This window comes from Solibacillus sp. FSL R7-0682 (genome assembly GCF_038005985.1).
GTDB lineage: Bacteria > Bacillota > Bacilli > Bacillales_A > Planococcaceae > Solibacillus.
Genome location: NZ_JBBOUI010000001.1, coordinates 2,736,888 through 2,794,558, shown reverse-complemented (window position 1 = coordinate 2,794,558; position 57,671 = coordinate 2,736,888). Strand labels below are relative to the sequence as shown.

At 35.9% G+C, this 57,671-nt stretch carries 63 protein-coding genes and 1 riboswitch (2 of these 64 cut by a window edge); of the genes, 47 read left to right on the top strand and 16 right to left on the bottom strand.

Annotation, left to right across the window (positions count from 1 at the left end; all coding sequences use genetic code 11):
• The 9 genes from MKZ17_RS14210 to cydS form a co-directional block, all read left to right on the top strand.
• Positions 1 to 1,189: the 3' portion of an NAD(P)/FAD-dependent oxidoreductase gene (locus MKZ17_RS14210; RefSeq protein ID WP_340724387.1), read on the top strand. The gene continues 5 nt to the left of window position 1, outside the view; 1,189 of the gene's 1,194 nt are visible here — the last part of the coding sequence; its start codon lies off the left edge, out of view; it ends in the stop codon at positions 1,187 to 1,189.
• A 16-nt stretch (positions 1,190 to 1,205) separates the two neighbouring features.
• Entirely contained in the window at positions 1,206 to 1,742 is a 537-nt protein-coding gene (locus MKZ17_RS14205) for a hypothetical protein (protein ID WP_340724386.1), read from the top strand.
• Positions 1,743 to 1,755: 13 nt separating this feature from the next.
• A complete protein-coding gene (locus MKZ17_RS14200; protein ID WP_340724385.1) occupies positions 1,756 to 3,153 on the top strand; it encodes an MBL fold metallo-hydrolase in 1,398 nt (465 codons plus the stop codon).
• A gap of 136 nt (positions 3,154 to 3,289) precedes the next feature.
• Positions 3,290 to 4,324: a sensor histidine kinase gene (locus tag MKZ17_RS14195; protein WP_340724384.1), complete on the top strand. Its 1,035-nt coding sequence runs from the start codon at positions 3,290 to 3,292 to the stop codon at positions 4,322 to 4,324.
• Positions 4,317 to 4,952, top strand: a complete 636-nt coding sequence (locus MKZ17_RS14190; protein ID WP_340724383.1) for a response regulator transcription factor — start codon at positions 4,317 to 4,319, stop codon at positions 4,950 to 4,952. The genes MKZ17_RS14195 and MKZ17_RS14190 overlap by 8 nt, the downstream gene beginning before the upstream one ends.
• Before the next feature lie 173 nt (positions 4,953 to 5,125).
• Positions 5,126 to 5,902 (top strand): sulfite exporter TauE/SafE family protein, encoded by a 777-nt coding sequence (locus tag MKZ17_RS14185; protein ID WP_340724382.1) that lies wholly within the window; start codon positions 5,126 to 5,128, stop codon positions 5,900 to 5,902.
• Between the two features lie 109 nt (positions 5,903 to 6,011).
• Positions 6,012 to 7,343: a cytochrome ubiquinol oxidase subunit I gene (locus MKZ17_RS14180; protein WP_340724381.1), complete on the top strand. Its 1,332-nt coding sequence runs from the start codon at positions 6,012 to 6,014 to the stop codon at positions 7,341 to 7,343.
• A complete protein-coding gene (locus MKZ17_RS14175) occupies positions 7,343 to 8,371 on the top strand; it encodes a cytochrome d ubiquinol oxidase subunit II (RefSeq protein WP_340724380.1) in 1,029 nt (342 codons plus the stop codon). The genes MKZ17_RS14180 and MKZ17_RS14175 overlap by 1 nt, the downstream gene beginning before the upstream one ends.
• Positions 8,372 to 8,383: 12 nt before the next feature.
• Positions 8,384 to 8,479 (top strand): cytochrome bd oxidase small subunit CydS, encoded by a 96-nt coding sequence (gene cydS, locus MKZ17_RS20615; protein WP_445326919.1) that lies wholly within the window; start codon positions 8,384 to 8,386, stop codon positions 8,477 to 8,479.
• A gap of 169 nt (positions 8,480 to 8,648) precedes the next feature.
• On the opposite strand, the gene MKZ17_RS14170 is transcribed toward cydS, so the two are convergent.
• The 6 genes from MKZ17_RS14170 to MKZ17_RS14145 form a co-directional block, all read right to left on the bottom strand.
• Complete coding sequence (locus MKZ17_RS14170) at positions 8,649 to 8,969, bottom strand: acyl-CoA dehydrogenase (protein ID WP_340724379.1); 321 nt, start codon at positions 8,967 to 8,969, stop codon at positions 8,649 to 8,651.
• An 11-nt stretch (positions 8,970 to 8,980) separates the two neighbouring features.
• Entirely contained in the window at positions 8,981 to 9,610 is a 630-nt protein-coding gene (locus MKZ17_RS14165; RefSeq protein WP_340724378.1) for a response regulator transcription factor, read from the bottom strand.
• On the bottom strand, positions 9,603 to 10,628 hold the full coding sequence (locus tag MKZ17_RS14160; RefSeq protein WP_340724377.1) for a sensor histidine kinase: 1,026 nt from the start codon (positions 10,626 to 10,628) through the stop codon (positions 9,603 to 9,605). The genes MKZ17_RS14165 and MKZ17_RS14160 overlap by 8 nt, the downstream gene beginning before the upstream one ends.
• A complete protein-coding gene (gene liaF, locus MKZ17_RS14155) occupies positions 10,625 to 11,302 on the bottom strand; it encodes a cell wall-active antibiotics response protein LiaF (RefSeq protein ID WP_340724376.1) in 678 nt (225 codons plus the stop codon). Before liaF ends, MKZ17_RS14160 begins: the two co-directional genes overlap by 4 nt.
• A gap of 68 nt (positions 11,303 to 11,370) precedes the next feature.
• Positions 11,371 to 11,997 (bottom strand): PspA/IM30 family protein, encoded by a 627-nt coding sequence (locus MKZ17_RS14150; RefSeq protein ID WP_340724375.1) that lies wholly within the window; start codon positions 11,995 to 11,997, stop codon positions 11,371 to 11,373.
• Between the two features lie 14 nt (positions 11,998 to 12,011).
• Positions 12,012 to 12,359 carry a lmo0954 family membrane protein gene (locus MKZ17_RS14145; RefSeq protein WP_340724374.1) on the bottom strand — a complete coding sequence of 116 codons (348 nt, stop codon included), beginning with the start codon at positions 12,357 to 12,359 and terminating at the stop codon, positions 12,012 to 12,014.
• 214 nt (positions 12,360 to 12,573) lie between these two features.
• Here MKZ17_RS14145 and MKZ17_RS14140 point away from each other — a divergent pair, with 214 nt between their 5' ends.
• Together MKZ17_RS14140 and MKZ17_RS14135 are read left to right on the top strand one after the other, a co-directional pair.
• Positions 12,574 to 12,792, top strand: coding sequence for a YneF family protein (locus MKZ17_RS14140; RefSeq protein ID WP_340724373.1), 219 nt, complete (start codon positions 12,574 to 12,576; stop codon positions 12,790 to 12,792).
• 168 nt (positions 12,793 to 12,960) lie between these two features.
• The gene (locus MKZ17_RS14135; protein WP_340724372.1) at positions 12,961 to 13,434 is read left to right on the top strand and encodes an S-ribosylhomocysteine lyase; all 474 of its coding nucleotides are present in this window, start codon (positions 12,961 to 12,963) and stop codon (positions 13,432 to 13,434) included.
• 44 nt (positions 13,435 to 13,478) lie between these two features.
• Here MKZ17_RS14135 and MKZ17_RS14130 read toward each other — a convergent pair whose 3' ends face one another.
• Complete coding sequence (locus MKZ17_RS14130; protein ID WP_340724371.1) at positions 13,479 to 14,432, bottom strand: alpha/beta hydrolase; 954 nt, start codon at positions 14,430 to 14,432, stop codon at positions 13,479 to 13,481.
• Between the two features lie 196 nt (positions 14,433 to 14,628).
• On the opposite strand from MKZ17_RS14130, the gene MKZ17_RS14125 reads away from it, so the two are divergent.
• Together MKZ17_RS14125 and MKZ17_RS14120 are read left to right on the top strand one after the other, a co-directional pair.
• Entirely contained in the window at positions 14,629 to 15,810 is a 1,182-nt protein-coding gene (locus MKZ17_RS14125; protein WP_340724370.1) for an acetyl-CoA C-acetyltransferase, read from the top strand.
• A 22-nt stretch (positions 15,811 to 15,832) separates the two neighbouring features.
• On the top strand, positions 15,833 to 16,087 hold the full coding sequence (locus MKZ17_RS14120) for a YqkE family protein (protein ID WP_340724369.1): 255 nt from the start codon (positions 15,833 to 15,835) through the stop codon (positions 16,085 to 16,087).
• Between the two features lie 24 nt (positions 16,088 to 16,111).
• Here MKZ17_RS14120 and MKZ17_RS14115 read toward each other — a convergent pair whose 3' ends face one another.
• Positions 16,112 to 16,606 carry a VanZ family protein gene (locus MKZ17_RS14115; protein ID WP_340724368.1) on the bottom strand — a complete coding sequence of 165 codons (495 nt, stop codon included), beginning with the start codon at positions 16,604 to 16,606 and terminating at the stop codon, positions 16,112 to 16,114.
• The gene (locus MKZ17_RS14110; protein WP_340724367.1) at positions 16,603 to 17,493 is read right to left on the bottom strand and encodes an aldo/keto reductase; all 891 of its coding nucleotides are present in this window, start codon (positions 17,491 to 17,493) and stop codon (positions 16,603 to 16,605) included. The genes MKZ17_RS14115 and MKZ17_RS14110 overlap by 4 nt, the downstream gene beginning before the upstream one ends.
• Positions 17,494 to 17,580: 87 nt before the next feature.
• Between MKZ17_RS14110 and MKZ17_RS14105 the strand changes: the two genes are divergently transcribed.
• The 3 genes from MKZ17_RS14105 (at position 17,581) to fur (ending at position 19,227) form a co-directional block, all read left to right on the top strand.
• Positions 17,581 to 18,120 (top strand): NUDIX hydrolase, encoded by a 540-nt coding sequence (locus MKZ17_RS14105; protein ID WP_340724366.1) that lies wholly within the window; start codon positions 17,581 to 17,583, stop codon positions 18,118 to 18,120.
• Positions 18,121 to 18,178: 58 nt separating this feature from the next.
• Positions 18,179 to 18,694 (top strand): hypothetical protein, encoded by a 516-nt coding sequence (locus MKZ17_RS14100; protein ID WP_340724365.1) that lies wholly within the window; start codon positions 18,179 to 18,181, stop codon positions 18,692 to 18,694.
• 65 nt (positions 18,695 to 18,759) lie between these two features.
• A complete protein-coding gene (fur, locus tag MKZ17_RS14095; RefSeq protein WP_340724364.1) occupies positions 18,760 to 19,227 on the top strand; it encodes a ferric iron uptake transcriptional regulator in 468 nt (155 codons plus the stop codon).
• A 55-nt stretch (positions 19,228 to 19,282) separates the two neighbouring features.
• On the opposite strand, the gene MKZ17_RS14090 is transcribed toward fur, so the two are convergent.
• The 3 genes from MKZ17_RS14090 to MKZ17_RS14080 all read right to left on the bottom strand — a co-directional run bounded on the left by MKZ17_RS14090 (position 19,283) and on the right by MKZ17_RS14080 (position 21,702).
• Entirely contained in the window at positions 19,283 to 19,630 is a 348-nt protein-coding gene (locus MKZ17_RS14090) for a general stress protein (protein ID WP_340724363.1), read from the bottom strand.
• 371 nt (positions 19,631 to 20,001) lie between these two features.
• Positions 20,002 to 21,324: a hemolysin family protein gene (locus tag MKZ17_RS14085; RefSeq protein ID WP_340724362.1), complete on the bottom strand. Its 1,323-nt coding sequence runs from the start codon at positions 21,322 to 21,324 to the stop codon at positions 20,002 to 20,004.
• A 36-nt stretch (positions 21,325 to 21,360) separates the two neighbouring features.
• The gene (locus tag MKZ17_RS14080) at positions 21,361 to 21,702 is read right to left on the bottom strand and encodes a MerR family transcriptional regulator (RefSeq protein WP_445326952.1); all 342 of its coding nucleotides are present in this window, start codon (positions 21,700 to 21,702) and stop codon (positions 21,361 to 21,363) included.
• 261 nt (positions 21,703 to 21,963) lie between these two features.
• Here MKZ17_RS14080 and xerD point away from each other — a divergent pair, with 261 nt between their 5' ends.
• The 9 genes from xerD (at position 21,964) to MKZ17_RS14035 (ending at position 30,871) form a co-directional block, all read left to right on the top strand.
• Complete coding sequence (gene xerD, locus MKZ17_RS14075; protein ID WP_340724361.1) at positions 21,964 to 22,866, top strand: site-specific tyrosine recombinase XerD; 903 nt, start codon at positions 21,964 to 21,966, stop codon at positions 22,864 to 22,866.
• Positions 22,867 to 22,975: 109 nt separating this feature from the next.
• Entirely contained in the window at positions 22,976 to 24,154 is a 1,179-nt protein-coding gene (deoB, locus tag MKZ17_RS14070) for a phosphopentomutase (RefSeq protein WP_340724360.1), read from the top strand.
• Positions 24,155 to 24,204: 50 nt separating this feature from the next.
• Positions 24,205 to 25,455, top strand: a complete 1,251-nt coding sequence (locus tag MKZ17_RS14065; protein ID WP_340724359.1) for a thymidine phosphorylase — start codon at positions 24,205 to 24,207, stop codon at positions 25,453 to 25,455.
• A gap of 397 nt (positions 25,456 to 25,852) precedes the next feature.
• The gene (locus MKZ17_RS14060; RefSeq protein WP_340724358.1) at positions 25,853 to 26,206 is read left to right on the top strand and encodes an STAS domain-containing protein; all 354 of its coding nucleotides are present in this window, start codon (positions 25,853 to 25,855) and stop codon (positions 26,204 to 26,206) included.
• Positions 26,199 to 26,639, top strand: a complete 441-nt coding sequence (spoIIAB, locus tag MKZ17_RS14055; RefSeq protein ID WP_340724357.1) for an anti-sigma F factor — start codon at positions 26,199 to 26,201, stop codon at positions 26,637 to 26,639. The genes MKZ17_RS14060 and spoIIAB overlap by 8 nt, the downstream gene beginning before the upstream one ends.
• A gap of 12 nt (positions 26,640 to 26,651) precedes the next feature.
• The gene (locus MKZ17_RS14050; RefSeq protein WP_340724356.1) at positions 26,652 to 27,431 is read left to right on the top strand and encodes a SigF/SigG family RNA polymerase sporulation sigma factor; all 780 of its coding nucleotides are present in this window, start codon (positions 26,652 to 26,654) and stop codon (positions 27,429 to 27,431) included.
• The gene (locus MKZ17_RS14045) at positions 27,428 to 28,870 is read left to right on the top strand and encodes a spore germination protein (protein WP_340724355.1); all 1,443 of its coding nucleotides are present in this window, start codon (positions 27,428 to 27,430) and stop codon (positions 28,868 to 28,870) included. Before MKZ17_RS14050 ends, MKZ17_RS14045 begins: the two co-directional genes overlap by 4 nt.
• A 102-nt stretch (positions 28,871 to 28,972) precedes the next feature.
• On the top strand, positions 28,973 to 30,292 hold the full coding sequence (gene lysA / locus MKZ17_RS14040; protein WP_340724354.1) for a diaminopimelate decarboxylase: 1,320 nt from the start codon (positions 28,973 to 28,975) through the stop codon (positions 30,290 to 30,292).
• A gap of 219 nt (positions 30,293 to 30,511) precedes the next feature.
• The gene (locus tag MKZ17_RS14035; protein WP_340724353.1) at positions 30,512 to 30,871 is read left to right on the top strand and encodes a GNAT family N-acetyltransferase; all 360 of its coding nucleotides are present in this window, start codon (positions 30,512 to 30,514) and stop codon (positions 30,869 to 30,871) included.
• On the opposite strand, the gene MKZ17_RS14030 is transcribed toward MKZ17_RS14035, so the two are convergent.
• On the bottom strand, positions 30,868 to 31,368 hold the full coding sequence (locus tag MKZ17_RS14030; RefSeq protein WP_340724352.1) for a DUF309 domain-containing protein: 501 nt from the start codon (positions 31,366 to 31,368) through the stop codon (positions 30,868 to 30,870). The two genes, MKZ17_RS14035 and MKZ17_RS14030, sit on opposite strands and share 4 nt — an antisense overlap.
• 175 nt (positions 31,369 to 31,543) lie before the next feature.
• Between MKZ17_RS14030 and MKZ17_RS14025 the strand changes: the two genes are divergently transcribed.
• The 13 genes from MKZ17_RS14025 to brnQ all read left to right on the top strand — a co-directional run bounded on the left by MKZ17_RS14025 (position 31,544) and on the right by brnQ (position 45,737).
• Complete coding sequence (locus MKZ17_RS14025; RefSeq protein ID WP_340724351.1) at positions 31,544 to 32,326, top strand: segregation/condensation protein A; 783 nt, start codon at positions 31,544 to 31,546, stop codon at positions 32,324 to 32,326.
• Positions 32,295 to 32,882 (top strand): SMC-Scp complex subunit ScpB, encoded by a 588-nt coding sequence (scpB, locus tag MKZ17_RS14020; RefSeq protein WP_340724350.1) that lies wholly within the window; start codon positions 32,295 to 32,297, stop codon positions 32,880 to 32,882. Before MKZ17_RS14025 ends, scpB begins: the two co-directional genes overlap by 32 nt.
• Positions 32,883 to 32,894: 12 nt before the next feature.
• Positions 32,895 to 33,869, top strand: coding sequence for a D-alanyl-D-alanine carboxypeptidase family protein (locus MKZ17_RS14015; RefSeq protein WP_340724349.1), 975 nt, complete (start codon positions 32,895 to 32,897; stop codon positions 33,867 to 33,869).
• Positions 33,870 to 34,020: 151 nt separating this feature from the next.
• Entirely contained in the window at positions 34,021 to 34,755 is a 735-nt protein-coding gene (locus tag MKZ17_RS14010) for a pseudouridine synthase (protein ID WP_340724348.1), read from the top strand.
• Between the two features lie 114 nt (positions 34,756 to 34,869).
• Positions 34,870 to 35,403, top strand: coding sequence for a thiol-disulfide oxidoreductase ResA (gene resA / locus MKZ17_RS14005; protein ID WP_340724347.1), 534 nt, complete (start codon positions 34,870 to 34,872; stop codon positions 35,401 to 35,403).
• A gap of 11 nt (positions 35,404 to 35,414) precedes the next feature.
• A complete protein-coding gene (locus MKZ17_RS14000; protein ID WP_340724346.1) occupies positions 35,415 to 37,073 on the top strand; it encodes a cytochrome c biogenesis protein ResB in 1,659 nt (552 codons plus the stop codon).
• A complete protein-coding gene (ccsB, locus tag MKZ17_RS13995) occupies positions 37,070 to 38,254 on the top strand; it encodes a c-type cytochrome biogenesis protein CcsB (protein ID WP_340724345.1) in 1,185 nt (394 codons plus the stop codon). The genes MKZ17_RS14000 and ccsB overlap by 4 nt, the downstream gene beginning before the upstream one ends.
• Positions 38,255 to 38,375: 121 nt before the next feature.
• Positions 38,376 to 39,092, top strand: a complete 717-nt coding sequence (locus tag MKZ17_RS13990; RefSeq protein WP_340724344.1) for a response regulator transcription factor — start codon at positions 38,376 to 38,378, stop codon at positions 39,090 to 39,092.
• Complete coding sequence (locus MKZ17_RS13985; protein ID WP_340724343.1) at positions 39,085 to 40,860, top strand: ATP-binding protein; 1,776 nt, start codon at positions 39,085 to 39,087, stop codon at positions 40,858 to 40,860. The genes MKZ17_RS13990 and MKZ17_RS13985 overlap by 8 nt, the downstream gene beginning before the upstream one ends.
• Positions 40,861 to 41,074: 214 nt before the next feature.
• Positions 41,075 to 41,608 (top strand): RNA polymerase sigma factor SigX, encoded by a 534-nt coding sequence (locus MKZ17_RS13980; RefSeq protein WP_340724342.1) that lies wholly within the window; start codon positions 41,075 to 41,077, stop codon positions 41,606 to 41,608.
• Positions 41,605 to 42,819: a hypothetical protein gene (locus tag MKZ17_RS13975; protein WP_340724341.1), complete on the top strand. Its 1,215-nt coding sequence runs from the start codon at positions 41,605 to 41,607 to the stop codon at positions 42,817 to 42,819. The genes MKZ17_RS13980 and MKZ17_RS13975 overlap by 4 nt, the downstream gene beginning before the upstream one ends.
• A gap of 152 nt (positions 42,820 to 42,971) precedes the next feature.
• Positions 42,972 to 43,147, top strand: a riboswitch (FMN riboswitch).
• A 242-nt stretch (positions 43,148 to 43,389) separates the two neighbouring features.
• Complete coding sequence (locus MKZ17_RS13970) at positions 43,390 to 43,968, top strand: ECF transporter S component (RefSeq protein ID WP_340724340.1); 579 nt, start codon at positions 43,390 to 43,392, stop codon at positions 43,966 to 43,968.
• A 434-nt stretch (positions 43,969 to 44,402) separates the two neighbouring features.
• Positions 44,403 to 45,737 (top strand): branched-chain amino acid transport system II carrier protein, encoded by a 1,335-nt coding sequence (gene brnQ / locus MKZ17_RS13965; protein ID WP_340724339.1) that lies wholly within the window; start codon positions 44,403 to 44,405, stop codon positions 45,735 to 45,737.
• 53 nt (positions 45,738 to 45,790) lie between these two features.
• Here brnQ and MKZ17_RS13960 read toward each other — a convergent pair whose 3' ends face one another.
• Entirely contained in the window at positions 45,791 to 46,648 is an 858-nt protein-coding gene (locus MKZ17_RS13960; RefSeq protein WP_340724338.1) for a YitT family protein, read from the bottom strand.
• Positions 46,649 to 46,866: 218 nt separating this feature from the next.
• On the opposite strand from MKZ17_RS13960, the gene MKZ17_RS13955 reads away from it, so the two are divergent.
• The 9 genes from MKZ17_RS13955 to MKZ17_RS13915 all read left to right on the top strand — a co-directional run bounded on the left by MKZ17_RS13955 (position 46,867) and on the right by MKZ17_RS13915 (position 56,677).
• Positions 46,867 to 48,111 (top strand): MFS transporter, encoded by a 1,245-nt coding sequence (locus tag MKZ17_RS13955; protein WP_340724337.1) that lies wholly within the window; start codon positions 46,867 to 46,869, stop codon positions 48,109 to 48,111.
• A gap of 209 nt (positions 48,112 to 48,320) precedes the next feature.
• Complete coding sequence (locus MKZ17_RS13950) at positions 48,321 to 48,716, top strand: MerR family transcriptional regulator (RefSeq protein WP_340724336.1); 396 nt, start codon at positions 48,321 to 48,323, stop codon at positions 48,714 to 48,716.
• Positions 48,717 to 48,742: 26 nt separating this feature from the next.
• Entirely contained in the window at positions 48,743 to 50,101 is a 1,359-nt protein-coding gene (gene glnA, locus MKZ17_RS13945; RefSeq protein ID WP_340724335.1) for a type I glutamate--ammonia ligase, read from the top strand.
• A gap of 153 nt (positions 50,102 to 50,254) precedes the next feature.
• Positions 50,255 to 51,370: an ABC transporter gene (locus MKZ17_RS13940; RefSeq protein ID WP_340724334.1), complete on the top strand. Its 1,116-nt coding sequence runs from the start codon at positions 50,255 to 50,257 to the stop codon at positions 51,368 to 51,370.
• Between the two features lie 12 nt (positions 51,371 to 51,382).
• Positions 51,383 to 52,594 carry an ABC transporter permease gene (locus MKZ17_RS13935; protein ID WP_340724333.1) on the top strand — a complete coding sequence of 404 codons (1,212 nt, stop codon included), beginning with the start codon at positions 51,383 to 51,385 and terminating at the stop codon, positions 52,592 to 52,594.
• Between the two features lie 135 nt (positions 52,595 to 52,729).
• The gene (locus MKZ17_RS13930; RefSeq protein WP_340724332.1) at positions 52,730 to 53,845 is read left to right on the top strand and encodes an ABC transporter; all 1,116 of its coding nucleotides are present in this window, start codon (positions 52,730 to 52,732) and stop codon (positions 53,843 to 53,845) included.
• 12 nt (positions 53,846 to 53,857) lie between these two features.
• Positions 53,858 to 55,075 carry an ABC transporter permease gene (locus MKZ17_RS13925; protein WP_340724331.1) on the top strand — a complete coding sequence of 406 codons (1,218 nt, stop codon included), beginning with the start codon at positions 53,858 to 53,860 and terminating at the stop codon, positions 55,073 to 55,075.
• Positions 55,076 to 55,087: 12 nt separating this feature from the next.
• A complete protein-coding gene (locus tag MKZ17_RS13920) occupies positions 55,088 to 55,999 on the top strand; it encodes an ABC transporter ATP-binding protein (protein ID WP_340724330.1) in 912 nt (303 codons plus the stop codon).
• A gap of 132 nt (positions 56,000 to 56,131) precedes the next feature.
• Complete coding sequence (locus tag MKZ17_RS13915; RefSeq protein ID WP_340724329.1) at positions 56,132 to 56,677, top strand: DUF402 domain-containing protein; 546 nt, start codon at positions 56,132 to 56,134, stop codon at positions 56,675 to 56,677.
• 62 nt (positions 56,678 to 56,739) lie between these two features.
• Here the strand turns inward: MKZ17_RS13915 and MKZ17_RS13910 are convergent, their stop codons facing one another.
• Together MKZ17_RS13910 and MKZ17_RS13905 are read right to left on the bottom strand one after the other, a co-directional pair.
• Positions 56,740 to 57,477, bottom strand: a complete 738-nt coding sequence (locus tag MKZ17_RS13910; RefSeq protein WP_340724328.1) for a glycerophosphodiester phosphodiesterase — start codon at positions 57,475 to 57,477, stop codon at positions 56,740 to 56,742.
• 89 nt (positions 57,478 to 57,566) lie between these two features.
• Positions 57,567 to 57,671: the 3' portion of a DUF2339 domain-containing protein gene (locus tag MKZ17_RS13905; RefSeq protein ID WP_340724327.1), read on the bottom strand. Its footprint extends 1,995 nt past the window's final position; the window shows 105 of its 2,100 coding nt (coding positions 1,996–2,100); its start codon lies beyond the right edge, outside the window — the gene reads right to left on this strand; it ends in the stop codon at positions 57,567 to 57,569.

The following is a 57,671-nucleotide window of genomic DNA, read 5'->3' as shown; positions in this document are numbered from 1 at the left end:
AAGCTCTTTTAAAGTCATCATTGTAGGTGGTGGAACTGCTGGGATTTCAGTCGCTGCCCGACTTCTCAATAAATCAAAAAGTTTAGCCAATGAGGTTGCGATTATTGATCCAGCCCAAAATCATTACTATCAACCGCTATGGACATTAGTTGGTGGTGGAGCAGCCAAAAAAGAAGATTCAGAGCGTTCTATGGAATCTGTAATACCAGATGGCGCCGTTTGGATTAATGAATATGTGGAAGCATTTGTTCCTCACAAAAATCAAGTGTTATTAAAGGACGAAACAGTACTTAATTATGATTATTTAGTTGTAGCAGCAGGCATCGAAATTAACTGGGGTGCTATTAAAGGATTGAAAGAGGCGTTAGGTACGAAGTCTGTATGTAGTAACTATTCATTTGAACATGTTGATTATACGTGGGAAACGATACGCAACTTTAAAACTGGTACAGCCCTTTTCACACATCCGAATTCACCTGTGAAGTGTGGGGGAGCGCCACAGAAAATTATGCATTTAGCAGAAGACTATTTCCAACATAAGGGTGTACGTAAAAATATCAATGTCGTATTTGGCTCTGCTAACCCAGCCATTTTTGATGTCATAAAGTATCGAAACGCTTTAGAAAAAGTAATTGATCGTAAAAAGATTGATGCTCGTTTTAGAAGAAATTTAATTGAAATTAAAGCGAATGAAAAATTAGCTATTTTTGAGAATTTAGAAACAGGTGAAAAAGAGGAAATAAAATACGACATGATTCATGTTACGCCGTATATGAGAGCACCACGCTTTATTGCAGAAAGCACTTTAGCAAATGAGGATGGCTGGGTAGATGTGGACATGCACACGCTACAGCATAAGCAGTTTGCTAACATATTTGGATTAGGTGATTGTGCTGGCTTACCGACATCTAAAACAGGGGCAGCGATTCGCAAACAAGCACCTGTCGTAGCGGAAAATATTGTCGCTTCTATTCGAAACCAGCCTACTACACATCACTATGACGGTTATTCATCCTGTCCGATTGTTACAGGGTATAACAAATTAATTTTAGCAGAATTTGATTATTCAAAAGAGCCTGCAGAGTCAATGCCATTTAACCAAGCTGTAGAGAGAACAAGTATGTATGTAATGAAAAAAGACCTCCTTCCTTTAATGTACTGGAACGGCATGTTAAAAGGAACGATGTAGAAAGGATGTGTGCATAGTGGAACATAACCCTCTACTAGAACAATTAAATAACCCTGCTACGCAAACAGCGCTACTTTCTCTATTAGAAAAATTACCGGAGTATACGAAGAATTTAGAAGCTATGAATAATCTTAGCGCATTTGGCCAAGCCGTATTAGCGGATAATGCACTTAATAAATATGAAGAAATTTTTAGAAGTTATGATATTAATATTCACACGCTAGGAGCATTATTGGAGTTGCTCGAAAAGCTACCAAATGTGCTCGAGAAATTAAATCAAGTAGAGAATTTATTGAATTTTGCTACGTCGATCTTAACAGATGAAACTTCTCTCGATTATGCCAAACAAAGCTTAAAAGAATATACAGATCCTGTAATTACAAAAGGGAAACAAGGCTTTGATTTATTGAAAGAAGTACAACAAGAAGTGAAAACAATTGAGGAACCAATAAAATTATTTACGTTAATGAAATGGTTAAAAGACCCAGGTGTACAAACATCTTTAAAATATATCCAAGCAACATTGAAGGTCTTGAATAAAAACAACGAATAGGAGTGAATGGTATATGTTACTACGTTATTTTTATGATGAAAAATTAGCACATGCTTCCTACATGATAGGGTGTCAGCAAAAAGGTGAAGCTGTAATTGTGGATCCGATGCGTAATATTACGCCATATATTGAGGTAGCAAATAAAGAAAATATGAAAATTGTGGGTGCATTAGAAACGCATATTCATGCTGATTTTGTAGCGGGTTCACGTGAATTAGCAGATCGTTTCAGTGCGACGATGTATATTTCTGACGAAGGGGATGAGAGTTGGAAATATACGAATTTAGAAAATATCAATCATGTCCTTTTAAAGGATGGGGACAAGTTCGAGCTAGGGAAACTTGTTTTTGAGGTCTTGCATACACCAGGTCACACACCAGAGTCAATTTCATTTTTATTAACGGATGGTGCCGCGGCAGATAAGCCTATCGGGATTTTTACAGGTGACTTTGTTTTCGCTGGCGATATTGGACGACCAGACTTACTTGAAAAGGCAGCGGGTATTCAAGGGACAGCTGATTCAGGAGCAAAAGTGATGTATCAATCTGTCGAACGCTTCAAACAGTTACCAGACTATTTACAAGTATGGCCAGCTCATGGAGCGGGTAGTGCCTGTGGTAAGGCGTTAGGTGCTGTTCCATCTACAACAGTAGGCTATGAGAAACAATTTAACTGGGCAATGCAGTTTGACAATGAAGCTGATTTTGTAAAAGGATTGTTAGACGGCCAGCCAGAACCACCATATTATTTTGCTATTATGAAATCGGTTAATAAAATTGGAATCGAGCTCTTAAAAAATCTACCTACACTCGAAGTAATCACGAAGGTAGAACAGATTAATGAAATTTTAGAAGCTGGTCATTTAGTAGTAGATACCCGAAATGCAGAGAGCTTCTCAGAAGGACATATTAAGGGAACGGTAAATATTCCATTCAATAACTCTTTTACGAATTGGATGGGATGGATTGTCGACTACCAAAAACCATTATATCTTTTAGTTGAGGATGAAGAATATTTAGAAGAAATGATGATTGCTTTACATTCTATTGGTATTGATTTAGTGCTAGGTTATGCGAATGTGAATTTAATTGTTGAACAATCACTTACATTAGATAGCTATGAAAATGTAACACCATCTGAAGCAAAAGTTCTAATGGAATCTGAAGATGTCGAAGTGATTGATGTTCGAAATTTAACAGAATTCAACGAAGGTCATATTGAAGGTGCTCAGCACATTATGGTAGGTACGTTAAAGAACAGACTTTCAGAAGTTCCAGAAAAAAAATTAATTGTCCAATGTCAGGCAGGAGGACGTTCAGCAATTGCGGCAAGTATTTTAAAAGCCAATGGTATTCATAATTTAGTGAATATGACAGGTGGCTATAGTCGTTGGAAAAATGAAATAAAATAATCGTTATGGGTACCTTCTTAAGAGAGGGTACCTTTTAGTACTTATTTTGCAACGCTTCGTATTAAAATATTAAATAGAAAATGGCATGTTAAAAATCGTGCGTGAGAATATGGATAAAGGAAGGGGATGAGAATAAATGACTGCTCGTTTACCAAGTGATTATTTACAGGAAATTTATGAACATATACAAGATGGAATCATTATTATGAAAGCGACTCGTGAAATTATTATGATGAATCCCGCAGCCAAAAAACTAACAGGTTGGAACATTGGAGATTCTGTTCCATATTGTACATTTTGTATGACAAGGCAAAAAAAAGACGGTGAGGCAACTTGCTATTTGATGGCGAATAGTGAAGTACCTTCTTTTCTTTCGCAAATGCCAACATATCATGGAAAAAAAATTGATGTGGAAATGAGTACGGCCGCTATTTATGAAAATAACGAAACGGGTGAAGTCGAGTACTTACTAGTATTACGTGATCAAGAAACCTTTAAAAAAGCCCAAGAAACTGAAAATACGAAAAAAATGATTCGTGCGCTTATTGAAGCAAAAGAATCGGAGCACAAACGTCTGGCACAAGAATTACATGATGGGATAGGGCAATCTTTATTTACAGTATCTGTTGCGTTGCAAGCAGTTGAATCATTTGTAAAAGATAACCCAAAACTGAATACATATATTAACGAAGTGCAGGATGAACTTCAAAAGGCGATGGATGATATTAATGCGTATTCACATCAATTACGTCCACATAGTCTAGATCAATTAGGCTTAGAACCAACAATTCAGATGATGATAGACAATATTATGAAAAATCTACCTTCACTTACAATTGATTTAATAACAAAAGGTTTAAATCGATGTGATCCGGTCGTAGAAATTAACTTATATCGAGTTATTCAAGAAGCACTCCATAATATAGTGAAATATGCAAATGCTAGTCATGTTCAAATTCGTATTGTGAAGGACAAAACACATATTTATATGGATATTGTCGATGATGGCATCGGATTTGACCGAGGAAAAATTAAGAGTGCAGGCTTAGGATTGAAACATATGGAAGAGCGTATTGATCTATTGGGCGGCAAGTTCGAAATTCATTCAAATTTAGGAAACGGTACAAGTATTACGATCGTTTTACCAAGGTGGAGACCACAAAATGATTAAAGTATTATTAGTAGATGACCATGTTCTTATTCGAAGGGGCATAGCACTGTTACTTGAAAATCACGTAGATATTTCCGTAGTAGGAGAAGCAAGTGACGGAGAGGAAGCGATTCAATTAGCTTACCAGACGAGTCCAGATGTTATTTTAATGGATATTTCAATACCGAATGGAATTGATGGATTTACGGCAACAAAGGAAATAAAAAAGAATTTACCTGAAATTAAGATTATTATTTTAACAATGCATAATGAAGTTGCCTATATTCAACAAGCAATAGAAATCGGGGCAGATGGCTACATTTTAAAAAATAGCCAGGGTGGTATTATGTACGAGGCAATTCAAAACGTTTATAATCATAAAGCTTATTATGAAGTAGGTCTACCTAAGGAACAGATTGAAAAGTTATTTAAAAATAAAGGAAATCAAAAAGCAGATGTTCTTTCTACACGGGAGCAAGAAATTGTGCGTCTAACAATTTTAGGCTATACAAATGTGCAAATAGCTGAAAAATTGTTTATTAGTTCAAAAACAGTAGAGAGTCATAAATCTAACATTATGCAAAAGTTAAACTTAAAAAGTAAAGCAGAGTTAATTCAATACGGTATTACGAATGGCTATATACAATAAGAAAATCAACCCAACTTAAAGTAATCATCACACTTTAATGTTGGGTATTTTTATGTGAAAAAAACGTCAAATTTGATTGGCTTTTAAAGCGGTTATAGTGGTAAACCCCTATATTTAATGATGACAAACCTTACTATACTTAATTTAAATTAGTTAGAAGGAAGGTGTGTACGATGGATCTTTCGTTCATCGTTGTCATATTTTTAATTGGCTTTATTGGCTCCTTTGTATCTGGAATGGTTGGTGTCGGGGGCTCAATTATTAAATATCCAATGCTACTTTACATTCCACCATTATTTGGATTAGCCGCATTCTCTGCACATGAAGTGTCAGGTATTAGTGCAATTCAAGTGTTTTTCGCATCGATTGCGGGTGTGTGGGCTTACAGAAAAAGTGGATTATTGCATAAAGAATTGATCATGTATATGGGAGGCTCCATTTTAATTGGTAGCTTTATCGGTAGTTTTGGATCGGGCTATTTATCAGAAGGTGCAGTGAATCTTGTTTACGGGCTTTTGGCGCTTATTGCAGCCATCATGATGTTTATTCCTAAAAAACAAATTGATGATCAATCCATCCATGAAATCTCATTTAACAAACTAGTAGCAGCAGGATTAGCCTTTATCGTAGGTATCGGATCTGGTATCGTCGGTGCGGCGGGCGGATTTTTACTAGTACCAATTTTATTAGTGGTGCTAAAAATACCAACACGTATGACAATTGCGACTAGTTTAGCCGTAACGTTTATTTCATCGATTGGTGGAACCGTTGGGAAAGTGATGACAGGTCAAATTGATTACGGACCTGCAACTGTCATGATTATTGCAAGTATTATTGCAGCTCCACTTGGTGCTAAACTGGGCAATAAATTAAACGTTAAAATGTTGCAATTTATTTTAGCTATTTTAATTTTAGGCACAGCGATAAAAACATGGATAGATATTTTATAAGAGGTGAGTATATATGAGTAAAAAATTTAGGGTTGTAAGTTTCATAGTATCGTCAATTGTGATGGTTGTAATTGTTTCAGCAATTTTTTAGAGATAGGAGGCAAATAAAATGGAAAATTCAGCAGTGTTTTGGAGTAGAGCACTTACAGAGTTAACATTATCCTTCCATATACTCTTTGCAACACTAGGTGTCGGTGTGCCACTGATGATTTTGATTGCACAATATGTTGGATATAAAAGAAATGACGAACACTATACTTTAATGGCACGTAGATGGGCAAGAGGATTTACCATTACAGTAGCGGTTGGAGTAGTGACTGGTACAGTTATTGGGTTACAGCTGTCTCTTTTATGGCCGCAATTTATGGAAATAGCAGGTCAGATTATTGCGTTACCACTTTTCATGGAGACTTTTGCATTTTTCTTTGAAGCAATCTTTTTAGGAATTTATTTATATACATGGGACCGATTTAAAAATCCAAAACACCATATGTTACTGCTTATTCCAGTAGCAATTGGAGCATCCATGTCAGCGGTGTTTATTACGATTGTTAATGCTTTCATGAACGCGCCAAGAGGTTTTGATATTGTTGGTGGAGAGCTTATTAATATTCAACCGATTTTAGCAATGTTTACACCTGCAATGCCTACAAAAATTGGGCATGTTTTAACATCAAGCTTCATGACAGTAGCCTTTATTTTAGCAGCGATTGCCGCTTACAAACTACTAAAAGGGGAAGAACAAGTTTATCATAAAAAAGCGCTTTATTTAATGATGAAGCTCGGTATTATATTCTCAATTGCTACGGCAATTGTTGGCGATTTTTCAGCGAAATATTTAGCGGAATATCAGCCTGAAAAATTAGCTGCAGCAGAATGGCACTTTGAAACAGAAGAAGGTGCCGATCTAATCTTCTTTGGTGTACTTGATGGGGATGAGGTAAAATATGAGATTCGTATTCCGAAAGTATTAAGCTTCTTAGCAAGCAATGATTTTAATGCGGAAGTGACAGGACTTGAAGAATTTCCAGAAGATGAACGACCACCGCTCATTACACACTACTTCTTTGATGTAATGGTATCAATAGGCATGCTGATGATTTTCTTATCAATGTCCTTTGTGATAGGGAAATGGCGACAATGGAAATGGGTTGAATCTCGGTTATTTAGATGGTTCATTGTATTAAGTGGTCCTTTATCCCTCGTTGCAATTGAAGCAGGTTGGTGGTTAGCCGAGCTAGGTCGTCAGCCATGGATCTTATATGGTATTATGCGTACCGAAGAAGGAGCAACTACCGCAACAGGGGTAGAATGGTTATTTATTGCATTTGGTCTTGTCTACTTAGTATTAGGGATTGGTAGTATCGTAGTATTACGTCGAATGTTTAAAAATAACCCTGTTGAAAAGGAATTAGCATTACGTAAAGGCGGTGCGAAATAATGTGGTTAGAAATATTAGGAATTTCTGTCTTGTGGATATTCTTGTTTGGCTATGTCATAGTAGCATCCATTGACTTCGGAGCTGGATTTTTCAACGCTTATAGCCTTGTAACAGGGAAAAATCAGATTTTATCAAAAGTTATTAAGCGTTATTTATCGCCGGTATGGGAAATTACAAATGTATTTTTAGTATTTTTCTTCGTTGGAATTGTCGGCTTTTTCCCACAAACAGCTTACTACTACGGTACAGTTTTATTGGTGCCAGCATCGATTGCTTTAATTTTACTCACAATACGAGGCAGCTATTATGCGTTTGAATCTTACAGTGGTTTAAGAGGTCATAAAGGGTACGCGGTTGCATATGGTTTAGCGGGTTTATTCATTCCTGCATCATTATCTGTTGTTTTAACGATTTCTGAGGGTGGTTTTGTGACAATGAACGAAGCAGGTCCGAAACTCGATTACTTAACGCTCTTTACAAGTCCACTCGCTTGGTCCATTGTCGTTTTAAGTATAACCGCCGTCCTTTACATTTCAGCTGTCTTTTTAACATGGTATGCGAAAAAGGCTGGCGATGGAAAAGCGAGCGATTTAATGCGTAAGTATGCTCTTGTTTGGGCGATCCCTTTAATCGTTAGTGCTTTTGGGATTATTATTGAACTGAAAGCTACAGGAAATTGGCATTATGAGCAAATGGTAGACATCTCTTGGTTATTCATCGTATCAGGAATTATGTTTTTAGCGACAATTTGGTTACTTTGGGCAAAAGTTAAGTATGGATTAGCTGTAGTAGTCATGTTTTTACAGTTTGCGACCGCCTTCTTTGCGTACGGGATATCGCATTATCCATATTTACTTTACCCATATTTAACAATCCATGATAGCTTTACAAATGAAGCGATGGCGATTGCACTTGTTGTCGCGTTTATAGCAGGTCTTGGCTTACTTATTCCTTCCATGTATTTAGTGTTTAAGTTGTTTATTTTCAATAAAGGCTATATTTCAGGGGAAGATGAAACGCATGTATAAGGAGAGGTTACAATGAATGACTTATTAATTTTTTATGCACCGTTTATTGTTGTCATTTTAGCAGTGTTAGCAGCCTTTGTTGTAGCGACAAAAACGAAAACACATTAAATAGAAAATAATCAATTAATTAATAGTAGTACAAACAAAGTTTATAGTTTGTACTACTATTTTATTGAAGGAGCTATTGTGAATCCTGAGCAGAAAGCATTTGGTCCTTTTTATGTATATGAAAACGAGCTACCCTTTTTAATGAAATGGGTAGCTCAATTTATGTGCACTATTTTTTCTTCTTTTCCTTGATGAAAGAGTAGATTATTAAACCAAGCTGGATGATGACAATAGCGATGAACATATAAAAGTTTTTTTGTGAACTACTTAAATTTATTTCATCTGCTAAAATGCCAGTAATCGAAAGCATTTGTGCACTTAATAAAATAATAAACGCCCCAATAAAAAGCATGATTTTTGAATTTACTGTAAAGCGTAGTTGCACAATCACAAAAAGTGCGGAAAAGATTAAGATCAGGGTAAATAATGGGTCAAGTAATGTTAATGTGCCGTCAGAGGCGAATTTTTCGTACGTAAATGATTTTTCCATAGGTCGCTCCTTTAATCTACTAATCCATTTTGAAATGCATATACAACCGCCTGTGTACGGTCCTGTACTTCTAATTTACTTAAAATATTGCTAACATGTGTTTTTACTGTTTTTAACGCAATAAATAATTCCTCTGCGATTTCCTGATTGGCCATTCCACGAGACATGCATTGTAATACTTCCATCTCACGTTCCGTTAAATGATCATGCAGAGCAGGAGAGGTACCACGCATGCGAGCCATTACTTTTGTAGTTGCTTCCGGTTCAAGTACGGTCTCTCCAGCCATTGTTTTGCGAATCGCATCGGCAATTTGCTTTGCGTTTGATGTTTTTAAAATATAGCTGACTGCACCAGCTTCCAAAGCGGGATAAAGTTTATCATCATCGATAAAGCTCGTAACCATCATTACCTTTGCTTGAGGCCATTGTGCTAAAATTTCGGCTGTTGCCTGCGCCCCTGTTTTTATTGGCATAACATTATCCATTAACACTAAGTCTGGTCGTAATGCTAAAACTTTATCAACTGCTTCTTGTCCATTAGTTGCCTCACCTATTACTTCTATATCGGGCTGAGCAGATAAATAGGCGGATACACCAATACGTACCATTTCATGATCATCGGCAATAACGACTTTAATCATTTATTTGTTCCTCCTTTGTTATTGGAACCTTTACCTCTACTATTGTTCCTTCATTTGGCACTGAGACGATCTTATACGTACAGCCGATCTCCACAGCACGTTCAGCAATATTTTTTAAGCCGTATGAAGAGGTTTTATCACCTTCATTATGAAAGCCTAATCCATTATCCTGTATTCGCAATATGGCGAGCTGATCTCTGGCAATCAAAAGTAATTCTACTTCGGTTGCCTTTGCATGACGAAGTGTATTCGATAAAGCTTCTTGCGCAATTCGGAATAAATGATCCTCTTCTGTTTTTGATAAAGAGATTTCTTCTATTTGATAATCAATCTGAAAGTACACTTTTTCCTGTAATTCAACAATTAAATCTTCTAAGCCTTCTGCTAAGCTTTTGTTGCGAAGCGCGACGGGTCTTAAATGAAGCAATAACGCACGCATTTCTAGTTGGGCTTGCTGAACAATTTTTTCCACTTGCCCAAGCTGTTTTTGTGATTGGGCATCATTTTCTTGTTCTGTTAGCGCGGATAGCAGCATAGAGGCAGCGAATAATTGCTGTGACACAGAATCGTGAAGCTCACGCGCGAGTCGTTGGCGCTCAGCTAGTAAGCGTTCTTGGACAATGGCATCATTCGTTTCAACTTTTTCACTTGCAAGTCGTTGAAGAGAAGAACGCTGGGTTTCAATTAAGTCATTCGCATCTCTAAGCGCTTTTTTTAATGATCCGCTCGTCTTTTTTAGCATCTTTGCAAAGTCAGGGTCAGCTACTTTTTTGACGTAACGTGTCGTACTATTTTCTTTAAGCTTAATAGAGATACTCATCCAAAGGGCTAAAAAAAAACTAATGGAGCTAGCGCTTATAATAAAAATCCCAGCGAGAGGAAGCCCATAAGATGTTTTTTCCAATAAAAATGCCCATTTTTCCTCAGTTGGCTCTCCAATAATAAAAAATAAAATACTTATTGTAAATGTTGCAATTATACATAGTAATATAAAAAAACGAGCAATTAAAGCGATCATCCTCGTCGCACCTCCACATCTCCAATCCAAGATGTCACATACAGTACAAGTATTCGTTTAGCATCTTCATCCCCATCTTCAAATTGGAGCTTTTCATTGATACATTGCTTTGGCGCATAGTGTAAGCATGTTGCTTCTCCATAAAGCGTAGAATAATGCAGTTGAATTGTTACTTCATAAGGTACGATAACACGTACTTTCCCTAAAGCCTGCTGAACGACGATAACAGATTTTCCATGTGGCAGAATTGTTTCGGTTACGTCGATTGTTGTATCTCCAATAAACCGTTGAATTTGGAGGTCATTCCATTTATAAGCTTCAGAAGTAGTTGGTGCTGTTCCTAATAATTGATTTTGCTCGGTTGAATAATTTTCAATAGGATTTTTAATCTCAATGATGTCTTCTTTTTTAGTCGTATATTTATAAAGTAAATAGATTAACAAACCAATTATAAGGAGGCGTAATGTCCATAGATTAATAATAGCTAAAAACAAAAATGCAAGTCCACCCCATAATAGAAACTGTTTTTTCCTTTTGAAACTCATAAAAAGTAAAAGAACACCAACGACTAATAAAAAGACCGCACCATTATTAAATAGTGTCAATTCAATTAACACGATTAAGGCAATCGATATGATTGTAATAGCTAATTGATCGGATGTTAGTTTAGGCATTAAGCTTCCCCCTATAAAACGTGCAAAATGGAGAAAGCAAAATGCCTTCTCCCTCTAGCAGTATACCATTATTTTGGTTGTTCGATTAATTTTTGTTCTTTTTCTAATTGAGCTAAACGTGCTTCAAATGTTGTTACTTCATATTTGCGATCGATGTTTTGAGCTAAGTCATCAATATAAGTAGATAACTCATCAAAGTTATCTGCTTTATTCGTTGTTAATACTTTATCCATTTGGTGATGTGCACGAACGACATTTTCCTTCCCCATTAATTGAAGCTGACGAACTTTCATATCTTTAATTTTATGCTTCATCGTTTCAAACTTGCGCTCTAAAGTAAAATATTCTGCATTCGCTGCATCAATGCTTGCTAGTAAAGATTGCTTACGTGCAGTATAAGCTGTCACTTCATCTTGGGCAAAGGCAATTAATTCAGTTTCTTCTGTAGATGATGCAAGTGTTAATTGCTTTTCACGTTTTTCAAGCATGTCAATTGTTTGTGCAAGCTGCTGTTCTAATTCGTTTTTTAGTTGTGCTTGTCGAGCAAGTAATTTACCTGTTTGCTCTGTTTGCTTCTCCGCTTCACGAATGTATTGATTTAAAATAGAGATTGGATTTTTTTCGACCTTTTTATCGAATAAATCGTGTAAGTCCGCTTGAATTGAATATTTAAATTTTGTTAATAAGTTTTTCATGTTGAATCCGCTCCTTATTTGTTTAATTTTGCCCATTCTCGTTCAAAGTTAGTGAAAGGGTCTTCTTCTTTCGTCGGGAAAATTTCCACTTTTTCATTTTTACGCGTTTTAAAAATGTAATACAAAATTCCAATAGCTGCTAATCCGATAAAGCCTGGAATGTTCGATAATGCACTCACTAAGCCTGCTAATGCAATGACTAAGCTCATTACTTTTACAAAAGTAGATGTGCTTTCTGTATAGTAATGTAGTCCAGCTGCTAACAGTAGCCCTGAGACTAATAGTCCTGCAACAGGTGCGAGCAATGCGATTGCAAAGATTGCTGCAAAGAAGCCTGCAGAATAAAGTAAAAATTTCTTCATGATTTGTTCCTCCTCGTTCGTGATGTATTAATCGTACCTTTTTCTTCTATTTTCGATAACGACCCCAGACTGTATTTTCATCTAGGGCTAGAGGCTGAGAATAACTAAGACACACATGTCCAAATTAAATGTATAGAAACGCCTATAAAATTAGTGTATAATCCTTCATGGAGAGTTTTTCTCGGGATATCGGTAGTGGAGGAGGTAGTTAGTTATGACATGGGCATGGATTTTAGGTATTATTGTTGCATTAATCGCAGGTATAGCGATTGGTTTCTACGGTGCTCGTCAATATATGATGAAGTATTTAAAAGATAATCCACCAATTAACGAGCAAATGATTCGTGTGATGATGGCACAAATGGGACGTAAACCATCTGAAAAGCAAGTTCGCCAAATGATGGCACAAATGAACAAGTTCCAAGACAAATAATTATGAATGACTACCTTTCTAATTTGCATAAATTATATAGGTAGTTTTTGTTTGTCCTTTTTTCCATAGAAGGTTCACCTTATTTATAAAAATCAGAATATTCTATTGATTTAGTTGGTTTTGTAGTCTACTCTAAAGAGGAAGTAATTTTTGGAGGTAGGGAATAGCATGACAACAGAAAAGACAAACGTAGAAAGCTTTGATTTAGATCATACGAAAGTCGTTGCACCGTATGTGCGTCTAGCAGGAACTAAGGTAGGCGAAAAAGGGGATGTTGTAACAAAATACGATATTCGCTTTAAGCAACCAAATAAAGCCCATATGGAAATGCCTGCGTTACACTCGCTAGAGCATTTAATGGCTGATCGCATTCGAAATCATTCTGATGCAGTTGTAGATTTCTCACCAATGGGCTGTCAAACAGGTTTTTATGTATCATTCATTAACTATGATGACTTTGAGGGGATTTTAACAATACTAGAAAAAACAGCACAGGATGTGTTAGCTGCTACTTCTGTTCCAGCATGTAATGAAGTACAATGCGGCTGGGCTGCAAGTCATAGTTTAGAAGGTGCACAGGCGCTAGCGAAGGAATTTTTAGAAAAACGCACGGAATGGCATATTGTATTTAACGAAGAGTAAGAAAAGGATGAACGTTGTTTCCTACAGCGTTCATCCTTTTTATGTTAATCAAGTTGATCTGATGCAAGAGTGTCATTTTCGATCCGATATTGAGGTACATAATCATGTAGAAATTTAGCGACGGTTTGCTCGTATTCTAAAGGTGATTCATTAAAGGATTTTGCATGAGCTCCTTTTTCGAAAATTTTCAACATTTTACTCCCTTTTTTAGCTTCATACAACTGTTTCGACATATCTGCGGGAATGAACGTATCTGGCGCACTATGAATAAATAATACCGGTTTTTCAATATCAATTACTGCTTTTAATGGATTTACTTCAGATAGCGAATAACCATCCCGTAAGCGCAAAAAAACATTTGCAAAAGGAATTGTATATTTAGGGATTAGTGAATCTTTAAAAATTGACGTTAATAGATCTGGGAAGTTAGAGAACGCGCAATCCGAAATGTAAAAATCAGCATTACTTTCTAAACTACCTGCATATAAAATGGTCGTTGCTGCACCCATTGATTCCCCATGAATACCTAAAAGAGCGTCGTTACCAATTGTTTCGCGTACTGCTTGCACCATTGCTTGTAAGTCAAATTTTTCGTAATGTCCGTAGCTTGTCGTCTTTCCTTCCGAATCTCCGTGTCTCCGATGGTCGTAAACAACTGCATTAAAACCAAGACGTTCAAACATCCGTGCATATTTCATGGAGTTAATTTTATTTTCAGTGACACCGTGACAGATGATGACCGTGTTTGTCGTATCGAGCGGTTTTAAAAAAATTCCTTTTATTGCATAGCCACTTGGAGAAGTTACTGTTAATTGCTCTTTTGGACAACTTTCATACCATACTTCATCAAAACGTTTTGCTTCCTGTTCTCTTGATAAGATGACGTTATCATCTTTCTTCTTTATATACATGAGACGATTTGTAAGTAGAAGTCCAGTAATGGCTGTAGCGACAGCGGTTGTAGCAAGTCCTGAAGCGAGCACATATTTTTTCTTCATAAAGCGTGCACCTCACTGACGTATTTTATTATATATTATTTCATTATTTCCTTTTTGTTTGAATTAATCAACTATTCCCAATAAGAAATTGAATATTTACTCATCTCTATAAATTGGAAAAAAGATTTGATAAAATGATTAATACGAATACATAATATTCGGAGCACAAAGGGAAGTAGCTAAAGGGGGAAATTAAATGGGGCAAGAGGTAGTGATCGTAAGCGCGGTGCGAACAGCAATTGGTTCATTTCAAGGATCGTTAAAGAATATCCCAGCAACAACATTAGGGAGTATCGTTTTGAAGGAAGCATTGAATCGCATTCAATTAAATCCGGCATTAGTGGATGAAGTCATTATGGGGAATGTGTTAGCAGCTGGTTTAGGTCAAAATCCTGCAAGACAAGCAAGTATTAAAGCGGGCATACCGGAGACTGTACCAGCGATGACAATTAATAAAGTATGTGGTTCCGGATTAAAGGCAGTTCATTTAGCAGCACAGGCAATTGCAGCAGGGGATGCAGAAATTGTTGTTGCAGGTGGTTTTGAAAATATGAGTCAAGCTCCATACGTATTACAAAATGCTCGAGAAGGGTTCAGAATGGGTGATCAAAAAGTAGTCGACACGATGATTAAAGATGGTTTATGGTGTGCATTTAACGATTATCATATGGGCATTACAGCAGAAAATTTATGTGATCACTATTCCATTTCTCGCGAAGAGCAAGATGCCTTCTCAGCTCGTTCTCAAGCACGTGCAACAGAGGCATTGAAAGCAGGGAAATTTGTCGATGAAATTGTTCCTGTGGAAATTCCACAACGTAAAGGAGAGTCACTGCTCTTTACACAAGACGAGTATGTGAAACAAGGAACGACAGCAGAAAAATTATTAGGCTTACGTCCAGCATTTAAAAAAGATGGCTCGGTAACTCCAGGAAATGCATCAGGTATTAATGATGGAGCAGCTGCAGTTGTTGTTATGTCAAAGCAGCGAGCATTTGAACTAGGCTTAACGCCTATGGCAACGATTGTAGCTAATGCAAGTGCAGGTGTAGATCCTGCGATTATGGGGGTAGGTCCAGTACAGGCCGTTAAAAAGGCTTTGGCAAAAGCAAATGTAGCTTTAGATGAAATCGATTTAATTGAGGCGAATGAAGCATTTGCCGCTCAAGCGATTGCAGTTGATCGCGAATTAGCTTTCAATCATGATAAACTAAATGTAAATGGCGGAGCGATTGCACTAGGACATCCAATTGGAGCAAGTGGTGCGCGTATTTTAGTTACGCTTCTACATGAAATGCAAAAGCAGGACGTTAATTTAGGGCTTGCAACATTATGCATTGGAGGCGGACAAGGAGTCGCTACAATCGTTCGACGCTAAAAATAACTGGTAGGTGAACAAAATGGCAAGAAAAAAACAACAACGCCAAACAAATGAATTTGAACTGCCAAAAGAAAAGGCAGCCACATTAGCTGATCAATTAGGTGGCGATATACTTGCAAAGCTGAAGGCAGCAAAGCAAGAAATGGTAGCGGATGAAAAGGTAAAAGAAGAAGAACGTCTTGCACAAGCTGCATTCGAAAAAAAGCAACGGGAAAAAAATATGAGTTTTGAACAATTGTTAGATCAGTATGGGGATAAAGGTTCAAAATATTAACTAAATGAAAACTGCTGAGCAAATTTATCGTTGCTCAGCAGTTTTCTTGTTAATGATATTTTTTAACAAATGAATTCCTTTTACAATTAATAGTAAAGTGATTGCACCTGTAGCATTAAGAATGACATCACTTACAATGCCTGTACGACCAGGGATCATGCTTTGACGATATTCATCTAAGCTTGCGATAAGGAGTATTGTAAAAAATGCTAATACAGCAGGGAAACGCCACACTAATTTAGTGTATAAAGTAAAAAAAATTACTGCTAAAATACCGTAACCGAAAAAATGTGCACCCTTACGCATTAAAAACTCAACAAAGAAATAATAGCCTCTTGTTTCAACAGAAACAGTAGTGCCCCAATAAGGGATTTCTAGTTGACTTAACAGTTTTAAAAATGGCTTATCTTTTAAGAGAAGTTGCAGTGAAGGTATAAGCGTTTGTTGTTGATAGCTCATATTGGAAGCAATGACAACGAGCATAACGCCAATTGCGACAAAGAAAACGATTTTTTTCATCGATGCTCCGTATAACGGTCTTGTTTCGTCCATTTTGAAATTTCAGAGACTCCGTTTAATGTTAATGCCTTTCCATATGCTTTCAACGTTTCCTGTAACTGCTGTGGTGTTTTTGCGCCAATGACTGTGGAAGCAATTGCATCGTTTTGTAAATTAAACGCAAGGGCAGTTGCATGGACATCTTCATACTTTTGCTCAATTTGAAACAACAGTTCTTTTATTTCTGTTTCATCATAGCTCATATAAGTTTTTAAACGATCTCTCCACTCATTTGTCAAAATGCCCTTTGCAATAGATCCCCTTGTCACAACTGAAGCACCAGATGATTGGATTTGTGAGAAAAATTCACTCGCGCGTTCATCCAAAATATTAAACTGCATCATATTACTAATGGCATGACTATTTTTTAGGAACGGTATAAAAACATTTGGACGAATGGAGGAAATCCCATACTCTCGAATAAGCCCCTCTTTTTTTAGTCCCTCAAACGTATCAATAACTTCTTCCCAATTATCTTCATTGGTGCCTCCATGCAATTGATAGACATCTAAATAATCCGTTTGTAAGCGCTGTAAGCTATTTTTTAATGCCTGTTGTAAATAGGTAGGTGAAGTATCCCAACCCCAGCCATTCTTTCCATCTTCCCAGCGGTTCCCAACTTTAGATGCGATGAAAATATTTTGTCGGTGTTCTTTAAGTGCTGCACCGACAACTTTTTCGTTTTCACCATAGTTATAAAGATCTGCTGTATCAAAATAGTTAATTCCCGCATCAATTGCTGTATGAATAACTTGTTTTGCTTCGTTTTCTATTGGAGGTAATGACATACAACCTAAGCTAATTTCTGAAATTTCGAATGTGCTGTTTCCTAATGTACGTGTTTTCAACGAAAAATCCCCAATCGTTCAATATTTTAGAAAAGTTCTTACTAATGGTACAATGAAATCAACAAATAGAACAAGTGAGGACTCGTAATGAAGAAATTTGAAGAAAAAACCATTCACTCGGAAGAGATTTACACTGGAAAAGTTATTTCACTAAAGGTTGATGATGTCAAATTACCAAATGGAGAAATGAGCAAAAGGGAAATTATTAACCACCCAGGTGCGGTCGCAGTTATTGCCATTACAGAAAACAACAAAATTCTACTTGTTGAGCAATATCGAAAGGCATTAGAGCGTTCAATAATTGAAATTCCTGCAGGGAAGCTTGAAAAAGGGGAAGAACCGATTGTCACTGCTCGCCGTGAATTAGAAGAAGAAACAGGCTATACAACAGATTATTTGCAATTTGTGCAAGCATTTGCTACATCACCCGGTTTTGCTGATGAAATTATCCATGTATTTTTAGCGGAAAAGTTAACGAAATTGTCAACACCTGCTGAGCTGGATGAGGATGAGTTTGTAGAGTTATTGGAAGTTTCATTAGAGGAGGCAGAGGCAATGATTGCTGATGGTCGAATTTTTGATGCAAAAACAGCATTTGCCGTATTATGGCTGAAAATGAATCAATAATTTTTACGCATAAGGACAAGACAATAGCATAAGTTGTATGGACAAGGGGGAGTCCAATATGCGAAAAGCGATGTATGTCCAATACACAACGATGATCGTACTATGTTTTGTCTGTGGTGTAGCCATTTATCAATTATTCCATATCGAACAAGTAAAGCAAATTATTGAATGGGGCGATCGGCGTCTTTTAACATTGGACAAGCCTACTTTGATTTGGAGTGCAGTTCCTTTCATTGTAGCGATAAGTATTGTATTATTTTTTTCAACGCATAAATATTTAACGGTCATTGCACCAGTTTTTATTGCGATAAAACTCACTTTTTTAGGGTTTAGTTCGGTTTTTTTACTCGTACAGCATCAATCTGTTAAATTTTATGGCCTTTGGTGGTTTCCCTTTCAGTTATTTTACTGTATTTTACTAATTGTGCTTTATAATAATTGCTTTAAAAATAATAAGATAAATGGACGAGCGTTAAAAGCTACTACACCATGGAGAAAGGTAATACAATTATTACTTGTGATGATTCTATTATTTGGTTTAGAAAATTTCGTAATATCTTACTTATTTAAATAAATCATTGTCTTGTAATAAGTTTTACTCATTTGGTATAATGGAATGAGTTTAGGAGGGCGTCACATATGGAGAGCCGTATTGATCGAATTAAAAAGCAACTGCATAGTGCGAGCTATAAGCTGACGCCACAGCGAGAAGCAACTGTAGCTGTATTACTTGAGCATGAGGAAGATCATTTAAGTGCTGAAGATGTTTACTTATTAGTAAAAGAAAAAGCACCAGAGATTGGATTAGCAACAGTATACCGTACACTTGAGCTTCTAACAGAGCTGAAAATCGTCGATAAAATTAATTTTGGTGATGGTGTATCTCGTTATGATTTACGTCAGGAAGGTGCAAAGCATTTCCACCATCATTTAGTTTGTATCGAATGTGGCGCAGTAGATGAAATTCAAGAAGATTTATTAGAAGACGTAGAAGCAATCGTGGAAAATCGTTGGAACTTTATTATTAAAGATCACCGCCTAACTTTCCATGGCATTTGTTGGCGTTGTCATGATGGAAAAGATGATTCTGGAGACAGCAATGCATAAGTAAATCAACACAAAAAAGGAGCAGCTGAGGGGCTGCTCCTTTTTTGTATCCTTTTTAATATCTTTCTGGATGGTGTGCGACGATAACTACTTTACCTGAATCTAAGTCATTTTTAGCTGTTATTTGATCCGTATCCGATAATCCTAGCTTTGTTAAATGATTATGGAAGTCCTCTGGAGTTGTTTGGAAAAAGTTTTTAATGCTTTCAATAAAACCTTTATTTTCACCAGAAGTTTCGGCTGTCGAACCCGCGTCTACATTATAAAATTCTGCAATATCTTCCGCGCGTTTGTTACTGTTTGCAAAAACATGAATATGATCTCGGTCATACCCTTCAGAAATAAAGTTTTCAATTGCATTTTGTGCTTGTACACCATTTTCTACAGATTTCATCATTACCATTTTAACATCACTCCTTTTTTGTGATTAGTTATTTAATACCCGTGGATATATATCAATAAACATAAATCTAATATTTTTATAGGGTAAATGAGTGAATTTCGCAAAAAAGAGACTAGGATATAAGTAGAAAGTTTTTGTGTTTTGCAATATTTAAATAATAAAAATAAACTTTCTTTAAATTGGTTGAAGTGAAGGGTCGACACCAGCAAAAACAGCACGGCGCCTGAGGCTACAGGCTCTGGCCGTGCCCGCGGAAAGCGTGCACGGAAGAACCAATTTACGCGCATTAAAAAATACAATTTTTCTCCGTAGAGAAAAATTGTATTTTTGTTTTGTCCTAGTCTCTATATGTGTATCTGAATATTTTGTACTCAATTTTCTATTTCAATATCAGCTAAAACTTTTTTTATTTCTAAATACTGAATTTGGTGTCCATCAATTTCACGAATTTTAAACTCGAAGTTCTCATAAATAAACGATTCGTTAATATTTAATTCTGGCATATTAGTATAATACCATCCGCCAATTGTGTCGATATTTGGATCTTCTAAATCAAGGGATAAAAGCTTTGAGACATCGTCTAATAGAACTTTTGAGTAGATTAAGTAATGTTCTTCACCGATTTTTCGAATATCAGGAATCTCATCATCGTCAAATTCATCTCGGATTTCTCCAACAAGCTCTTCTAAAATATCTTCTACGGTAACCATACCACTTGTACCACCATATTCATCTAATAAAATTGCGATATGACTGCGTTTCTTCTGCATAATTTGTAATAAATCTTGAATAGGCGTCGTTTCGATTATAAGTATGACAGGGTTAATGAAATCTTCTAATTTAAATTTTGCTGGTTGAATTCGATTATTCATCCCTAATGTTAAAAAGTCTTTAATATTTAAAAAACCTAAAATAGTATCACGGTCACCTTCGTAAACTGGATAGCGTGTATAGCGCTCTTCCGATACTTGGGTTAATACTTCTTCAAAGGTAGCTGTTATGTCAAAACCAACGATATCTGTACGTGGTACCATAATTTCACGCGCGATTTTGTCGTCGAATTCAAATACGTTGTTTACGTATTTCAATTCGTTCATATTGATTTCACCAGATTTATAGCTTTCAGAAAGTAATAAACGTAATTCTTCTTCTGTGTGAGATAATTCATGTTCACTTGCAGGCTGCATACCAAATGCTTTTAATAATAAACGAGCAGAACCATTTAGTAGCCAAATGAGTGGGAACATCAATTTATAAAAAATTTGAATAGGTTTTGCAAAAGCTAATGTAATCGCCTCTGCCTTTTGAATCGCAATCGTTTTTGGCGCTAATTCACCAACAACTACGTGGAAGAAAGTTGCTAAAAAGAACGCACCGCCAATTGTAAACCAGTGAATATAATCTAGTGGAATACCGATAGATTCAAATAGAGGATGCAAAATAAATTCAAATGTCGATTCTCCAACCATACCAATACCAAGTGCAGTTACAGTAATACCAAGCTGACATGCAGACAAATATTCATCTAAATGTGTTGTCACATTTTTAGCGGCAACAGAGCCAGTCTTTCCTTCTGCTAAAAGTTGATCGATACGAGATTGACGCACCTTTACAATAGCAAACTCAGTTGCTACGAAGAATGCAGTTAACGCGATTAACACCGCGAAAATAATTAAATTAATGACTGTGGTCAAACAAGCGTTCTACTCACGAAGTAGAACGTTCACCTCCTAGTTATTTAAAATTAATAATAGGGATTGCATCAGTGCAACGCTCTCTGGAGAAACTTTTTTTCGCAATTTTTGACGTTCATTATCATCTAAATTTTCCATTAATAATGTTACATCATGCTCTAACTTGCGCATTTGCAAGCGAATATCTTGGATATCAATTTCTTCTTCATGCACTACTTTAGTTGGTTCTATTAATGCATGGATTTCATCTAAGCATTTACCTAATTTTTTTTGTTCTTCAATCCAATGAATACGTTCAATCATTGATTTGTCGTAATAACGGTAATTTGATGCAGATCTTTCTACTATTAAAAGTCCTAAATTTGTATAATAATCTATTGTTCTCTTTGTTACACCCGTTGCAGCGGCAATTTCTCCGATTTTTAATTTCTCGATCCCAAAATGATCACCTCAATGTAACACGTTTTACTATAAAGCATAACGTAATCGTATCTTTTTGTAAATAAATCGAACTAAATTTGAATCTGTTAGTTTAATATATTAGAAAAATAAATTAAAAATAGAAAAAGTGATTTGTACCGCCTATTTTGGTAGAAGTGGTAAAATCATTTATAAGAGATATTGAGAGGGGCGATTTTTTTGCAACTATTAAATGATCCAATCGAAGATTATCTTCATTTTATTAAAGTTGAGCGTCAATTATCTGAAAATACATTGCAATCATATAAAAGAGATTTAGTTGCTTATGCACGACATTTACAATATGAACAAAAAATAAAGACATTTAATGAAGTAGCAAGGGAACATATTTTATTATATTTAGATAGTATTAGAGCGGTAGGGAAGTCATCTAAGACGGTATCGCGTCAAATTTCTTCCATTCGCTCTTTTCATCAATTTTTACTCCGTGAGAAAGTAACGGACCAAGATCCAACTGTGCATTTAGAAATGCCAAAAAAGGAGCAAACTTTACCTAAAGTATTATCAATTGCAGATATCGATGCTTTAATTTCTGCTCCTACGATTGATAAGCCTCAAGGAGTTCGGGATATTGCATTACTAGAAATGCTTTATGGTTCTGGAATGCGTATTAGTGAGCTAGTATCATTGAATTTAGAAGATGTGCATATTACGATGGGCTTCGTTCGTGTATTTGGTAAAGGTGGTAAGGAGCGTATAATTCCATTAGGAAAAGGAGCATTAGAAGCATGTATTCATTATCTTGATACAGCAAGACCAAAACTTCTTGGAGATGCACCAAAAAATAATGCGTTTTTTATCACACAAAGAGGGAGAAGATTTACAAGACAAGGATGTTGGAAAATCATTAAAGAATATGCAGAAGTAGCGGGTATAAAAAAAGAAATAACGCCTCACGTATTGCGGCATTCATTCGCGACCCATTTAATAGAAAATGGGGCAGATTTACGAGCTGTTCAAGAGTTATTAGGACATGCAGACATTTCTACGACACAAATATATACCCATGTAAGTAAAACCCGATTATCTGAAGTATATAAACAGTTTCATCCGCGTGCATAATCCTTTCGTAGTGTCTGTTTATAAATTATATCGAAATCAGATGTCTGACCTTTATTTATTAAGATATTTTATGTAAAATAATAAAGGATAAAAGAGGAGTGAGAGTAAAATGCAACCGTTTAAAAAAATTCATGTGATTGTAATGGATTCTGTTGGAATTGGTGAAGCACCAGATGCAGAGAAGTTTGGCGATGTTGGTTCTCATACATTAGGTCACATTGCTGAAAAAATGAATGGATTATCAATGCCTGTTATGGAAAGCTTAGGTTTATCGAATATTCGAAAATTACAGGGCGTCGAAGTAGCTGAGCAACCAAAAGCATTTTACGGCATGATGCAAGAGGCATCTGTCGGAAAAGATACAATGACCGGACATTGGGAAATTATGGGTCTTAATATTGATCAGCCTTTTAAAGTATATCCTAATGGTTTCCCACAAGAGCTCATTACAAAATTAGAACAAGCAACTGGTCGCAAAGTACTTTGTAACTTACCATACAGTGGTACTGCTGTTATTGACGATTATGCAAAGGAACATATAGAAACAGGTGCCATTATTGTGTATACTTCGGCAGACCCAGTCCTACAAATTGCTGCTCATGAAGACGTGATTCCGGTTGAAGAATTATATAAAATTTGTGAAATTGCTCGTGAGTTAACGTTAGACCCTGAATATTTAGTAGGTCGTGTTATTGCCCGTCCATTTATTGGCGAGCCAGGTAACTTTACACGTACAGCCAATCGTCATGATTATGCACTAACGCCATTTGGTCGTACAACGATGGCTGAAATGAAAGACGCTGGCCTTGACGTGATTGCTATCGGTAAAATTTCTGATATTTTCAATAATGATGGTGTGACAGAATCAATTCGTACAAAAAATAATACTGATGGCATGGATAAAATTGCTGAAGTAGTAAAGCGTGATTTCCATGGTTTGAGTTTCTTAAACTTAGTTGATTTTGATGCAAACTTTGGTCATAGACGTGATCCAATTGGGTATGGGGAAGCGTTAGAGGAATTTGACCGTCGTTTACCAGAAGTGTTAAATGCATTAACAGATGAAGATTTATTAATCATTACAGCAGATCATGGAAACGACCCGACATTCCCAGGTACTGATCATACACGTGAATATGTACCATTAATTGTTTACTCACCAAGATTTAGTAAAGGGTTGGAATTACCTTTACGCGAAACATTTGCAGATATTGCGGCAACAGTTGCAGAAAACTTCAAGTTAAAAGCACCTGAATTTGGAAAAAGCTTTTTAGCTGAGTTGAAATAAAATCGTGAATTGGGAGAAAAGAAAATAACTTTAAAGGGGAAATTATTAATTTGAATATTTTAGAAATTATTGAAAAGAAGAAGAATAAACACGAATTAAATGCTCAAGAAATTGATTTCTTCGTTCAAAACTATACAAACGGTTCAATTCCTGATTACCAAATTTCGTCATTATTAATGGCGATTCGATTAAATGATATGACAGATAATGAAACATTCTACTTAACGAAATCAATGATTGAATCGGGTGATGTTATTGATTTATCCTCTATTGAAGGATTTAAAGTAGATAAGCATTCTACGGGCGGTGTTGGTGATAAAGTTACGTTAATTGTTACGCCAATTATTGCCGCTCTTGGTATACCAGTAGCAAAATTTAGCGGTAAAGGTTTAGGAATCACTGGTGGCACAATAGATAAATTAGAGTCTGTAAAGGGATTAAGAACGGAATTAACTTCAGAAGAATTTATTAATAATGTGAATCAGTACAAAATCGCAGTCGCTGGTCAAACTGCAAATTTAGTACCTGCGGATAAAAAACTTTATGCATTACGTGATGTTACTGGAACAGTTGATTCGATTCCTTTAATTGCAGCTTCGATCATGAGTAAGAAAATTGCAAGCGGTTCTGATGGTATAGTATTAGATGTAAAATGTGGTTCAGGTGCATTCATGAAAACTTATGAAGAAGCAAAGTTATTAGCTGATACAATGTCGTCAATCGGTGAAAAATTAGGTAGAAAAGTTGTAGCCCATATTTCGGATATGGATAATCCACTAGGGTTAATGGTTGGTAATAAAATGGAAGTTGTGGAAGCAATGGACTTGCTTTCAGGTAATATGAATAATACGCATGAAGATCTTTATGAAGAATGTGTAATTATTGCTTCATTAATGTATGAAATTGCAACAAGTAAAACTTCGGAGGAATCTGTTGAAGCTGTTAAAGCAGTAATTGAAAACGGTAAAGCGCTTGAGAAATTTAAAGAGTTAATTACTATCCAAGGTGGAGATGTTGCAGATATTCACCTGAATGAAACAAAATATATAGAAGAAATTAAGGCGGGGAATAGCGGTACTGTTGAAAAAGTAAATGCTTTATTAATTGGTGAAGTTTCTTTAGCATTAGGTGCTGGTCGTCTAACAAAAGAGTCTACTTTAGACTTTGATGCGGGTGTAGCTTTAGTTGGAAAAAAAGGTATGCACATTCAACAAGGTGATGTAGTTGCAAAATTATACTCGAACAAAGAAATTACTGAAGACATGATTAAAAAGGCCGAACAAGCATTTGTAATTAAATAACAAACATTTGGCTTATATACAAAACCACCTAGAGTTCTATTCTAGGTGGTTTTATTCATATCTGCATGTTAGGTGAATCCATACGAATATAAAAATATTCTTTTTTTTATCGTAGAAATCGACTGTTAAATTGAGTGTTACAAGGAATTTCAAGTGCTATGAAAATCGAAAAGAGTAGTGGTTATGTCTATTCGCACGGACATAACCACTACTCTTTTTTTGTTCGTAAATATATAAGGCAATTTAAATTTTCGATGTTTAAAACAATTCACATTTTCCTATACTACTAGCAGTTGTCGCAACAACACTACTTTTAGCGAATGGATACTAGTTTTGTCAATCGTAAAGGAAAAGACAAAAGACTAGAGAATTTGCGTAGAAGAAGGAGGCGGCATTTATGAAATTTGATATCACTTTGCATCCAAATGAGGTGCTCGTCATAAAACTATTTGGAGAACTTGACCACCATGAAACGGAAAAAATACGTACACAAATATCAAAGGCTATTTTTCAAGGAAATGTAAAATGGCTAATTTGGAACCTAGAGCACCTGCATTTTATGGATAGTGCGGGGATTGGGCTTGTCTTAGGCAGAATGCGAGAACTTCGTGCTGTTGATGGACAAACAATCATCCTAAATCCATCAAGTACGATGCAAAAAATATTTAAATTTTCAGGACTAGGCAACTTAATGATGTTTGGTTCTGAACATGATGCAATTTTACAGGCAAGGGGGATTGTCAATGGATAACGAAATGACACTAACATTTTTAGCACGCAGTGAAAACGAGGGACTTGCTCGTATTGCTGTAACAAGCTTTATGGCGCAATTAGATCCAACGATTGAAGAGTTATCTGAATGCAAAACAATTGTATCAGAAGCCGTTTCGAATGCGATTATTCATGGTTACGCCAATAATCCTGACGGCATTATAACCGTTCACGCTGTTAGAAATGGTTCAGAAATGAGCGTAGTAATTAAGGATGAAGGCTGTGGCATTGAAAATATTGAACGTGCTAGAGAGCCTCTATTTACAACGAAGCCTGAAATGGAACGTTCAGGTATGGGCTTCACAATAATGGAAAGCTTTGCGGATTTTTTACAAGTCGAATCAATAGTTGGTGCAGGAACAGTTATAACTTTTACAAAGCATATTTCACCTGTACGCACACTTGTTACGTGACGACTTTAGGGGGTGAGGAACATCGAACAGTCATCTGAAACGTTATTAACGCAATCCTACATGCGCGAGCTTATTGCCCGTTCTCAATCAGGAGATAAAGTCGCTAGAAAAATTATGATTGAAGGGAATACTCGCCTTGTTTGGTCAATCGTTCAGCGATTTGCTTCTCGTGGTGTAGAACTCGATGATTTATTTCAAATAGGTTGCATTGGATTGATGAAGTCCGTTGATAAATTTGATTTAAGTTATGAGGTGAAATTCTCGACATACGCGGTGCCGATGATTATTGGGGAAATTCAACGCTTTTTACGAGATGATGGCATGGTAAAGGTGAGTCGATCCATTCGGGAATTGAATTTTAAAATTCGTCATGCAACAGATGAATATTTAAAAACGAATGAAAAATCGCCATCTATTGCAGAATTAGCTGCGATATTAAATGTCTCCCAGGATGATATTTTAATGGCAACCGATGCGATGCGAGATCCCGCAAGTCTTCATGATCAATTATTTGAAAATGATGGCGACTCGATTACACTAATGGATCAAATGCGAGACGACAAATCGGTGCTACCATTCGATTACATTCCGTTGAAGGATTTACTGAAACGGTTAGGCAAACGTGAGCAATCCATTATTTATTTTCGCTATTATCTAGATTTAACGCAAACAGAAATTGCGGAAAGGTTAGGTATTTCACAAGTACAAGTATCAAGACTTGAAAAGAAAATTTTAGCCCAATTAAAAACTTGGATGAGTGTTTCGAATAATGCAAAGACGGTGAAAAAATGACGAATCAATTATTTGCAACATATGAGATCGCAAAAACGTATTTTGAAACTTGTTTTGATTCGGAAAACACATTCGATGTGTGTATTAAAAATATAACGATTAAAAATTTACCGACGCTAGTCGTATACATCAGTGGATTAGTCAACGGTGAAAGTCTTGCAGAGATGCTTACAAATTTACAGTGGGAGCAAGAAGAAGAAATTGAAGATGAAGTAGCTTATTTTAATGCACACTTTAATTATCATGGTAAAGAAGAAGCAACATCGATCGATGACTTTTTACTTGGAGTTTTAAGTGGACGAGTAGGCTTTGTTACTTTAAGTGGTTATAGCTTCCTAGCTGAATTTAGAGAGTACCCAGGTCGAAACCCAGAAGAGCCCGACAACGAAAAGGTAATTCGAGGTTCGCGCGATGGCTTTGCAGAGAATGTCATTCAAAATGTCGCATTAATTCGTCGGAGAATTAGAAGTACAGAGCTTCGATATCAAATGCATAAAGTAACTACTTACAGTCAGACGGACGTCGTCGTTGCTTATATGGGAAATTTAGTGAATGAGGATCATTTGCGATGGGTAATAGATCGACTTTCTCAAATACAGCATGATGGATTAACGATGGGGGACAAATCATTAGAAGAATGGTTATTTAAGCAAAGATATCATCCTTTACCATTTGTCCGCTATTCGGAGCGGCCTGATATTGTTGCAGCCCATCTTTTAGAAGGTCATATTGCGATTATTGTCGATACTTCACCTTCTGTTATGTTACTTCCTGTTACGATGTTTCATTTATTGCAACACGCAGAAGAGTATCGGCAAGCTCCACTTATTGGATCGATGATGCGTATACTCCGCTATGGAGCTGTAATGTTGAGCTTTATACTGCTTCCTTTTTGGTATTTATTAGTAACTAATGAACATTTATTACCTGATAGTTTAGCCTTTATAGGTATTAATGAAAAAAGTGATATACCCATATTTTTACAATTATTAATTGCAGATATAGGGATTGAATTTTTACGTATTGCTGCTATTCATACACCAACCCCATTATCGACCGCAATGGGACTAATTGCCGGTATCATCATTGGACAAATAGCAATTGATGTCGGGTTATTTTCAAGTGAGGTTGTCCTTTATACGGCAATTACAGCGATCTTTACCTTTGCAATTCCGAACTATGAATTAAGTATATCCATTAAAGTTTTCAGAAACCTACTATTGGCGATTACGGCACTGTTAGGTATGAACGGCTTTTTCATTGGAATTTTCCTTATTTTCACGTATTTATGTACTTTAAAACCGATGAAAGTTCCATATTTATGGCCACTTGTTCCATTCTTCCCAAAGGCATTTGCGCGGGTGATTATTCGCTTCCCGATGTCCAACGATGCGCTCAGACCTTTTGTTGTAGGTGCAAAACAGCGAAAAAGGGTATAGACGCACATTGCATGACATTCTCTCCTATGTTAAAGTTCACATATACTATTTTGTGACTTTTAAGAATATTAGCGCGGATTGGCTAAGTTAGGGGAGAATAATATGCATTTATACGGAACTCAACAAATAAATGAGCATGGGCATTTAGCAATTGGTGGCGTAGATACAATAGAGCTAGCAAAACACTATGGTACACCATTATTCATTTACGATACGGCTTTAATTCGTCAACGTGCGCGTGGATTTATTAACACATTTAAAAAATTAGGTGTGAAAGCACAAGTTGCATATGCTTCAAAAGCTTTTTCATGCGTAGCTGCTTATCAATTAGCTTCACAAGAAGATTTATCGCTAGATGTTGTTTCCGGTGGAGAATTATATACAGCAATTAAAGCGGGCTTCCCAGCTGATCGTATACATTTCCATGGGAATAACAAATCTTTTACAGAGCTAGATTTAGCTTTTCAGACGGGTATTGGCTGTATCGTAGTGGATAACTTTTATGAAATAACACTGATTAAAGAGATTGCACAAGCACGAAAGCAAAAAATAAACATATTATTACGTGTAACACCAGGTGTAGAGGCACATACACATGATTTCATTACAACAGGACAAGCGGATTCTAAATTCGGATTTGACTTAACTAACGGGCAAGCAGACAAAGCTTTTGAGCAAGTGGTGAATGATGAATATATTCAACTTTTAGGCTTACATTGTCATATCGGGTCACAAATTTTTGAAACAGAAGGCTTTCGCTTAGCTGCAGAAAAAGTAATGCAAAAAATGGGTACATGGAAAGAGGACTATCAATTTGAAGCAACTGTTCTAAATCTAGGTGGTGGCTTCGGCATTCGATATACAGAAGATGATACACCGCTAGAACCCCATGAATATGTAGAAGATATGATCAAAACTGTACAGGCTGAAAGTGCTAAGTTAAAATTAGCAATGCCGGAAATTTGGATTGAACCTGGTCGTTCTCTTGTAGGAGATGCAGGGACATCACTTTATACAATTGGCTCACAAAAAACAGTTCCAGGCGTACGTGAGTATATTGCTGTAGATGGTGGGATGAGTGACAATATTCGTCCTGCATTATATGATGCAAAATATGAGGCGATCATTGCTAATAAAGCAAATGAAGCAAAATCTAGTACATACACAGTTGCAGGAAAGTTATGTGAGTCAGGCGATAAATTAATTATTGATGCAGCATTACAACAAGCACAAACAGATGATATTTTGGCGATGTTCTGTACCGGAGCATATGGTTATTCAATGGCATCAAACTATAATCGATTACCAAGACCTGCAGTCATATTCGTAGAAAATGGCGAGCATCAGTTAGCAATTAAGCGAGAAAGCTATGAAGATATCGTCGCAAATGATCTCCCGCTAGCATTTAAAAAGGGTGAGTAATCGATGAAATTATCAAAACAAGCAAAATGGGGAATCGGTTTAGTAGCCGGGGTTATACTTTGGTCTCTACTATTTATTTATGTCATTAGTCCGTTAGTTTACATGTTTACGAAATCGTAATGTGCCGTGCCGCTCATTGGAACGTTGGAAAATTGTGTTATTGCATTTCAATCAAACTTTTGATAGCATTTGCAATGGTAGAATTGAGGGAATGTGAAAATGTTAGTTCGATATAAAAAAGCACTTGAAAAAATTGCAATGGGCTTACTTTCATTAATGCCACAAGAAAAGGACATTAAGCGCTTAATGGAAACCATTCAGCATTACGAGCAAAACGAAAATTGGACACTTTATTTATGGAAAAAAGGCGAAGAATACGTTGGATCAGTAGGTTTAGTTGAGGAAAATAATATTGCAACTATTCAACATATAACGGTAATCCCGTCTTATAGAGGTGAAGGTGTTGCACTTGAGATGTTGCAAGAGCTTCGCGAGCATGGATATGAGCAAATTTTAGCAAATGAAGAAACGAAGACTTTCGTTGAAAAATGTATACCTATATTAAAAGAAGTCGACTAATCTCGACTTCTTTTTTTCTGTTCTCTTGCTGAAAGAATTTCTGAACGGTCCCTTAGCATATGCTTATTGAAAATAAACTGCTTTGAAAGTGAAGGAAGGGTGGTTATTTTTTCATTAACTAGTAGTTGAAGTTCCTTGTTTGTAATAGGTAATAGAATTTCAGAAAAAGGCTTATGATGAATCATGTTGAAGTGACATTTTTTCATATCATTTAAAAGGTGTGGAAGGTCAATAAATGAGAAAAATATATCAAATTGATTTTGTTCAAAATTATTGATTGCTTTTTGCAAAGTTCTACTCGCACCGGCAAAATTTTCTCTACGCCAATGATACATACTCGTCGCTAATTGCACATACCCTACGAGCGGATGAAACTTTTCACCTGGTGCAATTTCTTTCCAATATTCTTCTAATACCTCGTGGCATTCAAAATAATCTTTATTGTCGTTAAAATAAGCACAGTAATCGACAAACAGTGGATGAAACAAAGGATGCATTGTTCTCACCTTTCTTTTATACTATTAAAGTGGAGCATTAATCAGCGTGTATTTTTCGCTAATTTTTGCGTTATGAATTTGGTCTTACTAAGACCGAAATATTAAAAAATTATTCCGAGTGAAAGTTGTACAAGATGCTTCAATTTTCGACTAGAATTGACAGGTGGTAAATAAAATGTCTTATGAAGTGAAGCTTGATGCCTTTTCAGGGCCACTAGATTTATTATTACATTTAATTCATCGCTTGGAAATTGATATTTATGATATTCCAATGGCAGAACTGACGGAACAATATATTGATCATATCCATGCGATGCAAACGTTAGAATTAAATGAAGCAAGCGAATATTTAGTAATGGCTGCAACATTACTTGCTATTAAAAGTCGTATGCTAATCCCAATTCATGAAGGTGAAATAGACGAGACTGAACTCGAAGTTGACGAGCCCGATCCACGTGATGAGTTAGTAGCTCGCTTAATCGAATATAAAAAATATAAAGAAGCTGCAGTTCAATTGCAAGAATTAGAAAGCGAACGTGGGCAAGTTTTCACGAAAGCACCAGCGGATTTGTCGGAATTTATGCCGGATGAACAGCTTGTATTATTTGACCAAAATGTAAATGTGTATGATATGTTAAGTGCTTTCCAAAAGTTAATGCGTCGTAAGCAATTGAAAAAGCCTTTAGCTACAAGAATTGCAAGACAAGAAATTTCAGTGAAAGATCAAATGCGTACGGTCGTAAATATTTTAAAAGGCGCAGGTGGGAAAGTTATGTTTTCAACGCTTTTTGAGGCAGATGATAAACCAACCCTTGTGCTAACATTTTTAACATTATTAGAATTGATGAAGCGCCAAGTTGTTTTTGTGGAGCAACAAAATAACTTCGATGATTTAACTGTATTGCTACAAAAGGAGGATATTGGCGATGAACTCGAACAATTTATTGAGCCGAATTGAGGCACTATTATTCGTAGCTGGGGATGAAGGAATGACTGTTAAGCAACTAGCACAATATATAGAAGTAGACACGATGGATATTGAAGCTGGATTAAGCGAATTGGAATCACAATATAATGAATCCGAAATGCGTGGCATTACAATAAAACAACTAGCCGGTACGTATCAATTAACAACAAAACCAGATATGTCTGCAACGTTAAAAAAATTAATTGAAAACCCAACAAATCAAGTTTTAACAGGTGCTTCCCTTGAAGTATTAGCGATCATTGCCTATAAGCAACCAATTACTCGCGCTGAGGTAGAGGATTTACGAGGCGTGAAAAGTGAACGACCAATTGCTACACTTGTTTCACGTGCTCTTGTACAAGAGGTAGGTCGAGCAGAAGGTACAGGTCGAGCGATTCTATATGGAACAACGAAAGAGTTTTTAAACTATTTCGGGTTACAGAATATTAACGAATTGCCGCCATTACCTGAGCATGTTGAGCAGGATGATGATCAACCAACGGATTTATTTTTAACGAAATTCCAGGAAACATTTAATCAAAACTAAAGGAGTGACTAATTGAAAAAGTGGTTTGTGTGCGTAGTAGTAGGCTTACTTGTGTTTTTAAATAGCTCTACTAGTGAAGCGCAAGGACGTAGCTATGTTGTAATGGATATGCAAAATGGTCGAACATTAATGGGATCAAATGAGCATATTCCGCTTCCAATTGCCAGTTTGACAAAAATCTGGACGGCATATGTCGTTCTTGAAAATAGTGAGCTATCAGACGAAGTGACAATTTCAAAACGAGCTTCACTAGTTGAAGGTTCATCAATCTATGTAGAGGAAGGGCAAGTCTATACTGTTGAGCATTTGCTTTATGGTTTAATGATGCGTTCTGGAAATGATGCTGCAGTGGCTTTAGCTGAGCACGTTGGTGGTTCAGTGGAAGGGTTTGTTCAACTTATGAATGAACAAGCACAATACAATGGTCTTAAGCAAACACATTTTGATAATCCGACAGGCCTCCATGAGCCAACACACTTAGCGTCAGCTTATGATACGGCGAAAATGTTGCAAATAGCGATGCAAAATGAAGCATTTCGTAAAATTGCATCAACAAAATTGTATAAAGAAGGTGCACATTGGAGTAATAAACACCGATTGTTGCATCAGGACATTGGAGCGACAATTGGTAAGACAGGCTACACAAAGGTCGCAGGACGTACACTCGCCACTTTTTTTGAGCGGGAACAAAAACAATTTATTATCGTTACAATAAATGAAGGAAATGATTGGAATGTCCACCGTAATTTAGCCGATGAAATCGAACGGGAATACGACATTGTTACAATCGCCGATAAAGGGCCATACAAACAAAACGATGTGACAATTTATTTACAAGAGCCTATGCGTGTACTCATTAAAAAAGGCGAGCTAGAGCAATTTCGTCATGTTGTTTATTTATCGAGGGTTGATAAATCGAAACGTGCAGTTTGGCATGTGTATTTAAAAGATGAATTACTCATGACGAAACTAGTAAGAAGAAATTAATCTTTTGTAAATGTTACCCTATTATTAGAAAAGTTAATTTTCTTTAATATTGAAGGAAAGTATGACATAATTTTCAACAGTTAAAATATGCAGAGGCGAATGCTGTGAAGGTATACGTTTACTGCAATTTATCAATCAATGAGGTGAACTTATGGAAAGATTACAAAAAGTTATTGCTTATGCAGGAGTAGCATCAAGACGAAAAGCAGAGCAATTAATTTTAGAAGGTAAAGTTAGAGTAAATGGTAATATCGTCCGCGAATTGGGAACTAAGGTGTCAAATTCAGACGAGATCGAAGTTGAAGGCGTGAAATTAGAAAAAGAAGATAAAGTATACTTCTTATTATATAAACCACGTGGCTACATTTCAGCAGTAACAGATGATAAAGGTCGTAAAACAGTTACAGATATTTTTAAAAAGCGTGTTCACCAACGAATTTTCCCAGTTGGTCGTCTAGATTATGATACAACTGGCTTACTATTATTAACAAATGACGGTGAATTTTCAAATTTAATGACTCATCCGAAATTTAAAATTGATAAGACGTATATTGCACGTGTAAAAGGCGTCCCAACAAAACAAGGCTTAATGAAGCTGCAAGGCGGAATCCGTTTAGAAGATGGCAAAACTGCGCCTGCAAAAGTAAGTATGACAAGCTTTGATGAAAAGGCAGGTAAAGCCATTTGTGAAATTACGATTCACGAAGGAAAAAACCGTCAAGTACGTCGAATGTTTGAAGCAATCGGTACACCAGTTGTTAAATTAAAGCGTGAGCGCTTTGCCTTTTTAGACTTAGCAGGGTTAACACCCGGTGAATACCGTGAGTTAACAAAACACGAAGTAAAGCTGTTACGTGTATTAGCGGAAACAGGTAAATTAGATTAACACCGGAAATATAGTAGTAACGTTCATAAATCCTTCATAATAAAATCATTAGTTAATTGTATTAATTTGCTATAATAGGCAACAGAAGTTTGCTAAAAGAAAGGAGGTTTTTATTTGGAAAAGAAAAAGCGTCGTTCTGTTACACGTGGTATTATTTTAGCAATACTAGCAATTGCCATAGGGTACACTGTTTTTGCAGCTGTTACAAAAGATAAAATAGAAATCATTAAAGTAGGGGCAGAGGCGCCGGATTTTGAAGTAGTTGATTTAAATGGTAAAAAGCATCGTTTAGCAGATTATGAGGGGCAAGGCGTTGTTTTAAATTTTTGGGGCACTTGGTGTGAGCCATGTGAACGTGAATTCCCAGCGATGACGAGACAATATAAAGCTTTTAAAAATGAAGGTGTTCAAATAATAGCAGTAAATTTTGCGCAATCTGAATTTGAAGTAAAAAATTACGTTGCTAATATGGGCATGACATTCCCGGTTGCCATTGATAAAACAAAGAGTGTTTTTACTGCCTACAATATTGGTCCACTCCCAACTACTATTTTCATTAAACCGAATGGTGAAATCGAACGCATTACTAAAGGTGAAATGAGTGAGCAACAAATAGCTCAGTATATGGATTCGATTAAGCCGGAATAGGAGTTAACGCAATGAATAAAATTATTTGTGAATGCGGGCACGAAAATCCAGAAGGTACAAAGCTCTGCCAAAAATGTGGAAGGCCGCTTACTGCAGAGGAAAAAGATAAAAAAATTGCAGACATGCGTTATGAAGGAACTGCGATTCGTTCAAAAACGTATAACAAATCAATAATCGATAAAGTTTGGAATTTTTTCTCGAGTGTAAAAGTTGGTATAGCACTTATCATTTTAAATTTAATAGCAGCATCCATTGGTACAATTTTACCTCAAGAATTTTATGTTAGTGTAGCAACTGACGCAGAGAAGGAAGCGTATTATTCAGATGTTTACGGTTGGTTCGGTGAAATATACTATACGTTAGGTTTATCGGATCTTTATTCATCTATTTGGTTCCAAATACTTGTATTAATGTTAGGTGTATCCATTATTATTGCCAGTATTGACCGAGGAATTCCTTTACATAAATCATTAAAAAATCAGCGAGTAAAAAGACATCAAAGCTTTATGAAACGACAACGCATTATTGCAGAGGGACAACCTACTGAAAATAAGGAAGAGACGTTATCGTTAGTAGAGAAAAAATTAAAAGAATTAAATTATAATGTACGTCGAGAAGACAATGCACTTTTAGCGGAGCGAGGGCGTTTTTCTCGTTACGGCCCCTATGTTAACCATGTTGGACTAATTGTCTTTATAATTGGTGTTATGCTTCATTTAGTACCTGGTTTTTATGTTGATGAATCGATGTGGCTACGTGAAGGAGAAACGCGTGCTATTCCAGGCATGGACGGCTATTTCTTACATAACGATCGATTTATTTTAGAAACTTACGACAATGATCCACAAGGGGAGCAATTAAAGCAAGGGGTTAACGTAGTAGCAAAAAACTTCCAAACGGATGTGACCCTTTTTAAACAGGAAGAGGGAGCGGTTGCTGGTCAATCTGAGAATTTGGCTGAAATAAAAAGTTATGAAATTCGAGTGAACCATCCGCTTAAACATGAGGGCTATGCAATCTACCAAATGGATTATCGTTTAAATGAATTAAAAACGATGGTTTTTGAGTTAACAAATAAAGAGACTGAAGTTTCTTTAGGACAAGTTAGCATTGATTTAACTGATCCAAAAGATACGTATGATTTAGAAAACGGGGCAAAAGTAAATTTACTAGGTTACTATCCGGATTTCTCAGGATTTAAAGAAGGGGTGCCACAAACAGCAACACAAACCCCAAATAATCCAGCATTTATATTTAAAATGTTCACACCCGAAACACCAGATGGGGAGACAAGCTTTGTAGCGATTCAACAAACGCTTGAGCCTGACGGTGAAAATCAATACAAAATGAAATTCTCGAATGTCGAAATGCGTAATATGTCTGGGTTGACGATTCGTTACGACCGCACACTTCCAATACTATTTGTCGGCGGCTTTATCTTTATGCTTGGTGTCATTATCGGATCTTATTGGAATCACCGCCGTATATGGGTGGAACAACTTTCAGATGGCACAATTCGTTTAGCAGCTCATACGAACAAAAATTGGTTTAGTATGAAGAAAGATTTAGATTCATTAACAGTACATGCATATTTGCCGCAATATTTTGATCAGCAAGAGTCTGAACAATTAGATAATGAAGAAAACGAAAAGGAAGGTAAAACCTTATGAGTTTAATCGATTTAAGTGGTAACTTACTATATGTTGCGTTCATTTGCTATTTAGTTGGTACATTGTTATTTGGTGGTGCTATAAAAGAAAAAAATGACACGGCAGCTAATCGCGCAAACAAGTATGGTAAGATTGCGATTATTATAACGATTATCGGTTTTGTGGCACAGCTTGGTTACTTTATTACACGTTGGATTTATACGGGACACGCACCTGTAAGTAACATGTTTGAATTTACTACTGCATTTGGGATGTTTATTGTCCTGTCCTTTATTGTGATTTATTTCATGTATAAAGTATCGGCAATTGGTGTTGTAGCACTACCTATTGCTTTATTAATTATTGCTTATGCTTCTATGTTCCCGAGTGAAGTAAGTCCGCTTGTGCCTTCTTTAAAGAGTCATTGGCTTACAATTCACGTTATTACGGCAGCATTAGGGCAATCAATTTTTGCGATTAGTGCAGTAGCAGGGTTAATATACTTATTGAAAAACGTTAATACGAAGGTACGCTCAAAGGAAAGTTTCTGGCTTGAATTTGTCATGTTCTTCTGCGTACTTGTAGTTGGCTTTGTTGTTGCAACGACAACTTTTAACGTAATGAACTATGAAGCCAAATTTGAATATGTAGATACGATGGATAATACAGAAGAAATTACCTATACGATGCCTGCAATTTTTGGGATGAATGAATATGTTGAGCTTTCAACGAACAAAATGACCCCAATTTTTGAATTACCTGCATTAATTGATGCACGTAAATTAACGACGGTCGTTTGGTCTATTATTTTTGGATCTGTATTATATGTATTGATTCGTATAATTTTTAGAAAGAAAGTTTCTACAATGTTACAGCCGTTAGTGTCCCGTGTTAATTCGACATTAATGGATGAGATTGCGTACCGTGCTGTACTAATAGGCTTCCCTGTTTTTACACTAGGTGCGTTAATATTCGCAATGATTTGGGCGCAAATCGCATGGAGTCGCTTCTGGGGATGGGATCCTAAAGAAGTGTGGGCACTTATTACCTGGTTATTCTATGCTGCCTTTTTACACTTACGTCTCTCAAAAGGATGGGAAGGGAAAAAAACAGCTTGGTTAACTGTAATCGGCTTCTTAATTATTCTCTTTAATTTAGTCGTAGTGAATTTAGTTATTGCCGGCTTACATTCTTACGCATAAGTTTAACAAAATATCATAATTTTAGAAAAGTTCTTCCATGTTTGGTAGAGCTTTTCTTTTCAATCGCAATTTGAAAAGGTACAATAGAAGAGTGAATAGAGAGTTGAAAGGGGTAACACCAGTGTCTGAAAATATTTCTGTATTAATCGTAGATGATGAGGATCGTATTCGTCGCTTATTAAAAATGTATTTAGAGCGTGAGGGTTATTTAGTAGATGAGGCAGAGAATGGTGAGCAAGCGCTTACGATGGCTCTTGAAAAAGAATATCATTGTATTTTATTAGATATTATGATGCCTGAAAAAGATGGACTAGAAGTTTGTGCAGAATTACGAGAAAAGAAGACAACACCTATAATTTTATTAACTGCTAAAGGTGAAGAAGCAAATCGTGTACAAGGCTTTGAGCTTGGAGCAGATGATTATATAGTGAAACCATTTAGTCCACGTGAGGTTGTCCTACGCGTAAAAGCAATTTTACGTCGATCTGCAGTATTCTCACCAGTATCAAATGCATCATCATCGAAAGACTTAGTGGTATTTCCACATTTAACAATTGATCATGACGCGCACCGTGTTACTGCTGATGGCACAGAAGTGAATTTAACTCCTAAGGAATACGAGTTATTATATTTCCTTGCGAAATCACCTGATAAAGTATTTGACCGTGAACAGCTTTTAAAAGAAGTATGGCACTATGATTTCTTTGGTGACTTACGTACAGTTGATACACATGTAAAACGTTTACGTGAAAAATTAAACCGTGTTTCTGAAAATGCGGCAAAGATGATCGTAACGGTTTGGGGTGTCGGCTACAAATTTGAGGTTGTAAATGAATAGAATAGCAACAAGTATTGTCGGGAAGCTATGGGTAACCATTTTGCTTCTCGTTTCGTTTGTACTTTTTATTTTTACGGTCTTTATGCTGGAGTTTTTAGAAAAATACCATAATGAACAGTCTGAACAATCCTTACGTCAAACTGCGGCAGCCATTGCAAGTATTGTTGATGATGAGGGACTTGATGATAAAAAATTTACAATTATTTCAGAAATTTTAACTGAATCAACAAATGTACTCATAGCAAAAAATCCAAATGAAGTACTTTATGCAGAGCAAATAGGTGTAAATCAACAACAAATACAGCAGGATATTATTTCGAATAGAGCATTTGAAAAAGTATACGCTACAACAGAACCAATCGTCAAAGAGCTAGTACTCCCTTCGAATGAAGAGAACAATAAGAAGAGTACTTATATTGTTCTTGGTTTCCCACTGAAGGGTGAAGAGGAAACCCATGGAGCTGTATTTATTTATAAAAATCCGGATGCTGTTTATCAAACAAGTAGACAGACGACGAAAATTGTCTTTATAGCTGCAGCAATTGCTTTCATATTAACAACAATTTTTGCCTTTTTCTTATCATCAAAAATAACCTTCCCCTTAAGGAAAATGCGAGAACACGCATTTGAATTAGCGAAGGGACGTTTTGATGCGAAAATTGAAACGAAGCAAAATGACGAAATTGGTCAGTTAGCAGTTGCCTTTAATCAAATGGGGCGTCAACTAAGTCATCATTTAGAGGTTATTAACCAAGAAAAAGAACAATTATCGAGTATTTTGACTTCGATGAGTGATGCTGTAATTACGTTTAACCGAGATAAAACAATTTTGCTGAGCAATCCACCAGCAGAGCGATTATTACAAAAATGGTTTGTTGCAAAGGGATTGGATAGTTCGAAGCCTATTCCGGAAGAGTTTTATCATATGTTGGATCATGTTTTAAATTTTGAAGACCATTTAGATGAGGAATTAGAGATCGGAAAATCCAATTATAGTATTTCCATTAACCCTCTTTATAGTGGGGATGCCATTCGTGGTGCTGTAGCTGTTATTCGCGATAAAACAGAGGAAACAAAGCTTGAAAAATTAAAATCTGATTTTATTGCCAATGTTTCTCATGAACTGCGTACGCCTATTGCAATGCTTCAAGGCTACTCAGAAGCAATAATCGATGGTGTCGTCACAACAGAAGAAGAGCGTAATGATATGATTCGAGTGATTTATGAAGAATCCCAGCGCATGGGAAGACTTGTTACAGATTTACTCGATTTGGCGCGTATGGAATCAGGACATATGACTTTATATAAAGAAAATGTTTCACTTGTTACAGTGATTGAACGTATGACGCAAAAATTTGGACAAGCTGCAAAAGAAAATCACGTTACTTTGCAGTTTGAAACGGATATTCCAGAGGATATGGAAATTCATATTGATGAAGATCGAATTGAACAAGTTTTAACGAATTTAATTGATAATGCTATTCGACATACGTCAGCTGAAGGTTTGGTAACAGTATCGATTCAGCAAAAGCAAAATTTTGCAAAAATACAAGTACAGGATACTGGCCAAGGAATTCCTCAAGACGATCTACCATACGTATTTGAGCGTTTTTATAAAGCAGATAAAGCGCGTACTCGCTCAAAGGGTGGTACAGGACTTGGTTTGGCGATTACTAAAAACATTGTTGAAGCTCATAAAGGAACAATTTCTGTTGACAGTGTCGAACAGCAAGGTACTACTTTTACATTTTATTTACCATTATCATAAAAATGTTTAATGAGGTACAATTTGGCACAGTGTATGACTTTTTACTATAATGGAAATATGCAAGGAGAGGGGAGTTGTCCTGTAAGTAATTACTTTCAGAGCAGCTCCTTTCTTCATATGTTGAGTAGATGAGCCTAACTAACTAATAATTATTTGCTGGTTTGTAACTTTTTTTGTTTTGAAACGACAAATTAATAGAACGGAGGTGGGATGGGTGCAACAATCCATATTCCATCGATTATACGACATGTATCATCAAGATGTTTTTAATTTTTTGTTTTATTTAGTGAAAAATCGTTCAGTTGCGGAAGATCTTTCGCATGAAGTATATATACGTGTATTGAAATCCTATGATCGATTTGAAGGGAAAAGTAGTGAAAAGACATGGCTATTCTCTATTGCCAAAAACGTAGCGATAGATCATTTTCGGAAGAAACAAATTCGAGATAAGCATGCGTTTACAGCATTTGATTGGGAGACAGAGCAACTTGTTTCACCGGTACCTTCACCTGAAGAGTATACGGAGCATAATGATCAATTGCAGCAAATATTAGTTGCATTAGAAGAATGTTCTGGAGATCAAAAAATGGTTGTCATAATGCGCTACATGCAAGAGTTATCGATACAAGAGACGGCAGAAGTGCTTGGTTGGACAATTGGTAAAGTTAAAACAACACAGCATCGAGCACTGAAAAACTTACGCCAAATACTTGATCGAAATAATGGAAAGGAGGCGAATTCATTATGAAAAAAGAGCATTGGGATGAGAGTGAGATTGAAAATTTATTAAAGCAGTCGCCAAAAGTTACAGACAATCGTTCCAAAGAGGAAGTTTTCCAGCGACTTTTAGATGAAGGTGCATTTAGTGAACAATCGCCTCAGCCACAAAAAAAAGTTGTTAAACCGAAAGGAATTCGCTGGACGCCATTAATTGCTTCTATTGCTTCGCTATTTTTAATTGTTGTATTTGCAAGACAGTTTATTGGTTCGTCAAATAATGTAGCACAGGATCAAGCAAGTGAGGCATTAACCGAAAGCTCTTTAAAAATGGCTGATAGCGCAGCGAAAAATGAACGATTGGCTTTGCCGGAAGAAGCCTCATCCTTTTCTCTGGATGAATCATTAGCTGCACATACGTTAGTATATGAGTCACAATTACAAGATGTAACGCTATTCACAATTGGCTTATCAGGTGATAATGCAGAAAGTGTACCAGTTAGTTTTTTAATTCCCAATGAAATTGTCAATGAAAAATTAGGAACGACAGCACCAACCAAGTTGCAGTTGTATGAAGCATTTGCTCCATTAATTGATGAAGAGGGGCGAGGTTTCAGAGAATTCCATCCTTTTAAGGGGAAATTCCTGGAAAAGGATGGAGAATTAGTTCATCAATTGCCTAAAGATCATCCATATGATACAAGTTTAGGGGCATTATCGAATTATACTGGTACCCTTATTGATACTTTTAGTGATGATTATGAGCAAGTGTATTTAGAAAACATGGATGGAGCAAGTATTGACCTTGATTATGTGGGCGAGGTGAAAGAGCCGATTTCGTTAAGAAGTTCGTCGGAAAAATATAATTATTATGCTTATCAAATGAGTACTGGCGCGGTCTATTTAAGTCCTAATTTTCGTATGAGCTATTCCACAGTGGAAGAAGCACTACAAAATATGACAACCGAAGCGAATGATATTTATCGAACAGTAATTTTGCCAAATGTAACTTACACAGTGAAGAGCGATAAGAATGTAGTTACTGTGAAATTTGATAATGAACTTGATTTACAACAATTTGATGCCATTGAAGTGATGCGTATGATCGAAGGGATATTAATGACAGCTGCCCAATTTGATCGACAAGTAAAGTTCGAACAAATTGTCCAAGAAGAGTGGAATGGCTTTAATTTTACAGGGCCATTAGATAAACCAATTGCAGCAAATATCTTTTATTATTAATAATTATAAATCATGGGGTTTCATCTTACGTAATGGTCGGAAGATGAAACCTTATCTATAAATTCAAATAAATTTACTAGGAATTGTATGCAATAGTCTTTACAATTCTTTTTTTTTATTTATAATAGGTAGTGTAACATAATTTAATATTGATTCATCTTCGGGGCAGGGTGTAATTCCCGACCGGCGGTAATAAAAGTGTCAACCTCTGACCATTCACTTGGAGGACGTTGCGTCAAAACTTTTCGAGCCCGCGAGCCACTTTGTGTGTGCAGGATTTGGTGTGATTCCAAAGCCGACAGTATAGTCTGGATGGGAGAAGATGAAGGTACGGTCGTCATTTTATGAAAAATGTCGTACGCTTGTAGTACAATAAAAATATCCTTTTGTATAAAGGCTTCTTTTGTATACAAAAAATAGGATGTTATAACTACAAATGTACGGATAGACCCTTATTTAAGTGTGCCTATTTCTCCCTTATGTAAATATTACATAAGGGTTTTTTCATGAAAATGGTATGTCCGTCCTTTCTTCTTGCGAGATAGAATCAGCAATGAGGAGAGATTTAGTATGAAAAAGAAAAGTTTAAAGTTACGTTCATTCGTAACAATCGGAATGCTAAGTGGGATTTCATTTGTATTAATGTTATTTAACTTCCCGTTACCGTGGTTTCCTGTCTTTTTACAAATCGATTTTAGTGATGTGCCTGCATTAATAGCGGCAATTACAATGGGACCGGTTGCTGGTATTTTAGTGGAACTTATTAAAAATATTTTAGATTGGGTATACACAGGAGCGCCTGAAGGGATTCCTGTAGGGCATTTAGCGAATTTTGCTACAGGTGTATTATTCATTTTACCTGCTTACTTCATCTATAAAAAAATTCCAACTGTAAAAGGTTTAATTATAGGCTTGGTTGCGTCAACTGTTGTGATGTCAGTCGGTATGGCAGCGTTAAATTATTTAGCATTTTTACCTATGTATACGTATCTATTAGGAATGCCAGAATTCGATATGTATGAAACAGTTATATTAGGTATTTTACCATTCAATCTTATTAAAGGAATTATGATGCTAGTTATTGTCACGATGATTTACCGTACAATGCGTGTGTGGATTGAAAATCAGCGTCGTCAATATATTGCATAATGAATATATAGTAGGAGCTGCACTATGAATACGTGTATTCACAGTGCAGCTCTTTTTTTGGGTTCTATAATATTTGTTGGGGTATCTATTCAATTTGTGCTATATGAATATCCCAGGATTAAAAGGTTTAATCTTAGAAAATTGTGAGCCCGCGGAAAGCGTCCGCCCGTAATGGAAATCAACGGACTTGTTTAGAAAAAAACAAAAAGGTAGTGCCAATTAATGAATCATTATGACATTACCCCAACATTTGACTTAGAACCTTTTTTTGAAATAGTAGATTTTCGGTAATATTCTGAATAAAAATTTCATTATTAAAGATTTGCTATTGTTTTCACTTTAATTGCCTGTTATCATATTGTCTATTGTTGTGAAAAATCGATATATTTCGTCAATACTCAACAAAGAAATTTTTCATCTTAGGAGAGACGACAATGGATAAAAAAATACCATTTTCAACGTATGCGGTAATTGGTACGATGCTGTTTGGGATGTTTTTTGGAGCGGGTAACTTAATTTTTCCAATCCAAATGGGTCAACTTGCAGGTACAAATTATTCGCTAGCACTATTTGGTTTTTTAGTAACGGCGATTGGATTGCCGTTTTTAGGAATTTTAGCAATAGGCTTATCAGGGAGCAATGGTTTACGAGATTTAGCGAGTCGAGTGCACCCAGTATTTGGTGTCATCTTTGCCTTAGCACTCTATTTAACAATTGGTCCGTTTTTTGCAATTCCACGTACGGCAACGGTGCCGTTTGTTGTAGGATTTGAACCGTTTATTGACCCATCGCAGGCGAAAATATGGCTCGCCGTATTTAGCTTTATATTCTTTGCTATTGTCTTTTATTTTTCGCTAAATCCAGCGAAAATTATGGATTATATCGGAAAATATTTAACCCCAGCATTTTTAATTTTTTTATTTATATTAATTGCTGTTAGTTTGTTTTCACCGATGGGTAATTTCGTTGAGCCTGTAGGCAGTTATATAAATGAAGCGTTTATGACGGGCTTTAAAGAAGGCTATAACACAATGGATGCCCTTGCTTCCCTTGCGTTCGGTATTATCGTCATTAATGCAATAAAAAGAACAGGAATCACAGATAAAAAGGAAATTGCTAAAGCAACTTGGAAATCAGGTATTTTTGCGATGGCCTTAATGATGTTAATATACGGGCTTATTGCCTATATGGGCGCATCAAGTGTAACAGCAATAGGTACATATGATAATGGGGGTCAAATCTTTGCTGCCGTAGCTGATCATTATTTCGGGTCATACGGTGCGATTTTATTAGCGATTATTATTGTATTAGCTTGTTTGAAAACGAGTATTGGTTTAATTACTGCTTGTAGTGAATTTTTTAATGAAGTGTATCCGAAAATCAGCTATAAAACTTTCGTTGTAGTACTTTGTATTGTATCGTTTACTATTGCTAACTTTGGCTTAACGAATATTATAACATTTGCTATTCCTGTTTTAATGTTCTTATATCCATTAGCAATTGTATTAATTTTACTTGCATTAGCTGGACCGCTGTTTAGAAACAAACAGTTAGTCTTTGCAACGGCGATTTTATTTACGTTCTTTATTAGTATTATTGATGGATATAATGCATTAATTGACAGTGTACCTGCCTTCGAAATAGGTTTTTTATCATCAATTGCTGAATTTTATAAAGAATTTTTACCTTTATATTCGATTGGGTTAGGTTGGATTGTTCCTGCTCTCGTAGGAGCTATTATTGGGATAATTATTCCATCGAAAAAGTAATAAATGCGGTAGCGGCACAAAATATTGTGCTGCTACCGCATTTATGTTTGAACTTAATGGACGTCTCTCTTTTGGAAGTTACCACCTTTAACTTCGACAACTTCATAAATCGTTACGAAAGCGTTCGGATCGATTTCGCGGATGATTGCCTTCATTTTACTTTCTTCCATTCGGTTGATGACGCATGTAATTTCTTTAAATTCTTGGTTTGAATAAGCACCTTGTACCGTATTGAACGTTGCGCTACGACCTAAACGATCGCGAATTGTTTCGACCATTTCTACTGGCTCAACTGTGATAATTTTAAATGTTTTAGAGCCACTTAAACCTTCTTCCACAATGTGTATTACTTTTGAAGCGATAAAGTAAGCAATTGCAGAAAGTAAGGCCCCTTTAAAGCCGAATACTAAAGATACAACAATGAATACGAAGAAATTTAAAAATAAGATTAAATCACTTGTTCCAAATGGTAGCTTTCTAGATAGTAAAACAGCGAGCATATCGATTCCATCTAATGCTCCACCGTTACGAAGCGCTAACCCCATTCCTAGCCCAAGGATGATCCCTCCGACTACAGTAATTAATAACGCATCTCCTTCGATAATTGTAGGTACGTGGTGCATTAATGATGTACCAATCGATAATGATGCAATACCGATTACCGAATTAATGGCAAAGCTTTTTCCGATTTGCTTATAGCCTAAATAAATAAATGGAATGTTAAGTACAGCAATTAATATTCCTAAAGATATCGGTGTGACTTGTGATATCACGATACTAATTCCTGTAACCCCTCCATCTGATACGTTATTTGGGATTAAAACAGCTTCTAATCCGTAAGCGGCGATTAGACCGCCAATAATAATGATGATTTTTTGTCCAATTGACTTAGCTACCCCTTGACTTGCCATAATACTCCTCCTACTATTCGATTGTTTATAAGTATACACGAATAATTATTGAAATTCTTTTTTTCGCAAATAAAATAGTTGAAAAAAGTGATATTAAATAAGATTTTTGTATATAAGTATTAATTCGATAAGTATTTAGAAGGAAATGTATTGATGTATAATCTAGTAGTGAACATTAAAGAGTAAGGATTTATTATTAAAAGAAATGAGGTGAATGTGTGACCGTATCAACAAGTTTACAAAAGGAAAGATGGAAAAGAGATGTAACACTATTTTTAAGTAGTCAAACGATTTCATTATTTGGTTCATCGCTCGTTCAATATGCAATGATGTGGTATATTACACTTTCGACGCAATCGGGTATTATGATGACGATTTATATTATTTGCGGCTTTATCCCAACGTTTTTATTATCACCTGTCGCAGGTGTTTGGGCGGATCGATTTAATCGAAAGAAACTGATTGTTTATGCGGACGGATTGATTGCTATTTCCACTTTGATTTTAGCAATATTATATTTATTGGGGTATGAATCGATTTGGTTGTTATTTATAATGGCTTCGATTCGTGCTATAGGAACAGGAATTCAAACACCAGCTGTAGGTGCGGTATTACCTCAAATCGTACCTGAGAAGCATTTATTGCGAGTTAATGGTATTAATGGGACGATTCAAGCGGTTATCATGTTTATATCACCAATGGTAAGTGCAGCATTGTTATCGTTTACGACGATGGAATTGATTTTTTTCATAGATGTTGTCACAGCAACGATTGCCATTTTAGTGTTAGTTACATTATTGAAAATTCCTTTACATGAAAAAGCAACAGAAAATCAACGTATAAGTTATTTAGAAGATTTCAAATTAGGTATTGCTTATATCCGTGAAAAAGATTTCCTGAAGAGTTTCTTTATTTTCTTCGCGTTATTATTTATCATGATGGCACCTGCCGCTTTCCTTACGCCACTCCAGGTTACACGGAGTTTTGGGGATGATATTTGGCGGTTAACTGCAATAGAAATTGCTTTTTCGATTGGGATGGTAATAGGTGGTGGAATTATTGCCACGTGGGGTGGATTTAAAAATCGAGTATATACAATGATGTTTGCGGGTGTTGTTATGAGTGTATGTACAGTGTTGTTAGGATTGATCCCAGTCTTTTGGTTATATTTAAGCGCAATGGGCTTATTTGGACTTGCGATGCCAATATTTAATACTCCTACGATGACGATTATACAAGAAAAGGTAGACCCTAACTATTTAGGGCGTATTTTTGGTGTGTTTGGTATGATTTCTACGTCGATGATGCCTCTCGGAATGTTGATATTTGGTCCTATAGCGGATATTGTAGCAGTAGAACACATATTAATTGGAACAGGTTTATTAATGCTTGTTGTCACACTTTGTATAAAATTAAGCCCATCTCTCGTTCGAGCGGGAGAAACGGTTTCGCTAAAAGAATAACAGGTTAGGGATGGCTGTACGAATGAAAATGCATTCGTACAGCTTTTTTTTGTCTTTAAAGGTAACATGGATTGCTTATTTTATGGAAATAAATGTTCGAAATATTAGATAAAAGCTATCTAATATCTGTATGTTAGTTTTTATAACATTGAATTGACAAAGTAACTAACATTAGATTAAAGTAAGTATTAAGAAAGGGAGGCGAGATGATGAGTCGAGAGTTTCGAAGAGCAATGCCGTTATTGCCAATAAGCATGGTCATGCAATTAACAGAATTAACGGCAAGACAAATTCGCTACTACGAAGAACATGAATTAATCGTCCCCGCAAGATCGGAAGGGAACAGGAGGATGTTTTCTTTAGATGATATTGATGCTTTGCTAGAAATAAGAGAATTACTAGACCAGGGCATTAATATGGCAGGCATTAAAAAAGTGTTTGCAATGCGGAATGATGATTATGTTAGAAGTTCTGACACGTATCAAATGTCGGATGCAGAATTACGAGCAATATTACGTGAAGAAATGCAGCAGGCGCAACGTTTGCAAAAAACTTCGCTACGTCAAGGCGATTTATCGCGTTTCTTTCAGTATAAAAATGAGTAGTGACCAATAAAGGAGAGTGTTGAGTAATGACAAATACAGTGGTAAGTGGAACAAGCAAATTAACTAAAGAGGATATTAAAAAAATCGTTCAAGACAAAAACGTTAAGTTTATTCGTCTACAATTTACAGATATTTTAGGTACTATCAAAAATGTTGAAATTCCAGTTAGTCAATTAGAGAAAGCATTAGATAACAAAATGATGTTTGATGGCTCATCGATTGAAGGGTTTGTTCGTATTGAAGAATCAGACATGTATTTACGCCCAGATTTAGATACATTTATGATTTTCCCATGGACTGCTGAAAAGGGTAAAGTTGCTCGATTAATTTGTGATATCGCTCGTCCGGATGGCACTCCATTTGAAGGTGATCCTCGTTCAAACTTAAAGCGTATGCTAAAGGAAATGGAGGAACTTGGATTTACAGACTTTAACTTAGGACCAGAGCCTGAATTCTTCTTATTCAAATTAGATGAAAAAGGTGCTCCAACACTTGAGTTAAATGATGATGGTGGATACTTTGACTTAGCTCCAACAGATCTAGGTGAGAACTGCCGTCGTGATATCGTATTAGAGTTAGAGGAAATGGGCTTTGAAGTCGAAGCTTCTCACCACGAAGTAGCACCTGGTCAGCACGAAATTGACTTTAAATATTCGAATGCAATTGAAGCTTGCGATAACATCCAAACTTTTAAATTAGTAGTTAAAACAATAGCACGTAAACACGGTTTACATGCTACATTTATGCCAAAACCATTATTCGGTGTAAACGGTTCTGGGATGCACTTTAACTTATCATTATTCCAAGGAAATAAAAATGCATTCTGGGATGAAGGAGCAGATTTACAATTATCAAAAACTGCTAAAAACTTCCTTGCGGGTGTATTAAAGCACGTACAAGGCTTTACAGCTGTAACGAATCCTACGGTAAATTCTTATAAACGTTTAGTACCGGGCTATGAAGCACCTTGCTACGTTGCATGGTCACCAAAAAACCGTTCTCCACTAGTACGTATTCCTGAGTCTCGTGGACTATCAACTCGTATTGAATTACGTTCAGTTGACCCATCTGCTAATCCTTATTTAGCAATGGCGGTAATTTTAGCAGCTGGTTTAGATGGTGTGAAAAACGAAATTGAGCCACCAGCACCAGTTGACCGTAATATTTACGTAATGAACGCAGAAGAGCGCGCTGCAAGCGGAATCGATAGTTTACCAGGTTCTTTAGATGCAGCATTAGCTACACTAGCACGTGACCAAGTAATTATAGATGCATTAGGCGAACATATTTATGCAAACTTCAAAGAAGCGAAAGAAGTAGAATTTGATATGTTCCGCACAACTGTAACACAGTGGGAACGTGACCAATATTTGAAGATGTATTAAGAGTTTAATAACATTTTCATGTGAGAAATGGAAACCACCAGGGTAGCGTGCTCTGGTGGTTTTTCAGTATTGACATTGTAAATGGTGAATAATTAGATTACTCTGAAACTAGATACATAATATTCCAAAAATTTAAAATAAAGGTGGTTATTTATGATTCGATCGTTGAAGATTGGGCTACTGATTGAACGTAAAAATCGTAAAAACTTAGTAGCACTGTTGGCTGTTGCTGTTTTCGTATTTGGAATGATGTTTTTCATTAAGGCACAAGAGGTAGGACAGCAGCTTGATGATAAGAAGAGTGATTTTTACAATGGGCGTGCTGCGTTATCAAAGTTTCAGGTGAAGGATGCATCCGAAGATGGAGATGGCAGTCATCTCTATAAAAATTTGACCGAGCAAAATAGGTCGATTGCGTTACAAATTGCTGGGTTAACAATGAAGAATTATCCGCTCTATTATGAGGCTTCGATGCGTACAACAGAGCTTCGAAATGAGGCATTTGATCTTGAGGACTATGATAAAGTGGCAGATTTATTGCCAACAAAGCTGGAAAATACGTTGAACTATATGTACTTTAAATGGCTAGTGGACTCCGAAAAACAAGGAATTAGTGATTTATCACATTACTTACCGTTTTTACTTTATTTCTTTAGTATTGCAGGCTTTGGTTGGTATATTTTTATTAGCTTTTATACTAGCTCCATCTTATTGGATGATTTTGAACATACGAGTTTGATGAAGGGTTATCCAGTGCGCTTTGACCAATACATTATCTCGAAATGTATCATTGCGTTGGGCTATGTGGTCGTGTTTATTGCCCTCATCTTTATATGTGCATTGCCACTTTTAAAAAGTGGCTTTGGTGATATGACTGAACCTGTACGTGTGTTTTTAGGTGATCCGGCACTTATTTCAAGTATTTCGTACATTGGACGTGCAATTCTATACATGATCGTAATTTCTGTCTTTGTTATGCTACTGTCGATTATTTTGAACGTCTTAGTAAAAAATATGTATTTAACGCTGTTTATCCACTTTATTTTATTCTTTTTACCAATTGTATTTTCAAGGCTAATTAGTATATTCCCTTACAATCCTTTTAATTTTATGAGCTTTAATGACATTTTATCTGGGCTTCCAGTTGATTTAGAGAAATCGACATCAATTACGATGAATCAGGGACTTATGGTCATTGTCATTTGTATTGTGTTGATGTTAGTAATCATTCAGCGTTTCTTATCAACAGGAAAAATTAAACGGGTGTAAGGAGGGACAGTTATGTGGGGATATTTTAACTTTGAATTTAAGCAATTTTTTACAAACAAAAAAAATATTGCAGTGTTCGCTTTACTAACATTTGTGACGATCTTTTATGTGTTTAAACTTGCGCCAGCCTATGACCCGATAGAAAAGGTAGATTATGATGAAATTGAGGCGAGGTATTTAACTCGTGAGGAGTTTTTAGACTCGATGTTTGGTAAAAATTTAAGTGAATATCATGATTCTGTTCAGTACGCTGTCAGTATATTTGACTTCTTGAACCCATATGATGAGCAACGTCTACAAGCTCTTGATGACGGTAATTTACGCAAATATGTAGTAGCAACAAGGGATTGGTACTTTTACACAAATGTCTATACTTATCGTAACGATTTGTTAGCATACAATCCACGCTATTATATGGACGACCGACGATTTGCTGAAGATGAAGCTTATTATGCTTATCTTGAACAATTTCAGCGCTATGATGCGTATAAACGTGTATGGTACGATTTAACGATTGAAATTTTGGAGCAACGAACGGCACTTCAAACATTAGAACGCTTATTGAAAGGACCTTTACCATACATTATTTTAATTGCCACGTTACTACTGACAATTGATATCGTGACGAAAGATCGTCGTCATCCATCAATTTTAAAAGGTTTTCCAATTGCAGACTGGAAGCGGTTATTCGTAAAGGCATGTATAGGATTAATTGGTAGTATGCTTCTGTGGATCCCAATTATTGTTGGGTTGCTGATTGTTGGCTTCCAATTTGGTTTTGGAAATTTTGACTTACCAGTTCCTGTATATGGCTATGACATGATTGCAAATGAAGAAGGCAAATTTGTCTATATGTCAATGGGGATGTTTTTATTCCGTTGCTTCTTATTATTAGCGGCTTGGATGGTAGTCGTCGTTTCAGCAGTACTATTATGTAGTATTTTATTGCGCCAAGAGTTGCTCAACATGGTGGTAGGTGCATTACTTATTTTTGGAGAACGCTTTTACACAAGTCGCGGAGTCGGATATTTCTGGAATGTCGAATATTACCCAACTTCCTATGTACAGGTAGGAAATATAGTATCGAAATATCAAAATTTCTATTTTACAAGTAAAGGGTTGCATGACGTGCTCGGTTTGAAATTACTGTTAATAAGTGCAGTCATCCTATTTGTTTTTAAACTACTTATTTCATTATCGAATCGCTTTAGATTAATTAAATAGGGATTGCTATTAAAGGCGTTAGATAAATCTCTAACGGTTTTTAGTATTTTTAAAATATTGAAAAAAATGGAAAAGAACATTATACTATTAAAGTATTAGAATAATCGAAATTAAATATAGAAAGGTAGATGAGGAGTGTTTCAAGCTTTAAAGGTCGGATTATTAATTGAACGCACAAATCGAAAGAATATTGTAGCACTACTTGTTGTCGCTTTAATTGTATTTGGGTGCATGTTCTTTATTAAAGCGCAGTCTGTAGGGGATCAACTTAATGAGAAAAAGGGCGATTACTATAATTCACGTGCTGTACTCTCAAAGTTCCAAGTACAGGATGCTTCGGTAAATGGTGATGGAAGTAACTTATTTAAAAACTTAACACAACAAAAAAGTGCAATTGCCTTACAAATTGCAGCATTAACCGTAGAAGACTATCCAATGTATTATGAAGCGTCTTTACGAATAGCGGAGCTACGTCAACAAGCATTTGATTTGGAGGAATATGAAAAAGTATCCAATCTCCTTCCTTCAAAACTTCAAAACGCAATGAACTTGCTTTATTTTAAAACGATGCTTGACGAAGGAAAGGCTAGTGTAAGTAATTTATCTTACTACATTCCATTTTTATTGTTTTTCTTTAGTTTAGTTGGAGCAGGTTGGTACATATTTATTAGTTTTTATACGAGCTCAATATTACTAGATGACTTTGAACATTCCAGCATTATTAAAGGTTATCCGGTGCGATTTGACCATTATATCTTATCAAAATGTGTAATTGCTTTTTTATATGTAGTGGCCTTTACCGCACTCATTTTTGTTTGTGCTACACCGCTATTATTTAATGGGCTAGGTGACCCATTTGAACCTGTAAAAGTATATTTAGATGAAGCAGCACTCATCACAAGTGCAGGGTATATTGCACGTTGCATTGGCTATATGATTGTTATTTCATTATTTGTAATGTTACTCTCAATCATATTAAACGTGCTCCTGAAAAACATGTATTTAACGTTATTTGTTCATTTTATCATGTTCTTTTTACCTACAATCTTCCCATCGCTTATTAGCTTATTTCCATACAATCCATTCCATTTCATGAACTTTAATGAAATATTAAAGGGTATGCCAATTGATTTAGTGAAGCCGGTTGATATTACGATGAATTTAGGCATGCTAATTATGGGCGTTTGTATCCTAATTATGCTATTTATCATTAAAACATTTTTCTCAACAGGGAAAATTAAAAGAGCATAGGAGGGGAACGACATGTGGGGCTATTTGAAATTTGAATTTAAGCAATTTTTTACGAACAAGAAAAATTTAGCTATCTACTTTTTACTCGCATTTGCTGCAATTTTTTATGCCTTCAAAGTAGCTCCTGCCTATGATCCAATTGAAAAGGTAGATTATGAGGAGATTGAGGCACGTTATTTAACACGTCAGGAATTTATTGATGGAATACAAGGACGAGATCTTTGGGAAGTACACCCTGTTACAGTAGATGCTTATTTTATGTTTAGTGAAATCAATCCAATGGATAAAGAAAGACTCAATGCACTTGATGCCAATGATTTGCAAAAATATGCTGAAATTACAAGTGATTGGTACTTCAAAATGAATTATATGACGTATTATAATGAGCATCTTTCTTACAATGAGCGCTATTATGTGAAGGATCGAGAATTTGCAAATGTAGATGGTCTTTTCAATGCGTTAGATCAATATGTGCGCTATGAAGCATTTGAAAAAGCCGATTATGAATTGTCATTTGAAGTTTTTGAACAGCGTACAGCCCTACAAACTCTTGAAAGATTATTGAAAGGGTTTTTACCTATAATTTTAGTTATTTGTGCACTACTTTTAGCAATTGACATTGTCACGAAGGATCGTCTTCATCCTTCCGTTTTAAAGGGCTTCCCAATTGCGGATTGGAAGAAGCTGCTTGTGAAAATGAGCGTTGCTGTAATTGGGAGCTTGGCATTATTTCTCCCGCTACTTATCGGTTTTATTATTATCGGTATTCAATCAGGCTTTGGGCACTTTCAGCTACCGTCTCCGGTATATTCACCACTGCTACAGATGACATGGAGCGAGGATGGATTATTTGAAATGATGACGCTTGGTACATTTTTAACACAGTCACTCGTATTACTGATTTTATGGTTTGTCGTAATAATAAGTGTTGTATTGCTATGCAGTGTACTATTCCGCCTTGAGATGTTGAATTTAGCTGTAGGAGTACTTTTAATTTTTGGAGAGCGTTTTTACACAAGTCGCGGTGTCGGCTATTTTTGGGATGTTGAAATTTATCCAACGACTTATATACAGGTCGGTAAGATTATCTCAAAATACCAAAATTTTTACTTTGCTAGCGAGGGGCTTGATTACCGTTTAGGGTTACAGCTGTTATTAATTTTCGCAATAGTTGTACTAATTATTACGCTGCTAATTTCATTTAATAAACGATTTAAGCTAGTGAAATAAGGGGGAAGATAAATGATAAATATCCAAAATATTACGGTTCAATTTGGTGGAAAGAAAGTATTAAATGATATTTCAATTACATTTGAACAAGGGGAGTTAATTGGTCTTGTTGCACCAAACGGGACTGGCAAATCAACCTTAATGAATGTCTTAATGAACTATTTACAGCCAACGAGCGGAAAAGTTATTTTTGATAAAGGATTAAGCTATTCAAGTAAATCAAATGAAGTGAAAATTCATCAGTTTGTGTCAATGATGCCAGATCAAAGTGATCTATACAATCACCTTAGTGGTCGAGAACATTTAAAAATGTTTGCAACAATGTGGAAGTCAGATATGAAGCTGATTGATGAAACGATTGAAGCCCTTAATATGGGGCATTATGTGAACAAAAAAACAGGTACGTATTCATTAGGAATGCGCCAGCGCTTATGTTTTGCGATGCAAATCGTGGCAAATACAGAAATAATGATGATGGATGAGGTAATGAATGGTCTAGACCCAAATAATGTAGAGGTTATATCAAAAATTTTAATGAAGAAAAAAGCAGAAGGTAAGATGATCATTATCGCATCCCACTTGCTTGATAACTTAGAAAAGTATGCAGATCGAATTTTCCTATTTAGTGAAGGGAAGCTAGTAGATGCGAATTTAATCGTAAACGGCTTTAGTGAGGCAAGTATTAAAACGATTCGAGTGAAAAAAATGCCGGAAGATACAAGAGAACAAATGAAACAGGTCTATCCTGAGCTTAAGTTTGAAACGCTTGTAAATGATATGACACTTATTCATTTACCTAGCTCGGAAGCCACACATTTAAGTGATCTTACTGCATTTTTAGTGGACAAACAGATGAATGATTTTGCGTTTGGGAAAGTAACATTAAATGATTTATACGCGATGTATTATCATGAAATTGTCTAGCAAGGATAACGAATAAAGAAGAGGTATTGGAATTTCAACTATGTGGGAAATTCAATGCCTCTTTTAATGTAAATTCGCTAATAGTAAGCATTGTACAAATGTTTGCTAAATAAAAAAGAACAGGGGGAAGCTATGAAAAGACGTTATTTACATCGAAATGATTGGAAACGAATTGTAAGTAGAGAATACAAGGAATTACAAATAGATGAAGAGGGGTTTTATGGATATATTTCTTTGCTGAAGATGAAGGAAGTTTCTCAGCCACTTGTTGTAAAGTATTTAGAAAAAGAGATATGTATTGCTGATCATCAATATTCTTGGCTTTATCAATTACCGTTAAATGAGCATTTTGCAATAACAACTATGTTCGATAGCCATAATAATATCATTCAATGGTATATAGACATCACTTATAAAAATGGCATCAAAAATGGGGAAGCCTTCATGGATGACCTATTTTTAGATATTATTGTTTTACCAACAGGGGAAATCATAGAAAAAGACCAGGATGAGTTACAAGTTGCGCTTGAAAATAATATAATAACACGTGAGCAATATGAGCTAGCTTTTAATACCTTTCATCAAGTTTTAAATCAGATACAAACAAATACATTCCCATACTTCACGTTAGCTACTAAACATTTTCAAAAATTAAATCATTTTGCCAAACTGCAATAAAAAAGAGAACTTCATTGAACAGAAGTTCTCTTTTTTAAAAGCGCAATTCTTAGTAGAGTAGATTATAAAAATGCACTAGGTCGGTCCGTAAAAATCGCTTTCATACCGGCAGCTGCCAATTGGCATGCAATCGTTTTGTCGTTCACTGTATAAGCACGTACGATCAGTCCATTGGCAATTGCCTGTTGAATAATGTGACGAAGGCAGTGATAGTAGTGAATATGAATAGCGTCACAATTAGAAATACGAACATATTCCTCTAAGTCGGTAATGAGCGATGAAAACAATAAAGCAGTTTTGACGTTCGGATTTACTTTTTTAAAGCGTGCAATTGTTTCATGATTAAAGGAAGAGATCCATACTCGATTTTCTAATTGAAGTGCTTGAATCTCATCTGCAACGAGCTGCTCTATTCCTTCATATTCAAAAATATCGGTTTTTAATTCTATATTTATTTGAAGTGAAGTTGGTCGGAAGATTGTTAGCACTTCACGTAATGTTAATATTTGTTGCCCTGCAAATTGAGGGGCAAACCAACTTCCAATATCCAAATGTTTTAATTCCGCAAGCGTAAAGTCTTTTACGAAACCTTTGCCATTAGATGTACGATTAAGAGATTCATCATGAATGACAACAAGCTCTTGATCCTTCGTTACATGAACATCAAATTCAACACCCCAAATATTTAATTTTGCAGCCTCTTCAAAAGCGATACGTGTATTTTCAGGATATTTTTCACTTACTCCACGATGTGCGATAATATTCATGTCATTACCTACCTTATAAAATAGTACGTTCACACCTATACCTTCATTTAATACGTGTACTCTTAAATTAATTATATGTGATTTTATTTGCGTGGCACTTTTAAAGTTTCCTTCGCTATACGTTATTTCTTTTCCTTAACTAATAACTTATTCGAAATTATTAACCCGATTGCCCCAATGATGATGAAAGAAATTGAGCGGATTAGTAAGTCGAGTGCCGAAAGGTC

Coding starts and splice junctions, on each gene's coding strand:
- scpB (WP_340724350.1), top strand. CDS start 32,295: ATGAACTCGAACAATTTATTGAGCCGAATTGAGGCACTATTATTCGTA.
- MKZ17_RS14045 (WP_340724355.1), top strand. CDS start 27,428: ATGACGAATCAATTATTTGCAACATATGAGATCGCAAAAACGTATTTT.
- cydS (WP_445326919.1), top strand. CDS start 8,384: ATGAATGACTTATTAATTTTTTATGCACCGTTTATTGTTGTCATTTTA.
- MKZ17_RS14185 (WP_340724382.1), top strand. CDS start 5,126: ATGGATCTTTCGTTCATCGTTGTCATATTTTTAATTGGCTTTATTGGC.
- MKZ17_RS14035 (WP_340724353.1), top strand. CDS start 30,512: ATGTTAGTTCGATATAAAAAAGCACTTGAAAAAATTGCAATGGGCTTA.
- MKZ17_RS13975 (WP_340724341.1), top strand. CDS start 41,605: ATGAAAAAAGAGCATTGGGATGAGAGTGAGATTGAAAATTTATTAAAG.
- MKZ17_RS14200 (WP_340724385.1), top strand. CDS start 1,756: ATGTTACTACGTTATTTTTATGATGAAAAATTAGCACATGCTTCCTAC.
- MKZ17_RS13920 (WP_340724330.1), top strand. CDS start 55,088: ATGATAAATATCCAAAATATTACGGTTCAATTTGGTGGAAAGAAAGTA.
- MKZ17_RS14025 (WP_340724351.1), top strand. CDS start 31,544: ATGTCTTATGAAGTGAAGCTTGATGCCTTTTCAGGGCCACTAGATTTA.
- MKZ17_RS14115 (WP_340724368.1), bottom strand. CDS start 16,606: ATGAAAAAAATCGTTTTCTTTGTCGCAATTGGCGTTATGCTCGTTGTC.
- MKZ17_RS14180 (WP_340724381.1), top strand. CDS start 6,012: ATGGAAAATTCAGCAGTGTTTTGGAGTAGAGCACTTACAGAGTTAACA.
- liaF (WP_340724376.1), bottom strand. CDS start 11,302: ATGCCTAAACTAACATCCGATCAATTAGCTATTACAATCATATCGATT.
- MKZ17_RS13970 (WP_340724340.1), top strand. CDS start 43,390: ATGAAAAAGAAAAGTTTAAAGTTACGTTCATTCGTAACAATCGGAATG.
- MKZ17_RS14125 (WP_340724370.1), top strand. CDS start 14,629: ATGGGGCAAGAGGTAGTGATCGTAAGCGCGGTGCGAACAGCAATTGGT.
- deoB (WP_340724360.1), top strand. CDS start 22,976: ATGCAACCGTTTAAAAAAATTCATGTGATTGTAATGGATTCTGTTGGA.
- MKZ17_RS13925 (WP_340724331.1), top strand. CDS start 53,858: ATGTGGGGCTATTTGAAATTTGAATTTAAGCAATTTTTTACGAACAAG.
- lysA (WP_340724354.1), top strand. CDS start 28,973: ATGCATTTATACGGAACTCAACAAATAAATGAGCATGGGCATTTAGCA.
- MKZ17_RS13935 (WP_340724333.1), top strand. CDS start 51,383: ATGTGGGGATATTTTAACTTTGAATTTAAGCAATTTTTTACAAACAAA.
- MKZ17_RS13915 (WP_340724329.1), top strand. CDS start 56,132: ATGAAAAGACGTTATTTACATCGAAATGATTGGAAACGAATTGTAAGT.
- glnA (WP_340724335.1), top strand. CDS start 48,743: ATGACAAATACAGTGGTAAGTGGAACAAGCAAATTAACTAAAGAGGAT.
- brnQ (WP_340724339.1), top strand. CDS start 44,403: ATGGATAAAAAAATACCATTTTCAACGTATGCGGTAATTGGTACGATG.
- MKZ17_RS13940 (WP_340724334.1), top strand. CDS start 50,255: ATGATTCGATCGTTGAAGATTGGGCTACTGATTGAACGTAAAAATCGT.
- MKZ17_RS14000 (WP_340724346.1), top strand. CDS start 35,415: ATGAATAAAATTATTTGTGAATGCGGGCACGAAAATCCAGAAGGTACA.
- MKZ17_RS14175 (WP_340724380.1), top strand. CDS start 7,343: ATGTGGTTAGAAATATTAGGAATTTCTGTCTTGTGGATATTCTTGTTT.
- MKZ17_RS14135 (WP_340724372.1), top strand. CDS start 12,961: ATGACAACAGAAAAGACAAACGTAGAAAGCTTTGATTTAGATCATACG.
- MKZ17_RS14150 (WP_340724375.1), bottom strand. CDS start 11,997: ATGAAAAACTTATTAACAAAATTTAAATATTCAATTCAAGCGGACTTA.
- MKZ17_RS14060 (WP_340724358.1), top strand. CDS start 25,853: ATGAAATTTGATATCACTTTGCATCCAAATGAGGTGCTCGTCATAAAA.
- ccsB (WP_340724345.1), top strand. CDS start 37,070: ATGAGTTTAATCGATTTAAGTGGTAACTTACTATATGTTGCGTTCATT.
- MKZ17_RS14190 (WP_340724383.1), top strand. CDS start 4,317: ATGATTAAAGTATTATTAGTAGATGACCATGTTCTTATTCGAAGGGGC.
- fur (WP_340724364.1), top strand. CDS start 18,760: ATGGAGAGCCGTATTGATCGAATTAAAAAGCAACTGCATAGTGCGAGC.
- MKZ17_RS14170 (WP_340724379.1), bottom strand. CDS start 8,969: ATGGAAAAATCATTTACGTACGAAAAATTCGCCTCTGACGGCACATTA.
- MKZ17_RS14120 (WP_340724369.1), top strand. CDS start 15,833: ATGGCAAGAAAAAAACAACAACGCCAAACAAATGAATTTGAACTGCCA.
- MKZ17_RS14140 (WP_340724373.1), top strand. CDS start 12,574: ATGACATGGGCATGGATTTTAGGTATTATTGTTGCATTAATCGCAGGT.
- MKZ17_RS14160 (WP_340724377.1), bottom strand. CDS start 10,628: ATGATCGCTTTAATTGCTCGTTTTTTTATATTACTATGTATAATTGCA.
- MKZ17_RS14010 (WP_340724348.1), top strand. CDS start 34,021: ATGGAAAGATTACAAAAAGTTATTGCTTATGCAGGAGTAGCATCAAGA.
- MKZ17_RS14145 (WP_340724374.1), bottom strand. CDS start 12,359: ATGAAGAAATTTTTACTTTATTCTGCAGGCTTCTTTGCAGCAATCTTT.
- spoIIAB (WP_340724357.1), top strand. CDS start 26,199: ATGGATAACGAAATGACACTAACATTTTTAGCACGCAGTGAAAACGAG.
- MKZ17_RS13985 (WP_340724343.1), top strand. CDS start 39,085: ATGAATAGAATAGCAACAAGTATTGTCGGGAAGCTATGGGTAACCATT.
- MKZ17_RS14030 (WP_340724352.1), bottom strand. CDS start 31,368: ATGCATCCTTTGTTTCATCCACTGTTTGTCGATTACTGTGCTTATTTT.
- MKZ17_RS14130 (WP_340724371.1), bottom strand. CDS start 14,432: ATGAAGAAAAAATATGTGCTCGCTTCAGGACTTGCTACAACCGCTGTC.
- MKZ17_RS13960 (WP_340724338.1), bottom strand. CDS start 46,648: ATGGCAAGTCAAGGGGTAGCTAAGTCAATTGGACAAAAAATCATCATT.
- MKZ17_RS14100 (WP_340724365.1), top strand. CDS start 18,179: ATGCGAAAAGCGATGTATGTCCAATACACAACGATGATCGTACTATGT.
- MKZ17_RS14195 (WP_340724384.1), top strand. CDS start 3,290: ATGACTGCTCGTTTACCAAGTGATTATTTACAGGAAATTTATGAACAT.
- MKZ17_RS14165 (WP_340724378.1), bottom strand. CDS start 9,610: ATGATTAAAGTCGTTATTGCCGATGATCATGAAATGGTACGTATTGGT.
- MKZ17_RS14090 (WP_340724363.1), bottom strand. CDS start 19,630: ATGGTAATGATGAAATCTGTAGAAAATGGTGTACAAGCACAAAATGCA.
- MKZ17_RS14105 (WP_340724366.1), top strand. CDS start 17,581: ATGAAGAAATTTGAAGAAAAAACCATTCACTCGGAAGAGATTTACACT.
- MKZ17_RS13950 (WP_340724336.1), top strand. CDS start 48,321: ATGAGTCGAGAGTTTCGAAGAGCAATGCCGTTATTGCCAATAAGCATG.